Raw genomic sequence first — 45,463 nt, forward strand, 5'->3', positions numbered from 1 at the left:
GGCCGAGCCGCCGCGCACCGCCACCTCCGAGGCGCTGGCCGCCAGCTGGTTGGCCTGGCGCGCGTTCTCGGCGTTCTGCTTGACCGTCGAGGCCAGTTGCTCCATCGATGCGGCCGTCTCTTGCAGCGAGGCGGCCTGCTGTTCGGTGCGCGAAGACAAATCCGCGTTGCCGGCAGCGATCTCGCCGGAAGCCGACGAGATGTGATGCACGCTTTCATGCACTTCGGAAACCAGATGGCGCAGCGATTCGATCTTCTGCCGCAGGCCGCCCATGACGCTGCCCGGCGGGACCGATGCGGGCAGCGTCACGTCCAGGCGGCCCTGGGCCACATGGGCAATGGCCTCATGAGCCATCGAAGGCTCGCCGCCCACCTGTCGCAGCACCGAGCGGGCCACGATGCTGCCCAGTCCGCCCACGACAATCAGGGCAATGATCAGCACGATCAGGTCATCGACGATCTGGCGCATGACCAGGCTGTCGATGTCGTCGATATATAGGCCCGAACCTACCATCCAGTTCCAGCCGTCGACCTTCATCACATATTGCAGCTTGGGCGACAGCGTTTTTGCGCCGGGTTTGGGGAATTTGTCCTCGAGAAAGGTCTCGCCGTGCGGACTGGCCTTGAGCGCATCGGCCAGGCTCATGATGAGGTCGTTGCCGTCGCCGTCCTTGATCTTGCCGGCCATGTTCTGGCCGATCCATTGGGGCATGATCGGATGCATGACGGCCACGCCGTCCAGCGTCCAGATGTAGAAGTAGTTTTCCTTGCCGTCCGCGCCGCCGTAGCGGGCCGCCATCAACGCCGCGGCGGCCTCTTTCTGCGCCTGCGCCACCGGCATGGCGCCGCTGTCCGCCTTGGCTTTGTAGCCGGCGACGATGCTGTAGGCCGACTGCACCGCCGTGGCGAGCACCTGATGACGCGATTCCAGGATGAGATTGCGGGTCTTGTAGGCGCTCAGGCCCATCACGATGGTGATGGCGAGCAGCGCCGCGACCACCAGCAGGACGATTTTGTTTTTGAACGTCATTCGATTGAGCATGATGGCTTGAGGCCTCGCGCAAGGAACACAGGGCCGGCCGGTTGCGGGCCGGGCAGGGGTTTAGCGTATTCCTTGGCGGATCGCCGAGTCTTTGCGAAAAACGCGGCTTTTCGGCCGATCTACCGAGAATTGGCCGATATTTGCCGCGCCGCAGCATGATATCGCTGCATCTATTCGATATTTTGCGCCTGCTCGCGCATCTGTTCGATCAGCAGCTTCAGATCCATGGCCGCGCGTGTGACTTCCAGGCTGCCGGCCTTGGAGCCGAGCGTGTTGGCCTCACGATTCATTTCCTGGAAAAGGAAATCCAGCCGTTTGCCGGCGCTGCCGTTGGCGCGCTTGCCGGTCGGCTTGCCTTTGCCGTCGGACAGCAAGTGCTGCAGTTCTTCGAGGTGCGAGCGCAGGCGTGAAAGCTCTTCGGCCACATCGATGCGCAGCGCAAAAAGCGTAGCCTCCTGCGCCAGCCGCTCGGACAGTTCCGCCCCGCTGATGTGGGCGAAGCCGCCCGGCGCTGCGGCATCTACCGACTCGCGCAGCTTGGCGGCCAGCTTTTCTTTGTGTTCGGCCAATAGCCGCGGCAACAGGACCTCGACGTCGGCGACGATGCGCGCGACGCCGTCAGCGCATTCGCGCATCATGCCGGCCAGGCGCGCGCCCTCCCGGGAGCGTGCTTCCTGCATCTGGTCCAGGGCCTGTTTGGCCGCCTGCATGCAGGCGGCGCTCCAGGCCTGGGGATCGAGCGCGTCGTTGCCGCGCTGCCCGGGCCAGTTGTAGAGCTCGACCAGGCGCGGAGCGGTCACGTCGGGCATGGCCTGCCGCGCGACGTTGAGCTGCTCGGCAAGGCGATCGAGCCAGGCGGAATCGAGCGAGGGCAGCTCGGTGCCGGCATGGCGCGTGTAGGACACGCGCACCTCGACCTTGCCGCGTTCAAGGCTGGCGGTAAGCAGTTCGCGCAGCGGCGTCTCGATGTGGCGCAATTCATCGGGCAGGCGAAAGTACAGGTCCAGATAACGGCTGTTCACGCTGCGCAATTCCAGCGCAATCGAGCCCGAGTCGAGGTCGGATCGGGCGTTGCCGAAAGCAGTCATGCTGCGGATCATGTAGGGCGTCCTGAGAGAGTGTGTCCGGTCGAGGATACCACCTGAGCCTTTTGTGCCGCCGGGTCGCACCGGGGCGAAACGCTCGCGTGGGGCCCTTACAATCCAGGCTGTACGATGCCTTTGCATCTCAACCTTTCAGGAACCCCAGTGACGACCACGATTTCCCGCCCTTCGGGCCGCCAGGCCGACGAACTGCGTTCTTTCTCCCTGGAGCGCGGCTATACCCGCTACGCCGAAGGTTCGGTGCTGGTCAAGGCAGGCCATACCCATGTGCTTTGCACCGCCAGCGTGCTCGACAAGGTGCCGCCCTTTCTGAAAGGCCAGGGGCAGGGCTGGGTCACGGCCGAGTACGGCATGTTGCCGCGCGCGACACATACTCGCGGCGACCGCGAAGCGGCCAAAGGCAAGCAGAGCGGCCGCACTCAGGAGATTCAGCGCCTGATCGGCCGCAGTCTGCGCGCCGTCATCGATCTGAAAGCGTTGGGAGAACGCACCTTGCACCTGGACTGCGACGTGCTGCAGGCCGACGGCGGTACGCGCTGCGCCAGCATCACCGGCGCATGGGTGGCCGCGTCCGACGCGGTGGCGCTGCTGATGAAGCGGGGCGATCTGCAGGCCAGTCCCTTGCGCGACCATGTCGCGGCCGTCTCGGTCGGCCTGGTCGAAGGCCAGCCCGTGCTGGATCTGGACTATCAGGAAGATTCGGCCTGCCAGGCCGACGTCAATGTGGTCATGACCGGCAGCGGCGCCTTCGTGGAAGTGCAGGGCACCGGCGAGGAAGCCACTTTCACGCGTGCCCAGCTCGATGCCATGCTGAGCCTGGCCGAGATCGGCACCGCGCGGCTGGTGGCCGCGCAGAGGGCCGCGCTGACCTGACGTGACGGGGCGATCACGCGCAGTGTCAAAAAACTGCCAAGCTTGATTTCTACAATTCCTGGCGTTGACACGGCCGCGTAACGCGGATCCTCTCTTTGCCGGGTAGTAGAAAATGCACAAAGCTCTAAAGGTAAGCACGACACTGTCGCTCGCGTTGCTGGTGTTCGTCGTCTGTTTTGCAATGGCCGCTGCGGCAGCGATCTTCATCCTGCATGGCGACAGGCAAACCATCGAACTCCTGGGCAAAGCCAATATCGAGCGCGCCAACGACCTGAGCGATCTGAGCAGCCGCCTGTTCCTTGCGCGTGCCGATCTGGCCGACGCCAAAATATATATGGAAAGCGGCCTGCAGGAACCGCGCGACGCCGCGCTCAAGCACGCCGACGCTTTGCTCGCCGGAGCCCGCGAAAGCAGCAAGCGTCTGATCGAAAATGCCGATAACGATCCGCAGGGCCACGCGCTGTTCGAGCGCGTCATGGCGAGCGCAAAAATTCTGAACGAACAGGTTTTGACCCCATTGCACAAGGCCGTCGGCGGCTGGAACGGCGTGGTGGCCAACCGCATCGTAAGCCAGCAATTGGTCGGCGGCATCCAGCATTACGTCGATGCCGTCAGCGCCTATCAGGCCTATGCCCGCGCGCAGGGCCTCGATGCCGTGGCCCGGAGCAGCCGCGCGCAGTCGCACGCGATGGCTGCCGCCCTGGGTGCGTTGGTGCTGATCGCCTTGCTGGCCGTGGTCATCCGTGTCACCTTCCATCGGTCGATACTCAGGCCGCTGAACGAAGCCGGCCAGCATTTCGACCGTATTGCCGACGGCGACCTGACGGGCGCGCTGGCCCAGCGCAGCAAGAACGAGGTCGGTGTGCTCTATGCGGCCATGGCGCGCATGCAAGCCGGCCTGAGCCAGGCGGTCGCCGCGGTACGCCACGGCGTCGAGGGCATACACGCCGGCACCGTCGATATTGCCGAAGCCGGCAACGATGTGTCGGCACGCAGCGGCCGGCAGGCGGGCGCCTTGCAGGAATCTTGCGCAAGCCTGGCGCTATTGGCCGACACGGTCACGAGCAATGCGCAAGAAGCCGGCAAGGCCAGCCACCAGATGCAGGAGGTCGCCGCCCTGGCGCGCCAGGGCGGCCAAGCCGTCGAGGCTGCCGTAACCAGCATGCAGGACATCGCCATCGCGTCGAACCGAATCGCCGAAATCGTCGCAGTTGTCGACGGCATCGCGTTCCAGACCAATCTGCTGGCCTTGAACGCCGCGGTCGAGGCCGCTCGCGCCGGCCCTCAGGGCAAAGGCTTCGCCGTCGTGGCGGGCGAGGTGCGGACGCTGGCGCAGCGCAGCGCCCAGGCCGCCCAGGAAATCAAGAAACTCATCAGCGACGCCAGGGAACGCGTCGACGCGGGCGTGCGCGAAGTCGGCCGGGCCGGTTCGACTATCGGCCGCGTCGTCCAGTCGGTCGACGGGATCACGCATATCATGTCGCAGATTTCTCAGGCCAGCCTGCACCAGGCTGACGACCTGGCCACGATCAACCGAACCGTGGAAGCGCTGGGACGCAGCACGCAGGAAGACTCGGTCATGGTGGAGCGTACGGCCAGCCAGGCCGAAGAGCTGGCTGGCCTGGCCCAGAGTCTGCGCAACGCCGTGGCAGCGTTCAAACTCGAAGAGAGCCACGCCAGCGAGCCCGAGCGTCTATCGGCGTCGCCGCGCGGCGCCTACCTGGCGTTGGCAGCGGGCGCGGAATCGTCCACCAGCAACGAGGCGCGCTCGTTCTTGACGCGCCGCTTCAGTTCGGCGACGGCGGCCGCGACATCCTGAGGTTCGGCGCCCTCGCACTGCCTCGGCTGCACCACGAGGGCCGCCGCGCCCAGCGTGACGAAAGGGAAGAAGCGCGGTACGCCGTAACGGTCCTGCAATTCGATTCCGCCCTGGCCGCGATCGTGCTCATCGTAGAGGTCAATGGCGCGCTGGTTGAATTCCGCGATCAAGCGTTCGAGACGGGCACGCCAGTCGTCGCTGCGCATCAGCATGACGAAATCGTCGCCGCCTACATGGCCGACGAAATCCTGCTGCACATCGCAATGCCGCTTGATGATTTCGGCGCAAAGCTGAATGACTTCATCGCCGCGCCAGTAGCCGTACATGTCGTTGAAGGATTTGAAGTGATTCAAGTCGCCATAGCAGGCGATGAAGCACTCGGAGCCGGACATGAGCTGCTGCATCTGGCGCTTGATGGGTATATTGCCGGGCAGTGCGGTCAGCGGGTTGGCGTAGCGCGCGGTCTCCAGGCGCAGCTCGGTCACCGCGCGCACCAGGGATTCGCCCGTGCCCAGGCCGGCATAGCGGCCTTCCCGGGTGATGATGAACCCGTCGCGCAGATAGCGCTGGTCCTCCGACGCGAGCACCGGGGCCAGTCTGTCGATGGGCGTACCCGCGTCGAGCATGACGGGACGGGAACTCATGAACGTCGTGCAGGGATCGCGGCCGAAAAGATCGCGGGTATAGCGCATGGCGTATTTTTCGGAAAACGTGTGCCGATTGATGAGGCCGACGGGACGCCGGTCCTGATCCAGCACGGCGACCGAATGCAGCTCGGGAAAATCCTGGAACATCCTGTCGATGTCGTCATTGGTGTGATGTTCCGGCTGCACGGACACGGCTTCGATGAGCAGTGTCTCGACCGTGCCGCTCTCGGCCAGTACACGCCGCGAGCGATCCACCCGCAGGAGCGCCAGGACCGGTTCAGGCAGTTCGATCTGCGGCTGCGGCTCGACCAGACCCAGTTGCCAGCCCTGGGCATAACGCATGCCCAGGTCGCGCACGGTGGCCAGGTCCGCGGCCGTCTCGATTCCCTCGGCCAGCAACGGCGTTCCCAGGGCCTGGGCGACCGACATGAGCGCCCTCATCAATTGCTGGCCCGAGACGCTGCTGCTGATGCCATGCAGAAAGTGCCGATCGATCTTGACCAGGTCCGGCTGCAGATTTACCCAGAGCTGCAAATTGGCGTTGCCTGTGCCGTAATCGTCCAGCGCCAGACCCACACCATGCTCGCGCAGGCATAGACGGGCCTGCAGCAGGCTGTCCATGTCGTTGCCCGCCGAGTCCTCCTCGGTCAGTTCAATGATCAGCGCGTCGGGCGGCATGCCGCTGTCCTCGAGCAGATGGCGGGCAAGCCCGGCGCCCCAGCGCCTCCAGCAGGTCAGCATCGTGTTGATCGACAGATTGAGCAGGAGCTTGCCGTGCACGCCGCTTTGCACGAATCCGCGCAGGCTGGCGCGTGCGCAAGCCAGTTCCAGTTCTACCAGGCGTCCCAGCTTGCGCGCCGTGCCGAACAGCGCCGCAGGCATATGCAATGGACTGTTGCCGGGGCCGCGAATGAGGCTTTCATAGCCCAGGATGCTGCCGTGGAACAGATCAGCGATGAGCTGATAATGCGGTTGCAATTGTCCGTCGCGGACAATGCGTTCAAACTCGGTGGCCAGGGTAAGCGGGGCGTCGACTTCGAACATGAAGGGATTGAATCCTGTATGCAGCTGCCGATTCTCTCCCGGATATATTGCCGATTTATGGCAGATACCCATCTCCCGCGGGGCTGGGCCGAGGCAAAAGCGCCCGGCCCTCGGCGCTTATACAATCCCGGGACATGAACGCCTTCAATCCCTCCTTGCGCCAGGTCGTCCTGGCCTCCGGCAACCCAGGCAAGCTGCGCGAGTTCTCCGCCTTGTTCGCTCCCCTGGGCATCGAACTCATCCCTCAATCCCGGTTCGGCGTGAGCGAGGCCGATGAGCCGTATTGCACCTTCGTGGAAAACGCGCTGACCAAGGCTCGGCATGCCAGTCGCCATACCGGCCTGCCGGCCCTGGCCGACGACTCGGGCTTGTGCGTTGCAGCGCTGGGCGGTGCACCCGGCGTTTATTCCGCTCGCTATGCGCAGCGCCAGCAAGGCGGCGACAAGAACGATGCGGCCAACAACGCGCTGCTGGTGCGCGAACTGGCCGGCCATACCGACCGCCGCGCATGGTATGTGGCGCTGCTGGTGTTGGTGCGGGCACAGGACGACCCTCAACCGCTGATAGGCGAGGGCGTCTGGCACGGCGAGATCATCGACGCGCCGCAAGGCGATCACGGCTTCGGCTACGACCCGCACTTTTACCTGCCCGAGCAGGGCATGACCGCGGCCGCCATGCCGCCCGAGCTGAAAAACAGCGTCAGCCACCGCGCCCGCGCGCTGAACGAACTGTTGACCAAGCTGCGCAATTTCTAGGCGGATGGCAGTGGCCCGAACTCTCATTCTGCAGCCCGACGGCCGCCTGACGCAGCAGCACCGCACCGCGCTCACCAGCCTGCCGCCGCTGTCGGTCTACGTCCATGTGCCCTGGTGCGTGCGCAAATGCCCATACTGCGATTTCAATTCGCACGCGGCCAGCGATATTCCCGAGCGCGCCTATCTGGACGCTCTGCGCGCCGACCTCGAACAGGCGTTGCCGTCGGTGTGGGGACGCCAGGTGATTTCCGTCTTCATCGGCGGCGGCACCCCCAGCCTGTTGTCGGCGGCCGGCCTGGACGAACTGCTCGCCACGCTGCGCTCGCATCTGCGCCTGCTGCCCGACGCCGAGATCACCATGGAAGCCAACCCCGGCACTGCGGAGGCCGGGCGTTTCCGCGACTATGCGGCCAGCGGCGTGACGCGCCTGTCACTGGGCATCCAGAGCTTCGACGACGCGCAATTGCAAAAGCTCGGCCGCATTCACGATGCCAGGCAGGCCAGGGCGGCGATAGGCATGGCGCAAGAGGCTGTGAGCCGCGTCAACCTGGACCTGATGTTCGCGTTGCCGGGCCAGACGCTCGACGCCTGCCTGGCCGACGTGCGCGAGGCCCTGTCCTTCGGCACCGAGCATCTGTCGCTTTATCACCTGACGATGGAGCCCAACACCGTTTTCGCCAAATATCCGCCGCAGGACCTGCCCGACGACGACACGTCGGCCGCCATGCAGGACGCCGTGGAAAGCGAGCTCGCGGCCGCCGGCCTGCAGCGCTACGAGGTCTCGGCCTACGCCAGGCCCGGCGCGCGCTGCAAGCACAATCTCAATTACTGGGAATTTGGCGACTATCTGGGCCTGGGGCCCGGTGCGCACGGCAAGATTTCCTTCCACGACCGCATTGTGCGCGAGGCACGCGCGCGTCAGCCCGAATCCTGGATGGACCGGGCCGGGCGGGGCGACGGCAGCCACATTGCCGAGACCCGCTCGCTGGCGGCATCGGACTTGCCTTTCGAGTTCATGCTCAATGCCTTGCGATTGCGCGAAGGCGTGGCGGCCAGTCTCTTTGCCGAGCGCACTGGCCTGTCGCTGGCGGCGGTTGCGCACCAACTGGAAGCAGCCGTATCCCGCGGCCTGCTCGTTACCGATCCGACCCGTTTGCAGGCAAGCGCTCTGGGATGGCGCTTCCTGAATGACCTGCAGGAACTCTTTTTGTCGGAATAGATGCACTATTATGGTGCTCATTGCACTATAAAATGCACCATGATTGAGCATATTGCTCCGACCTTACACCCCGCCTCGGGAATACCCCGAAATTTCAGGCTGGCACGCATATTGCTTAAGTTGTGGTCAGTCGGGCGGATATCCCCGCGACACCTAAATACTTCTGGAGATGACATGGCAAGCCCCAAAGATGTTCTGAAGATGATTGCTGACAACGACGTCAAATTCGTCGACTTCCGCTTTACCGACACCATCGGTAAAGAGCAGCACGTTTCGGTTCCCGTTTCGGCCATCGACGAAGACAAGCTTGTCACCGGGCAGGCCTTCGACGGCTCGTCGATCGCCGGCTGGAAGGGCATCGAGGCTTCGGACATGATGCTCGCTCCCGACCTGGACACCGCCAACCTGGATCCGTTCCGCGAAGAGCCCACCCTCATCCTGACCTGCGATGTGATCGAGCCGTCCGACGGCAAGGGCTACGAGCGCGATCCCCGCTCCCTGGCTCGCCGCGCCGAAGCCTACTTGAAGTCCTCGGGCCTGGGCGACACCGCCTACTTCGGTCCTGAACCCGAATTCTTCGTCTTCGACAGCGTCAAGTGGGGCGAAGACATGTCGGGCTGCTTCCTCAAGGTCAACTCCGAAGAAGCGCCCTGGTCCACCGGCCTGGATTTCGAAGGCGGCAACCTGGGTCACCGTCCCAAAGTCAAGGGCGGCTATTTCCCCGTGCCCCCGGTCGATTCCTTCCAGGACCTGCGCTCGGAAATGTGCCTGGTGCTCGAAGCCATGGGCGTTCCCGTCGAAGTGCATCACCACGAAGTGGCTGCTCCCGGCCAGCTGGAGATCGGCACCAAGTTCAGCACGCTGGTCAAGCGCGCCGACTGGAACCAGGTCCTGAAGTACGTCGTCCATAACGTCGCGCACGCCTACGGCAAGACCGCCACCTTCATGCCCAAGCCCATCGTCGGCGACAACGGTTCGGGCATGCACGTGCACCAGTCCATCTGGAAAGACGGCGAGAACCTGTTCGCCGGCAACGGTTATGCCGGTCTGTCCGAGTTCGCGCTCTACTACATCGGCGGCATCATCAAGCACGCCCGCGCCCTGAACGCCATCACCAACCCGACGACCAACTCGTACAAGCGCCTGGTGCCGCACTTCGAAGCCCCGGTCAAGCTGGCCTACTCGTCGCGCAACCGCTCGGCTTCGATCCGCATCCCGCACGTGCCCAGCCCCAAGGCACGCCGCATCGAAGCCCGCTTCCCCGATCCCATGGCCAACCCCTACCTGGCTTTCTCGGCGCTGATGATGGCCGGCCTGGATGGCGTGCAGAACAAGATCCACCCGGGCGATCCCGCGACCAAGAACCTGTACGACCTGCCCCCGGAAGAAGACGCGCAAATCCCGACCGTGTGCTCGTCGCTCGACCAGGCTCTGGAAGCGCTGGACAAAGACCGCGAGTTCCTGACCCGCGGCGGCGTGTTCACCAACAGCATGATCGATGCCTACATCGCGCTCAAGGAAGCCGATGTGCAGCGTCTGCGCACGGTGACGCATCCGATCGAGTTCGACATGTACTACAGCCTGTAATACGTGTCTCGCGGCAGCACGGCTTTTTCGACTATGAATACGGACGCCTTCGACCTGCTTGCAACGTCCGTCTTTCTTCTGGACGCCCAGGGTCACATCGAATATGCCAATGCCGCCGCCGAAGACCTGTTCGGCAGATCCCGCAAGCAATTGCGGGGTCTGCCGGCCGATCGGCTTTTTGACGATCCGCAATCGCTGCAAACATCGATAGAGCACGCTGCGGCCGGCATCTTCGCCGACGCGCGCCAGCTATCGTCGTTGCGACGAGGGCATGAATCGATCGAGGTTTCCGTCACCACGGTGGCGCTGTCGGGCCAAGCCTGGCCGGTCCTCATCGAAACCCGTGAAATCGAACAGCGCACCGTGGCCGACCGCGGCCAGCGTCTGGTCGAAGAAATCGAGTCCCAGCGCGAGCTGCTGCGCAACCTGGCCCACGAGGTGAAGAATCCCTTGGGCGGACTGCGCGGCGCGGCGCAACTACTGGAGGCCGAGCTGCCCAGCCCGGCCCTGGCCGAATATACACAAGTCATCATTTCCGAGGCGGATCGCCTGCAGGTGCTGGTCGACCGTTTGAGCGGTCCCAAGCGTCAGCCGCTGGATGCCAAGCCGGTCAATATCCATGAGATCTGCGAGCGCGTCTGCGCCCTGATCCAGGCCGAGTTCCGCGAACGCGTGGCGCTGCAGCGCGACTACGACGCGTCCGCGCCCGACCTGCAGGGGGACGCCGCACGGCTCATGCAGGCCGTGCTGAACGTGGCGCGCAATGCCGCGCAAGAACTGGTGCTGCAAAATGATGCAGACGGCGCGCCGCCGCCGCAGATCGTCTTGCGCACTCGCGTGGCGCGACAGGTCGTGCTGGCGCATCGACGCCACCGTCTGGCAATGGTGCTGTCCATCATCGACAACGGTCCGGGCGTGCCCGAACACATCCGCGACCGGATCTTCCACCCGCTGGTCACCGCGCGGCCCGGCGGCACAGGTCTTGGCCTGAGCCTGGCCCAGGATTTCGTGCGGCAGCACGGCGGTCTTATCGAGTTCGAATCGCGTCCGCGCCACACCGAATTCCGCCTGATCCTCCCCATGGAGCAAACGCATTGATGTGTACCCTCGCGCTCACCCGGTTCGCGGTCTTTGAAGGGCGCCGCGGCCTGCTTCGGGCAGTCGTGCGGAGGCATGCATGAAACCTGTCTGGATAGTCGACGACGACCAGTCCATACGCTGGGTGCTGGAGAAGGCCCTGGCGCGGGCGGGCATGTCCACCCGCAGCTTTTATCAGGCCGCCGACGTCATTGAAGCCCTGGGCCGCGACACGCCCGCGGTGCTGGTGTCCGATATCCGCATGCCGGGCGGCAACGGCCTGGACCTGCTGCGCCAGATCAAGGAACGCCATCCCTCCTTGCCGGTGATCGTCATGACGGCCTACGCCGACCTGGACAGTACCGTGGCGGCCTTTCAGGGCGGCGCCTTCGATTATCTGGCCAAGCCCTTCGACGTGAACGAAGCGGTGGAGCTGATCCAGCGCGCCCTGAAAGAAGCCGCGCCGCAGGAAGACCCCGACGCCGAAATCAGCCTGCCCGATGGCGAACGCATGATGACGCAGTCGTCCTCGCCCGCCATGCAAGAGGTATTCCGCGCCATCGGACGCCTGGCCCAATCCAAAGTCTCGGTGCTCATCACGGGCGATTCGGGCACGGGCAAGGAACTCGTGGCGCGAGCCCTGCACAGCCACGGTTCGCGCGCCGGCGGCCCCTTCGTCGCCCTCAATGCCGCAGCCATTCCGCGCGATCTGCTCGAAGCCGAACTCTTCGGCCACGAGCGCGGCGCCTTTACCGGTGCCAACACGCTGCGCCGCGGCCGCTTCGAAGAGGCGAACGGCGGCACGCTGTTTCTGGACGAAATCGGCGACATGCCCATCGAGCTGCAGACACGCCTGCTGCGCGTACTGGCCGAGGGCAGTTTCTACCGAGTCGGCGGCTCTCAGCCGGTGCGCGTGGACGTGCGCATCGTCGCGGCCACCCATCAGCCGCTCGAGCAGCGCGTCGAACAGGGCTTGTTCCGCGAAGACCTGTTCCATCGCCTGAATGTGATCCGTCTGCGCCTGCCGCCGCTGCGCGAACGCACCGAAGACATCCCCGCGCTGGCCAACCACTTCCTGGCCAGCAGCGCCCGCGCCCTGGGCGTGCCGGTCAAGCGATTGACGCCCGCCGCCATCGCCGTGCTGACGCGCTTCGACTTTCCGGGCAACGTTCGTCAGCTGGAGAACTTCTGCCACTGGCTCACCGTCATGGCTCCCGGCCAGACCATAGACCGCAACGACCTGCCGCCCGAGATCCGCATGATGGAGCGCGGCGGCGGCGTAACGGATGCCGTCGCAAGGGCGCCGGCGCCGGCTTCGGCTGCCCGTGCCGCGCCGCCGGCTGACGCCGGTGCCGAGGCGCAGTCCTGGGAGCACGCTCTGATGCAGGATGCGAGGCGGCGCCTCGATCGCGGCGAGCCAGCCATCATGACTACGCTCACGCGCCAGTTCGAAAAGATCTTGCTGCAAAGCGCGCTGGATGCCAGCCGCGGCCGCCGCGTCGAGGCGGCCTCGCGGCTGGGCATAGGCCGCAACACCATCACGCGCAAGCTGCGCGAGCTCGGCATCGAGGACGAATAAGCGGCAAGTTATCGGGTCGCGGTCTTACTTTTAATTGGCTGGCTGACCAGCCTGACGCGCTGCGCGCGCTCGGGCAACGGAAGAATGCGAGGGATCAGGTTCTCGGACTTGAATACCCAGTGGGCCAGGGCTCCCAGCACATGCAGACCTACCAACAGGGCGAGGGTGTAAGCGGTCAGCGCATGCAGCTGTCCCAGCCAGTAGGCGAACTCGTGGCTCCTGGGCATGAGTATAGGCAGCGAAAAAAGGCCGAAAACATCGACTGGCCGACCGGCGGCGTTGGTCTTTAGCCATCCTAGCAGCGGAATGGCAAGCATCAGCGCATAGAGCAAAAAGTGCGTGGCTTTTTCGACCTTGTATGCCGGCGTACCTGCCGAGTTGACCGACGCGGGCAACCGGCGATTCAGGCGGATTCTGTTGAGCAGACGGATCGCCGCCAACCCAAGCACAAGAACGCCGAGCGATCGGTGCAAGGCAAGCAGTTGTTCCTGGTCTTCGAGCACCCAGCCGATGGCGAAATTGGCGATCAGCGCGATGGCTAGCAGCCAATGCAGCAGGCTGACCGAAAGTGGATAGCGAGAAACGGTTTTCATAAAACGTAGCTCCTGTTTGAACGCCTGTCCCGGCCGATCAGCTCAGCAGATGGTGATAGTGGTTTCGCGTTCTGATGACTTGCTGCAATTCGCGCTTGGCGGCGGCCATGTCGCCGGCTTTGATTGCCTGGTCGACTTTGCTCAAATCTTGTCGCAATGCCTTCATGCCCTGGTTGTATGTACCCTGGTCGTAGCCATAGTGCTGCTGGCTCGCTTGCTGGGCGTCGCGTTCAAGCCTGCTTACGTAGCGGGTCAGTTGCGGCATCGTGGTGCTCGACATCGCGCCGCTCATGGCTTGATTCATATCGCGCATCAGATTCCTGATTTCCCCGGCGTGGGCGAGCGGCGCGGCGGCGAGCAGGCCGGCGCAAGCGATCGCGCGCACAGCGGACAGCAGCCGAAATTTGATCATTTGAAGGTGCTCCTACAGGGTTATTCAACGCTGCAAGTTTAGGAACCGCACATTAACGAAATCTTAAGAACGAACAATATTTCGGACGCCCTTGATAGGCGTCGGATCCACCGGTTATTGTTGCTGCGATAGTGCTTTTGGGAATTGACGCGATGCGTGTATTACTCGTCGAAGACGACAGACTGATCGGCAGCGGAGTCGAAGACGGACTGACCGAGGCAGGCATGACGGTCGACTGGGCTTACGACGGCAAACAGGCGCAACTGGCGATGACCACCACGCCGTACGACCTGGTCATACTCGATCTCGGGTTGCCGCATATTTCCGGCACCGAACTGCTCGACTGGATACGCAGGCGCAACGATCACACGCCGGTGCTCGTCATGACCGCGCGCGACGCCGTCGCCGATAGAGTGAGCGGCTTGAGCGCCGGTGCGGACGACTATGTCGGCAAGCCGTTCGACCTGACCGAGTTGATCGCCCGCTGCCGCGCGCTCGTGCGGCGCTCGCAGGGGCGCAGCACCGATACGATCGAATACGACGGGATGATCATCGACCCCGATCGTCTTACGGTTATGCGCGGAAGCGAACGCATCGGGCTTACCGCGCGCGAGTGCGCGCTACTGGTCGAGCTCCTGGGCAGCCAGGGTCGTCCTCTTTCCCGCGCCCGTCTTCAAGACAGCCTTTACGGCTGGAACGAGGAGATCGAAAGCAACGCCATCGAGGTCCATGTCTCGAACCTGCGCAAGAAGCTGGGCTCAAGGCTGATCCGCACCATCCGCGGCATCGGCTATGTGATCGAGGTGCCGGTGCAATGAGGTCGATCCGGCAGCGGTTGACGTTGATCGTGCTATCCCTCGTGGTAGCGGTCTGGTTGTACTCGCTGTATTCCAGCTATAACCAGGCGCTGCACGAAGCCGAGGAGTGGGACAACGCCCGCGTCGAGCAGGTCGCCCGCGCGCTGCTCGTGCTGGACCTCGACGATTTGCCGTTGTTCGTGCAGGCAAGCCTTCCCCCGCCGGACGAAGACGAAGACAACGATCGGCCCAAGCCGCTGCTGTACGAGGTCATGTCCACCGATGGAAAAATACTGGCCGCCAGTCCCGGCCTCCCGGCGTTTGCGCTCTCGGGGCCGCCTGCGGCCGGCGACGGCTCGCAAGAGCATATGAGGTGGTATGTCTACACGACAGGAGACCCTGCGCATGGCCGCATTGTGCGCATTTTCGAGCGGCGCTCGCATCGATCCGATCTATCGGCCGTAAGCGCCAAGCGAGTCGCGCGCCCGCTTCTGCTATCGCTGCCTGTGCTGGCGCTCTTGATCTGGATTGCCATCGGCAGGAATCTCGCGCCCCTGCGCACGGTATCCGAGGCCATCGAGGCACAGTCGTCCGACAGTCTCGAAGCCATCGAGATCGGAAAAATCCCCGATGAGATCCGGCCGTTGGTGGCTGCGCTCAACAAGCTGCTGCAGCGCTTGCGCCAGTCGCTCGACCGCGAACGTGCTTTTACGGCCGATGCGGCACACGAACTCAAGACGCCGCTTTCCGCAATCAAAGTCCAGGCTCAGGTCGCGCTCACTGCACGAGATCCGGAGCGTCGGCAGCGGGCGATGCAGCGCGTGGTGGACGCCGTCGACCGCAGCACCCATCTGGCCGATCAGCTACTGGCGCTGGCGCGGTTGGAGGAAAGCACGCCGCTGCCGAGTTCCTGGGTAGACCTCGAGCAGACGGCCAGGGACTGCCTTGCAGATCACCGCGCCAATGCGGATCGCAAGCAGATGTCGCTGGCGCTGCGATGCGAAGGGCAGGCCACGGTGCACGCGCCGCCCGCGCTGGTGCGCATTCTGTTCGACAACCTCGTCGACAACGCGATCAAATACGGCCGGACGGGAGGCCGGGTGGAAGTTGCCGCATCGGGCGCCGCCGGAACCGTGAACCTGGAAGTGAAAGACGACGGCCCGGGTGTCGCCCAGCAAGATATGGCGCGCCTGAACGATCGCTTTTTTCGCGGCGCGGATCACACCGAAAAGGGCAGCGGCCTGGGGCTTTCCATCGTCGCGCGCATCGTGTCCCAATTGGGCGGAAAGCTGGAATATGCGTCAGGCATAGACGGCAGGGGTCTGGGGGTAAGCGTCAGGCTGCCCGTGTCGCTCCACGGGCAGCATTGACGACGGCTGCACTGATTCGCCGCCATGCCTCAACGGACGTCGCGGTATTCGCGGGTCAGCGGCCGTTTGAGAAACACCTCCGACCCGAAATTCAACGCATACCGCACCGCCGTCGTGACGAACCCCTCGTCTTCGAGCCTGCGCGCCGAAGTCCGCATCACCAACTTCAGATCGAACACGATCTTGCCTGCCTGCGCCAGGCGGCGGGCGATATTCGTATCTTCGCCGTAGAACGAAATTGTCGTATCGAACCCGCCGATGCGCAGCAGCGCCTCTTTGCTTGCGGCGAAATTTCCGCCGACCGCCATATAGTGCGTGAACCGATACATAGGCATGGCGAGCAGCAGCCAGTACAGCCGCACGAACAGCCGCTTGGCACGCGACAGCTCGTCGTATTCGTAAGGTCCGCTCACGCATACCACCTGGGAATCGCGTTCATAGGTGTCGAGTACGCGTCCGATCCAACCGGGCGGCATGCGCGTATCGGCATCGACATAAGCCAGGATCTCGCCGCGAGCGGCCTCCAGCCCGCATTGACGGGCGTGTGTCAAGCCTTTGCGGGGCTCGGCGACCACCCGCACGAATGGAAAGGTCGAGGCGATCTGCGCTGTGCGGTCGGTGCTCGCATTATCGACGACGACGATTTCAAACTCTCCGCGCGCTTCATTCGCTCGCAGTTCGGCCGACACCGACTCGAGGCAAGCGGGCAGATACGCTTCTTCGTTGTAGGCGGGGATGACGACGCTCAGCTTCATTCAAACGCTCCTTCTGTATTGTGTTGCCGGATTCCGTGCGCAGCGCCTTGCGCCGCATAGATCTGTTCCCATGCCGAAACTGTCTCGGCAAGACCGAAACGCCGGGCGATTGCCGTGGCGCGTTCGCCCATTTGCGCGCGCATCGAAGGCGTGCGCAGCATCGACAGCAGATGCGCCGCGAACTGCGCGGCGTCGCCGGGCTCGGCTAGCAGCCCCGCATCGTCGCCGATGTATTCGGGCAGCGCACGCCAGCGCGCGCCGACGGCGGCAAGCCCCGAGCTCATCGCCTGCAGCAGCACCATGCTTTGCGTTTCGGACGTGCTTGCGATCGCGAACACATCCGCCGCGCGGTAAGCATCGGCCAGCGCAGGTTTGTCGAGCGTGCCGAGAAACCGCACTTGCTGGCCGACGCCGAGTTCTTCCGCCAGCCGGGCGAGGCGAGGACGATCGCTGCCGTGGCCGGCCAAGGCGAATATCGCGTCGGGTATTTCCCGGGCGACGGACGCGAACGCGCGGATGAGCACGTCGATGTTCTTCTCGACGGCAAGTCGCCCCGCATAGAGAATTGTCGCGTCGGAAAAACCGAGGCGGCGCTTGAGCGCCTGCCGCTCGCCGGCATTGCCTGGCCGAAATAACACGGTGTCGATGGGGTTCGACACCACACGGGCCGGCTTGCGCAGGCCGTAGACCCGCATTTCATCGATTACCGAATGCGAGGGGCCGGTGACGAAGTCGCAACGGTTGTAATAGGCCGTGGCCGCCTTGACGCTGTAGCGCGCGAATTGGCGCGCGCCGATCGGCGCATACATGCTGAACTCGCCGATCGCCCAGTGATTGGTGCCCACCAGAGGCACGCCCAGGCGCCGCGCGGCGACCAGCGCTTCCCAGCCTGCGCCAAGGAATGTATGGGTATGCAACACATCGGGGCGCCAGTCTGCGAGTTCGCGCCAGCGCCGGCCCGTGGGCAGCAGAAGCCGCGACTGGCCGGTGGAACTCGGCACGGGCACCGAGAAAAGCCGCCGCACCTGCACGCGCTCGCCCAGGTCGATCTCCTGCACGGGCAGGCCGGCACGAAAATAGTCGCGCGGCGAAGCGCTCGGCGCGTAGACCATGATCTGGTGGCCGCGCTCGCCGAGCGCGCGGGCCGTCAGCATGATGGAATCCTGTATGCCGCCGAGTTCGGGGTAGAAGCTGTCGGTGAAGAAGGCGATGCGCATGATCTCAGGCCTCGGACAGGTCGAGCGTGAAATGCCGGCGCAAAAAAATGCCGGCGACGACACAGGCCAGCACGAGCGCCATGCAAGAGGCCAGCCAGATATATAAGTCGATGCGGTGATATGCCGCGCCGGCAACGTAGCCCAAAAGAACAAAGGCCGCCGACTTGGGCAGTGTGCCCAACAGGTTGTAGGCGAGAAAGCGCCGCAGCGGGATGCGCGCCGCGCCGGCTGCGAGCAGCACCAGAAAACCAGCGGCATGGGTGAGCTTTCCGATCAGGAGCGTTTTGCCCGCATGCCTGTGCAGATACCCCTGCAGCGCCGCCAGGCGCCGTTGCCGATCCTGACCGAGTACGCTGCGCCAGCGTCGCCCAGGCATGCTGCCGAAGCGTCCGGCGCTGTAATAAAGCAGATCCCCGACCAGGTCGCCGAGCACCACCGTCGCATAGACGCCGCCCGGTTCGAGCAGACCTTGAGAGGCGAGGAGGGCGCCGATCACTGTCGCGATCGGCCCCTCGAGCATCGATGCGGCGAACAGCGCCGCATAGCCGTAGCTTGCAATGCCTGATGCGATCCAGTCGAGCGATGTCATGGTTTCTCTCCCTTGCCCGGCATGCGCTACACCGGTGTGCGACCGGGCCGGTGCCAACCGGGGCGACGCCGTGCGGTGCCGGGTTCGCCATGCCAGCTCAGGAGTTCGAAGCGGCCGTCGTCATATTCGACGACGCCCGAGCAGGACTCCACCCAGTCGCCGGTGTTGAGATAGCGGATTTCGCCGAGACGCTGATCGGACGGATGGTGGATGTGACCGCACACGATGCCTTGCGCGCCGTGCTGCTGCGCTTGCGCAATAAGATTGTCCTCGAAATGGCTGATGTAGTTGACGACGCGCTTGACCTTGTGCTTGGCCCAAGCGGCAAGCGACCAATGGCCAAGCCCCGCGTTGCGCCGAACCACGTTCAGGCCGGTATTGAGCGTGAGCAGCCCATGGTAGGCAAGATGCCCGGCGCATGCCAGCCAGGGCATGCGGTCCAGCACGGCGTCGAATTGGTCGCCGTGCGTAACGAGCAGCCGCTGCCCGTCGCCGGTTTCATGAATCGCGCTCAGCGCGATCTCGATGCTGCCCAGACCCAGGCCGGCATACTGCCGCAGCAGGCGGTCATGGTTGCCGGGGACGTAGACCACACGCGTGCCATCGTCCGCTTTGGCAAGCAGCTCTGCCATGACGATGCGATGCCGTTCGGCCCAACGACGCCGAGACGTCAGGCGTCGCCCTTCGATGATGTCGCCGACCAGAAAAATCGTGCCCGCGTCGTAGCGCCGCAGGAACTCCAGCAGCAACTCGGCCTGACAGCCTCGCGTACCCAAGTGCAGATCCGAAAGAAACAGGGTACGAACCCGAATCGGACGGGCCGCGCTCCCGGGCCGCGGTTGCTTGCGTAGCGAATCGAGAAGTACGTCTATGCCGCCGAGCTCTCGCACCGTGGCGCGGTATGACTGGGTCGTGCTGTTCAAATTCTCTGCACCTGATCGGTCGCGCGAGAAGCGTGCCATGATCGAAATCTCCCGTATTTTTTAAGCTTGGTTTTCTGCACCAGGGTCGGATGGGCGCGGAAAAAGCATAGGCCGCCGAAAATTAGGAGAACGTTAAGACCGCATCGCAAGAAACCGTTTTTTACTTTGAGCCGATATTCAGGATCGGGAGGTTATTGAAGAAATATGACAACCCGAGGGGCGCGCCGGGCGATAATCGGCCGTCCCGCATCCCCAGGAGCACGCTATGTCCGAACTCAGCCCCGAAAGCGCTCTCGAAACCATCGTGGTGCCGCGCGCCAGCGACATCGGCAACTTCGAAGTGCGGCGCGCGCTGCCTTCGATGCAAAAGCGCAGCGTGGGCCCGTTCGTCTTTCTGGATGAAATGGGGCCCGCCGTTTTGCCGGCCGGCAAGGGTATGGACGTGCGGCCGCATCCGCACATCGGCCTGGCTACGGTCACCTATTTATATGATGGTTCCATCATGCACCGCGACGGTCTGGGCAGCATCCAGCTCATCGAGCCGGGCGAAATCAACTGGATGACCGCGGGCCGCGGCATCGTGCACTCGGAGCGGTCCACGCCCGAGGCTCGCCGCATCGACCAACGCCTCTTCGGCCTGCAGATGTGGGTAGCCCTGCCGCGTGACAAGGAGGAGATGGATCCTGCCTTCGATCATTACGGCCTGGACGCACAGCCCGTGGTCGAGGGCGAGGGCGCCTGGGTCCGCGTGGTGGCCGGCTCGATCTTCGGACGAACTTCCGCAGTGCGAACGCAATCGCCGCTGTTCTACGGAGACGTCAAACTGCAAGCCGGCGCCTCGCTGGACCTGCCTGCCGAACACATCGAGCGCGCGGCCTATCTGGTCGAAGGCACGCTGAGGGTGGAGGGGCAGAACCATGAATCCGGCCGCCTGCTGGCCTTCGCGCCCGGCCGGCCCGTCACGCTCACCGCAGCGGGCGGTCCAGCGCGTTTTGCCGTGCTAGGCGGCGAGCCGCTGGACGGTCCGCGCTTCGTCTGGTGGAACTTTGTCTCCAGCCGCAAGGAACGCATCGAGCAGGCCAAAGCAGACTGGCAGCGCAGTCGCTTCGATCAAGTGGTGCCCGGCGACACGGATGAGTTCATTCCCTTGCCCGAGAAACACTGACGGGGGGCTTGGCGCCGCAGCAACCTTATTGCCTGGGGTACTCAATACCCTGGGGCTCATAACCCCACCTCGTAAGGGTATAGCGAATAGTTGAGAAAAACAGTCAACTGATTGCGGTAAAATCATCGCATTATCAGTGTCTTGCACAATCCGGCCGACCCGGTACTTTTTTCTCCTGACTATGGCTGCCTTCAATACCGAACGCGTACTTACCGTGCGCCACTGGAACGACACGCTGTTCTCGTTCACCACCACCCGCGACGCTGCGCTACGCTTTCACAACGGTCATTTCGTCATGATCGGCCTGGAGGTCGAGGGCAAGCCGCTGATGCGCGCCTACAGCATCGCCAGCGCAAATTACGAGGAAAACCTCGAATTTTTCAGCATCAAGGTTCAGAACGGCCCGCTCACCTCACGCCTGCAGCACCTGAAAGAGGGCGACTCCATCCTCGTGAGCCGCAAGCCCGTGGGCACCCTGGTCGCCGACGATCTCAAACCCGGCAAGCACTTGTACCTGTTCGCCACCGGAACGGGCCTGGCGCCGTTTTTGAGCATCATCAAGGATCCGGACGTTTACGAGCGATTCGAAAAGGTCGTATTGATGCACGGTGTGCGCCATGTGAACGAGCTGGCCTATTCCGACTTCATCGAGCGTGAACTGCCCGGGAACGAATTCTTCGGCGACATGGCGCGCGACAAGCTCATTTACTATCCCACCGTCACGCGCGAGCCATTTCGTCATCAAGGGCGCATTACGTCACTGGTCGAGAGCGGCCAGCTCTTTGAAGACATCGGCCTGCCGCCCCTGGATCCGGCCGTCGACCGCGCCATGATCTGCGGCAGCCCGCAGATGTTGGCCGATATCCGCGCCATGCTGGACAGCCGCGGCTTTCAGGTGTCGCCTGGCGTGGGCGAACCCGGCGACTACGTCTACGAGCGCGCCTTCGCCGAGAAATAGCCTTCGCGCCCGCGCGCGCCGCTTCCTGCATTTTTCAGTCCTTATCGCCCGCAGTCGCCAGTCGACGCGGGCGATTTGTCTTTTGTCGCGTGCCGCCGACGACCTCGCGTAAACCCCGTTGTTTTGGCAATTTTTCCGTGAAATACTCATCACATCCGAAATACTGGATTTATATCTGGTATATCGGACAATCAGGATGCAAGCGCATAGCGGGACCGACGCTTTGTCCTTTCCTTTTTCAAGACCCAGGGAAATATCCGTCATGAAACTCGTAAAAACTGGCGCCAAAATCGCCTGCGGATTCGCGGTGGTCGGGCTGCTGGCGATTGCCGGTTGCACCAAGACCGCTCCGGCCGGCCAAGATGCATCCGCCTCGTCGACGCTGCAAAAAGTCCTGCAACGCGGCACGCTGCGCGTCGGCGACTGCCTCTCGTTCGCCCCCTTCGGCTTCATGGACCAGAACGGCAAGCCTGACGGCTACGACGTCGATCTGGCCAAGGAACTCGCCAAGGAAATGGGCGTGAAGCTCGACATGGTCGACACGACGAGCGCCAACCGCATTCCCAACCTGCAGACCAGCAAGGTCGACGTCGTGTTCTGCAATTTCACGCGCAATCTCGAACGGGCCAAGGAAATCGAATTCACCACGCCCTACGTCGTCGCCAGCGAAGCGATGCTCGTGCGCAAAGACAGCGGCATCCATTCGGCCAAAGACATGGCCAACCGCACCATCGCCACGGTCAAGGGTTCGACCAACGGCGACGAAGTGCGCTCCATGGGCATTCCGGTCAAGATCCAGGAGTACGACAGCTCGCAAGCTGCCATTCTCGCGGTCAAGCAAGGCCAGGCCGACGCGATGATCGAAGACACCAACTTCTTGGCTTATCAGGCCAAGCTCGATCCCTCGCTGATGGTGACCGACGACGCGCTGGTTCCGCTCGAATACAACGCCTTCGGCGTGAAGCAGGGCGACCAGGTCTGGCTCAATTACCTGAACCTGTACCTCTTCAACATCAACGCATCGGGACTGAACAAGCAGCTATATCGCAAGTGGTTCGGCGTTGATCCGAAGTTCCCGCTGAACCCGCAGTTCTGACCTCCAACCCCGTTACGCGAGAGATCCCGGAGGATCCATGAGCTACCAGTGGCTGACGTTGTGGGGCTATTTGCCCGACTTCATCCGCGCCGGATGGCTGACCCTGCAGATAACGCTGCTTGCCTTCTGCCTCGCGCTGGCGCTGGGCCTCGTTGCGGCGCTGGCCGGCGCTTCGCGGGTCCGCGCCTTGCGCTTTGCGGCCGGCTGCTACATCGAGCTGATCCGCAACACCCCCATCCTCCTGCAGATCTTCATCGTGTTCTTCGGATTGCCTTCGCTCGGCTTGCACATGAGCGCGTATACGGCCGGCGTGATCGCCTTCGGTGTGAACGTCGGCGCGTATCTTTCCGAAGTGTTTCGCGCCGGCATCCAGTCGGTGCCCAAGGGCCAACTGGAAGCGGCCTCGATTCTGGGGCTGGAACGTTCGCAGGTCTTCGTCAGCGTCGTGCTGCCGCAGGCCGCGCGCGCGGTCTATCCGGCCATCGTCAACAATCTGATCCAGCTGCTGCTCGGCACGTCGCTGCTTTCGGGCATAGCGCTGCCCGAACTTACCGGCACGGCTACCGTAATCAATTCGCGTACGCTGCTTTATCTGCAAACCTTCACCTTCACGCTGGTCTCTTACCTGGTGCTGAGCAACGCGCTGTCGTGGATCGCCGAACAGATCGGCAGGCGCTCCTTCCATCCTCCGCTGGTGCTCAGGCAGCGCTCGCGCAACCCGCTCGCGCGCCGTTCGCCGCGCGCCTGAACCGTCACGGAGAGATCGCATGTCAACCGAACTGTTGATGGCCAGTCTGTCGACCCTGCTCCAGGGACTGCTCGTCACGCTGCTGCTGTCGGCGTGCGCCATTGCCGGCGGCACGCTGATCGGGCTGCTCGCCGCGGTGCTGCGCACTTTCGGGCCCTGGGGCACGACCGCCGTCGCCAGGCTCTACACCGAGCTGTTTCGCGGCACGCCGATTCTGATCACGCTGATGTTCATCTACTTCGGCGTGTCCTATTTCGGCTACTCGATCAATGAATTCGCTGCGGGCGTCGTCGGCATGAGCATCTATCAGGGCGCGTACATTTCCGAAATCTTCCGCTCGGGCATCGAAGCGGTTCCCAAAGGGCAATGGGAGGTGTCGCAGATCCTGGGCCTGACCCGAACGCAGACCTTTTTTTCGGTCGTGCTGCCGCAAACGCGCAAGATCGTACTGCCGCCTCTGGTCGGCCAGTATCTCTCCCTGATCAAGGACACGTCCATTGTCAGCATGATCGGACTGTCCGAGCTGATGCGCGGCGGCCAGGGCATCGTCGATCGCATCGGCAGGCCCATCGAGATCTACGGGCTCGTCGCCCTGCTGTATTTCATCGTCTGTTTCCCGCTGTCGCAGTGGGTGCGCCATCACGACCGCAGGAGTCTCTCATGACCGCCGACAATTCCATCAAGCCCGTCATCACCCTGTCCGGCGTCAGCAAGGCGTTCGGCGCGACCAAGGTGCTGCAGGAAATCAACCTGGACGTGAAGCAGGGCGAGGTGCTGGTTCTGATCGGCGCCTCGGGCTCGGGCAAGAGCACCGTGCTGCGCATCATGGCGGGCCTGGAAACCGCCGACACGGGCGAGGTATGGGTCAACGACGTGCCGCTGCACGACGCGCGCCGCGCCAAGGAAATCCGCGGCCACGTCGGCATGGTGTTCCAGCAGTTCAACCTGTTCCCGCACAGGACCGCGCTGGGCAACGTGACGCTCGCGCTGATCAAGGCGCGCAAGATGACGCCGGACGACGCCCGCCGGCGCGCGATGGCGGCGCTCGATCGGGTCGGCCTGGCCGAGCGCGCCGAGCACTATCCCAGCCAGCTGTCGGGCGGCCAGCAGCAGCGCGTGGCGATCGCGCGGTCGCTCGCCGTCGAACCGCGTATCATGTTCTTCGACGAAGCGACCTCGGCGCTCGATCCCGAGCTGGTAGGCGAAGTTACCGAGGTCATGCGCGGCCTCGCGCGCGACGGCATGACCATGGTCGTCGTCACGCACGAAATGGGCTTTGCGCGCAAGACCGCCGATCGTGTCGTATTCATGGACAAAGGGGTGATCGCCGAACAGGGCGAGCCCGAGGCATTCTTCACCAGCCCGCAGCAGGAACGCACGCGCCAGTTCCTGCACCGCGTGCTGGACCATTGACGCGAGACGAGGATGGCAGTCATGCAGGGAGGGGCGCGAGCGAGGGGCGTAGACCGCGTCGTCGATATTCTGGGCCAGCTGCATGCCGCGCGCAGGCCGATGACGATGCGCGAACTCATCGATGCAACAGGCGCGCCGCGATCCAGCATCTACGAGCTGGTCACCATTCTTACCGACGCTGGCTGGCTCGAGACGGCGGCCGACGGCTCCGTGTTTTTCGGCCGCGTCATGCATTATTACGGCGCCGATTACGCCCTGCACAACGACCTGATCCGCCGTGCGCACCAGACCATTCTGGAGCTCGTGAGCAAATACGACGAGACCACGCAGCTCTGTATTCTCGAAGGCAACAAATACACCGTGGTGCTGTCCGAAACCAGCGGCACCCGGCCGTTCAACGTCAGCTCCGAGATCGGCGTCAAAGTGCCGATTCCGTGGACGGCGACCGGGCGCCTGCTGCTGGGCCACCTGGGTGCGGACCAGATCGGCGCGTTGATTCCACCCGAGGATTTCGTGCTCGAGAACGGCCAGCGCATCGAGTTCGACGACTTCCTGAGAGACGTCAAGAACTCGGCCGCACAGGGCTATTGCTGCACCGAGGGCCTGTCGCACGCGTTCCGGTATTGCATGGCGGCGCCGATCCTGGGCCGCACCGGTCAAAGTATCGCCGCGCTCTGCTTCATGACCAGCCGGGACGTCGATCCGCACAAGCGCTCGGCGATGCTCGACGATCTGATCGAGTCGTCCAAAGCGCTCTCGGAACCTTCCACTCGCTTTTGAGCCCCGAGCGGACGTTTGCAGACTTTGCTTAATGTTTGCTTAAGAAACGCCGGATAGATTGCCCGAGTCGGTACGTTCACCGATACAGCAAGGACAATCCAGCGACTCAAAGGAGCGAATCATGTCCGTTTCAGCCTTGGCCTCCGCGGCGAATCACGTTTTCGCCTATGCGCGGCCGCCCGCGTCGGCATCGCCGCGAATGCCCGTTGCCAGCCGGGATTCGGATGGCGACAACGACGGCGGCGCAGCAGAAAGCGTCGAAAAGCGCGGCAAGCCGTCCGGCAGCGTCGGAACCCTGATCGATACGCAGGCCTGAAACATGGCTTGAGCGGCGTCCGGGCGTCGCGCGTCAAGCCGTAGACCAGGCCCCTGGGAAACCCATTTCCAGGGGCTTTTTGCTTGAAGGCGCCGGAACGACGACCGGCTACCGGATCAACCCGACTTCCTGGATCACCGTCGTCGCGATCTCCTCGATCGACTTGGTTGTCGTCGACATCCAGGCGATCCCCTCGCGCCGCATCATCCGCTCGGCCGCGCTCACCTCATAGTGGCACTGCTCGATCGTCGCGTACTTGCTGTTGGGCCGGCGCTCGTTGCGCACTTGCGAGAGGCGATCCGGGTCGATCGACAGGCCGAACAATTTGTTGCGGTAGGGCGCCAGGGTTTTGGGCAGCGAGCTGCGTTCGAAATCGTCCGGCGTCAGCGGGAAATTGGCGGCCTTGATCGCGTACTGCATCGCGAGGTAGAGGCTGGTCGGCGTCTTGCCGCAGCGCGACACCCCCACCAGGATCACGTCGGCGTCGCCCAGCTGGCTGATGAATTGCCCATCGTCGTGCGACAGGCTGAAATTGATGGCTTCTATACGATGCTGGTACTTCTGCGAATTAGCCGGCATCCAGGCGCGGCCGATGATATGGCTGGACTTTAGCCCAAGGGACTGCTCGATCTGTCCCACGAATGTGCCGATCAGGTCCAGGAACAGCCCGTTGGCCTGGCGCACCACTGCCTGGATCGCCGGGTTCACCAAAGTGCTGAAGACGATAGGCTTGAGACCCGTCTCCAGGGCGACCTCGTCGATGCGCCGGAGCACTTCCTCGGCCTTTTCCAGATTGTCGACGAATGGCATGCGCATCGTATGAAACTCGACCTCGTCGAACTGCGCCAGCACGGAATGGCTGAAGGTTTCCGCCGTGATGCCGGTACTGTCGGAAACGATGAATACAGGGCGAGGGGTGAGCTTGTCATTCATATGTAAAAAAGTTCGACGGGATTTCCAGGGCCTAGGGTTTAACCAGGGGTGAACGGGTACAATCGGCGCTTCACAAACAGGCATCCGACAGTCACGACCAAAGCGCCAATCGTAGCAATACGGGCGGCAACAGCGGCATCGCAAGGCCGGTTTGGCCAGCGCAGTTTCCGGAGTGGTTTTACACCCCCCCGACGCGCTGACCAAACTCGCTTTCTTTCCATTGTAAAAGGTGACTTCAATGTCGTATGTCGTTTCATTCGAGCAGCTCCGCATGACGGACGTGGACTCGGTAGGAGGCAAGAACGCATCGCTAGGTGAGATGATCAGTCAGCTGTCCGGCGCCGGGGTCCGCGTGCCGGGCGGTTTCGCGACCACGGCCGAGGCCTTCCGCGACTTCCTCCAGGCATCCGGCCTGGACAAGCGCATCGCCGATCGTCTGTCCACGCTCAATCCCGAAGACGTACGCGAGCTGGCCACGGTCGGCGCGCAGATCCGTCAATGGGTCATCGAAGCGCCTTTCTCGCCCGAATTCGAAAAAGCCATCCGCGACGCCTTTGCCGAGCTCGACGCCGACGGCAAGGGCTCGTTCGCCGTGCGTTCGTCGGCCACCGCCGAAGACCTGCCCGACGCCTCTTTTGCCGGTCAGCAGGAAACCTTCCTGAACGTGGTCGGCATCGACGACGTGCTCGACAAGATCCGCCACGTCTTCGCCTCGCTCTACAACGACCGTGCCATCTCTTACCGCGTGCACAAGGGCTACGAGCACGCCGGCGTGGCGCTGTCGGCCGGCATCCAGCGCATGGTGCGCTCGGACAAGGGCAGCGCCGGCGTGATGTTCACCATCGACACCGAGTCGGGCTTCGAAGACGTGGTGTTCATCACCTCGTCCTACGGCCTGGGCGAGACCGTGGTGCAGGGCGCCGTCAACCCCGACGAGTTTTACGTCTTCAAGCCCACCCTGGCCAGCGGCCACTATCCCATCGTCGGCCGCCGCATCGGCTCCAAGCTGATCAAGATGGAGTTCAATGCCGAGCGCAAGCCCGGCGAAAACGCCGTGCGCACGGTGGACGTGCCCGTATCCGAGCGCAATCGCTACTCGCTCACCGACGACGAGGTCTGCGAACTGGCGCGCTACGCCGTCATCATCGAGAAGCACTACGGCCGTCCCATGGACGTGGAATGGGGCCGCGACGGCGTCGACGGCAAGCTTTATATTCTGCAAGCCCGCCCCGAGACCGTGAAGTCGCAGCAGGCCGGCAGCGACGTGCAGCAGCGCTATCGCCTGAAGGCCACCGGCAAGGTCGTCATCACCGGCCGCGCCATTGGCCAGAAGATCGGTTCGGGCCCCGTGCGCATCGTGGCCGACGTGTCGGAGATGGACAAGGTCCAACCCGGCGACGTGCTGGTCACCGACATGACCGATCCCAACTGGGAGCCCGTCATGAAACGCGCCTCGGCCATCGTCACCAACCGCGGCGGGCGCACCTGCCACGCGGCCATCATCGCGCGCGAGCTGGGCATTCCGGCGGTGGTCGGCACTGGCGAAGGCACGAGCCTGCTCAACGAGGGCCAGTCGGTCACCGTATCGTGTGCCGAAGGCGACGAAGGCCGCATCTACGACGGACTGATCGAAACCGAAGTGGAAGAAGTTCGGCGCGGAGAAATGCCCGCGCTGGACCTGAAGATCATGATGAACGTGGGCAATCCGCAACTGGCCTTCGACTTTGCGCAGATCCCCAACAGCGGCGTCGGCCTGGCCCGCCTCGAATTCATCATCAACAACAACATCGGCATTCACCCCAAGGCCGTGCTCGACTATCCCAATGTCGACAGCGACCTGAAGAAGGCAGTGGAATCGGCCGCTCGCGGCTATGCCAGCCCACGCGCTTTCTTCGTCGAGAAACTGGCCGAGGGCATCGCAACGATCGGCGCGGCCTTCTATCCCAAATCGGTAATCGTGCGCATGTCGGACTTCAAGTCCAACGAATACCGCAAGCTGGTGGGCGGCTCGCGCTACGAGCCCGAGGAAGAGAATCCCATGCTGGGTTTCCGCGGCGCCTCGCGCTACATCGCCGACGACTTCGCCGAGTGCTTCAAGATGGAATGCGAAGCCCTGAAGAAGGTGCGCGACCAGATGGGTCTGACCAACGTCGAGATCATGGTGCCTTTCGTGCGTACGGTGAACCAGGCCAAGCGCGTGGTCGACCTGCTGGCGGCCCATGGCTTGAAGCGCGGCGAGAACGGCCTGCGCGTGGTGATGATGTGCGAGGTGCCGACCAACGCCATCTTGGCCGAACAGTTCCTGGAGCACTTCGACGGATTCTCGATCGGCTCGAACGATATGACCCAGCTCACGCTGGGCCTGGACCGCGACTCGGGCATGGAGCTGCTGGCCGCCGACTTCGACGAGCGTGACGAGGCGGTCAAGTTCATGCTGCGCCGGGCCATCCAGGCCTGCCTGAAGGCCAACAAGTACGTCGGCATCTGCGGGCAGGGCCCCAGCGACCATCCCGATTTCGCGCAATGGCTCAAGGATGAGGGCATCCTGTCCATGTCGCTGAATCCGGACACGGTCGTCGACACCTGGCAGAAGCTGGCGGCCAATTAAGGTCGTCTCGTCCGGCGAAGAACCGGACTGCATGCCCCGGAAATCGGCTCGTGGCTGGATTTCCGGGGTTTCTTTTTTTCCGGCATCTCCATCCCATCGATCGATACCCGACATGCACGACATCTCCGATAGTCCGATCGCGCTGCGCAGGGTCCGCGGCTTTCACCTCGGCGGCGCGCGGCGGCGCGTCGACGGTTTTCCAGTCGAGACCCGCGTCCGCGTCCCCGGCGACACGCCGACCACCGTCGACATGAACGGCGAGCACATGGTCGGGCAGCTCTACGCGACGCATTATCAGCAGGCGCATCGCGCCTACGCTTTACCGGTGCTGCTGTGGCATGGCGGCGGCCTGACCGGCGCCTGCTGGGACGAGACGCCCGACGGGCGCCCGGGTTGGCTCGAGTATTTTCTGCGGGCAGGATGCGACGTGGTGGTCTCGGATGCCTTCGAGCGGGGCAGGGCGTCGTTTCCCGCCTGGCCCCAAGTTCTTTCCGATGCGCCCGAACATCGTTCGCTCGATGCCGTCTGGCATCACTTCCGTTTCGGCGCTAACGGCACATTCCCGAGCGGCGCATCGGCACAGGACCTGCGCCGGGCTGCCTACCCCGGCAGCGAATTTCCCGTCGAGGCCATCGAACAGTTCGGGCGCCAGTTCGTGGCGCGCTGGGCGGGCACGCAGGCGTATGCGCTGGATGCCTATGCCGCGCTGTTGCGGGACGTGGGGCCTTGCGTGGTGATCGGTCACAGCCAGGGGGCCGCCTATGCGCTGCGTTGCGCGCAGAGCCATCCCGACCTGGTGCGGGCGGTGGTGGCGATCGAACCGCCGCTCGCGCGCGATGAACCGTCTCCCGGCGCACGGGCACCGCATCTTTTCGTATGGGGCGATTTCATCGAGAGCACCAACTCGACGTGGGCCCGCTATCGGGCTGCCGCAGAGCGCTACCGGGCGGCCCTGGCCGCGAACGGCTGCGTTGCCGAGTTGCTGGATCTGCCCGCCCAGGGTATCCCGGGCAACAGCCACATGCTCATCATGGACCGCAACAGCCTGTCGATTGCGCAACGTGTGCATGCGTGGCTGGCGCAGATGGCGCAATAGGCGTGCGCAACGTTCCGGACACCCGGCCGCTCGCAGCCTGCGCTCAGGTCGTGGGCCGCGCGAACAAATCCAGGAACCTCTTCAACAGCCCCGTCGCCAGGGGCGTGGGCTCGAGCGCGTCGGCCAGGGCCGCCGCGTCGTAGCCTCTCTCGCTCAGGCGCTGGGCATTGCGCAGCAGATATTCGCGCATGAAGTCGGTGCCGAACTCAGGATGGAACTGGCTGGAATACACGCCGGGCGCGTAGCGCAGCAGTTGATACGGATCGTGGCCGGCGCGCGCGAGGACGGCGCTGCCCGCAGGCGGGCGCGTGACGATCTGGGAATGCATCATCTGAGCGGGAAATTCGGCGGGCAGTCCTGCGGTAAGCGGATCGTCGTCGGCGCGTTTCACGACACGGGTGCCCAAAGACCGGCCGGCCGGGTTGTAGTCCACATCGCCGCCCAGGGCATAGGCCAGCAGTTGGTGGCCGTAGCAGACGCCGAAGACCGGCAGGCCGGCCGCCACCGCCTCGCGCAGCCAGGCCGCGGCGGCCTCGCTCCAGGGCTCATGATCGGTGACCATGGCAGGCGAACCGGTGATGAGCACAGCCCGGTAGGCCGCCGGGGGCAAGGGCGTTTCGCCCCGGTATGCGGCCACGATGCTGGCCTGGCCGGCCTGTAGGCCGGCGGCGCGGCGCAACTGATCGGCATAGCCGCCGTGATGGTCCCGGAGGGTGCCTTCCGGGTCGCCGGTGTGAAGAATGAGGACGGGCATTGGGGAAGCGTTCATAATAGGCATAGCCGTGTGGCTCTTTGCGGAAAGCATAAACGATGTGGACATGGTTCGGCCTGGCGGTGCTCGCTTTGATCGGTGAACTCGTCACAGGCACTTTCTATCTGTTGCTGATCGCGGTAGGCCTTGCGGCCGCCGGCGTCTCGGCCTGGCTTGCGAGCCCGGTCGAATGGCAGCTGGTGGCCTTCGGCGTGGTCACGCTGGCGGGGCTGGTCGTGCTGCGCAAAACCGGCGTGCTCAAGAAACGCGAGGTCGACGCGCAGCGCAATGCCGACGTCAACCTGGACATCGGTCAGCAGGTCGAAGTCGCAGCCTGGAAGGCAGACGGCACGGCGCAGGTGATGTACCGCGGCGCGGCATGGCAGGTCGAACTGACCCAGGACGAGACGCCTCAGCCCGGCATTTACATCATCGCCGCGGTACGAGGCAGCCGCCTGGTGCTGACTCGCCGGCGCGGCTGATCCGCGTCGTTCATCCGTCCCGGTCCGCGCCACCGCGGTATATCTGGCAGGCGCCCGTTTTTTTCATCTATCTACCGAGAGGCATCCGCGATGTATTTCGATTCTTCCGTATCGGTTCTGCTCGTCATCGCCGTCCTGGCGCTGATCATCGTCGTCAGGTCCATCGCCATCGTGCCGCAGCAACATGCCTGGGTGGTCGAACGCCTGGGCCGTTACGACCGCACCTTGTCGCCAGGCGCGGCGCTGGTCCTGCCTTTCATCGAACGCGTGGCCTATAAGCACGTGCTCAAGGAAATTCCGCTCGACGTGCCCAGCCAGGTCTGCATCACGCGCGACAACACGCAGCTGCAGGTCGACGGCGTGCTGTACTTTCAAGTCACCGACGCCATGCGCGCGTCCTACGGTTCGTCGAACTACATCAGTGCGATCACGCAACTGGCGCAGACCACGCTGCGTTCGGTCATCGGCAAGCTCGAGCTCGATCGCACTTTCGAGGAACGCGATTTCATCAACAGCAGCATCGTCTCGGCGCTGGACGAGGCCGCGCTGAACTGGGGCGTGAAGGTGCTGCGCTACGAAATCAAAGACCTGACCCCGCCCGCCGAGATTCTGCGCGCCATGCAGGCCCAGATCACCGCCGAGCGCGAGAAGCGCGCGCTCATCGCCGCGTCCGAGGGCCGCCGCCAGGAGCAGATCAACATCGCCACCGGCGAACGCGAGGCCGCCATCGCCCGCTCCGAAGGCCAGAAGCAGGCGCAGATCAATCAGGCGCAGGGCGAGGCGACGGCGGTGGTGACCGTCGCCGAGGCCACGTCCAAGGCCATTACGCAGGTAGCGCAAGCCATCGAGCAGCCGGGCGGCATGGAGGCGGTCAATCTGAAAGTGGCCGAACGCTACGTGGAGGCTTTCGGCAACGTGGCCAAGCAGGGCAATACGCTGATACTGCCGGCCAACCTGGCGGATGTGGGCGGATTGATCGCGGCGGCGATGTCGGTGGTGAAGGCGACCGGGGCGAAGGAGCCTGGCCGGCGCGCGTGATTGGCTACGTTCTTAAGAACACTGAGCGGTTGAGTTCTGCAGACGCCCTCGACAAGACTGCAGGCGTTCCGATGCTCGTCCGATGGGCGAGCGTCGGAATTCCGCGGGTCAGCCTCGACGCCTAAAAAACCCCTGTTTTCAAAGCGACAAGCCGGCAAAAAACCTCAATCATCCCGCCGACTATTGCGCGTGTCGTGCTTCATGACCCGCTCGACTTCCCGCTGCGAATCTTTATCCCTAGCCGTATCCCGTTTGTCGAACAGCTTCTTGCCGCGGCCCAGCGCAAAATCCAGCTTTACGCGGCCGTTCTTGTAATGCAGATTGAGCGGCACCAGGGTATAGCCGCGCTGTTCAACCTTGCCGATGAGCTTGCGGATCTCTTCGGCGTGCAGCAAAAGCTTGCGCGTGCGCGTCGCTTCGGGATAGATGTGCGTGGACGCCGTGGCCAGCGGGCTCACGTGCATACCCAGCAGGTACAGCTCGCCCTCGCGCACGATTACATAGCTTTCCTTGAGCTGCACGCGGCCGGCCCGGATGGATTTGACCTCCCAGCCCTGCAACGCGATGCCCGCCTCATAACGATCTTCAATGAAGTAATCGTGCGAGGCCTTGCGATTGTCGATGATGCTCATATGAAAAGATATAAGACGGCGCAAAGCCGGTAAAATCTTTCAATTCTAGCTATTTGCCTCAATCAATGCACACCGTCCAGCGTTCCGTTCTCGTCCCATACTCGGCGGCCCAGATGTTCGACCTGGTTGCCGATGTGGACAAGTATCCGGAATTCATGCCCTGGTGCGGCGGAGCGCAAGTGCAAACGCGCGACGAGCATGGCATGCAGGCGTCGGTTCTCATCAGCTTTGCCGGCCTGAAACAACGCTTCACCACTCGCAACCGGCACGACTACCCAACGCGCATAGACCTGGAGCTGGTCGACGGCCCGTTCTCCAGCCTGGTGGGTCACTGGCAGTTTCAGCCTCTGGCCGAAGACGCCTGCAAGGTCGTCTTCATCCTGGATTACGCGTTTTCCAGCCGCGCACTGGAAGCGGTGGTGGGCCCGGTGTTCAACCGCATCGCCAGCAGCTTCATCGACTCCTTCACCAAGCGGGCTCAGGCCAAGTATGGCGAGTGAAGCGGGCCTGCGCGTTCAAATTTGCTATGCGCAGCGCGATCGTGTCTGGCAGCGCAACGTCGGCCCCCTGGCGTCCGGAAGCACTGTGGCCCAGGCTCTGCTGGCCTGCGGTTTCGCGCGAGAATTTCCGGGTTTGGACGTGTGGGCACAGGGCGTGGGCATCTATGGCAGGCACGCTGCGCCGGACACGCCGCTGACCGATGGCGACCGCATCGAAATCTATCGTGTCTTGAGTTTCGACCCGAAGGAGTCCCGCCGGCGACGCGCGGAGCATCGCCGCGCCAAGCAGGCCGAACAGGGCCGCAGGCGACCTCCGGGGCTGCTGTAGCTCGCGCCATAATCGGGTAACACGCGGGGAGCACAGTGCATGAGAGACTGGCGGTACCCGTTCATAAAGTGCGGATCCAGGCATAAAATGAAAAAGTGACGTTTACGTCAACGTAAAATATAAATATCCGTCATTCGAGGAGTCTGCTGTGGACCTGCAACTTACTGAAGAACAACAAGCTTTTGCCCAGGCCGCTCACGATTACGCGCAGGGGGAACTGGCGCCGAACGCCGCGCATTGGGACGAAGAGGGAATATTTCCCCGGGAGGCGTTCGCTCGCGCCGGCGCACTGGGCTTCTGCGGCCTTTACGCCAGCGAGGAAATCGGCGGCCTGGCATTGCCGCGCCTGGATGCCTCGCTGGTTTTCGAAGAGATGGCTGCGGTTGACCCATCCACCACGGCGTTTCTTACCATTCACAATATGGCGACCTGGATGGTGGGCCGGTGGGGCGGGCCGCAGGTCAAAGAAGCCTGGGGCGAAAAACTGACCAGCGGCGAAAAACTGGCCTCGTATTGCCTTACCGAGCCAGGAGCGGGGTCGGATGCCGGATCGCTTGTCACCCGCGCCGAACGCGACGCGGACGGCTATCTCATCTCGGGTGCCAAAGCTTTTATTTCGGGCGCCGGCGATACAGACCTGCTCGTGGTCATGGCCCGCACGGGCGGCCCCGGCCCCGGTGGGATCAGCGCTTTCGCCGTGCCGGCCGATAGCGCCGGCATCAGCTACGGGCGCAAAGAAAACAAGATGGGCTGGAACAGCCAGTCCACCCGTCCCATCACCTTCGACCGCGTGCGCGTGCCTGCGGCCAACCTGCTGGGCAGCGAAGGCGAAGGTTTCCGCATTGCGATGAAGGGTCTGGACGGCGGGCGCATCAATATCGCCACGTGCTCCGTGGGCGCGGCCCAAGGCGCGCTGGATGCCGCGCGCCGCTACATGGACGAGCGCAGCCAGTTCGGCCGCAAGCTGGCCGATTTTCAGGCCTTGCAATTCAAATTGGCCGATATGGCCACCAACCTGGTCGCCGCGCGACAGATGGTGCGCCTGGCGGCTTGCAAGCTCGATGAAAGCGACGCCGAGGCCACCGCTTATTGCGCCATGGCCAAACGCTTTGCCACAGATATCGGTTTTCAGGTGTGCCTTGATGCGCAACAGATACACGGCGGCTACGGTTACTTGAAAGACTACCCGTTGGAGCGTCTGGTGCGCGATACTCGCGTGCATCAGATCCTCGAGGGCACCAACGAGATCATGCGCGTCATCGTTGCCCGACAATTGCTGGAGAAAGGAGCCGATATTCGATGAGCAGCACGATGAACCCCCACGCCGCACCGGTTCTTTTCGAAGAGCGCTTCAGCGACAACGGCATGAAGCTGGGCGTGGCCACGCTCAACCAGCCTCAGACCCTCAACAGCCTGTCGCTCGACATGGTGGATCTTCTGCAGGCTCGCCTGACCGAGTGGGCGGCCGATCAGCAGGTAGCCATGGTGATCCTCCAAGGCGCCGGCGAAAAAGCCTTCTGCGCCGGCGGCGACCTGCATGGCGTCTACCGCAGCATCGGCGAACATGCGGGGCAGGGTGCCTGGGGCAACCCGTATGCGCGCGCGTTCTTCGAACATGAATACCGCCTGGATTACTGCATACACACCTATCCCAAGCCCCTGCTGTGCTGGGGCCGCGGCATCGTCATGGGCGGCGGCATGGGCTTGCTGATGGGCGCCAGCCACCGTGTCATCGGCACCGACGCGCGCGTGGCCATGCCCGAGATCTCCATCGGTTTGTTTCCGGACGTGGGCGGCAGCTGGATGCTGAACCGCATGACGGGCCGGCTGGGCCTTTTTCTGGCGCTGACCGGCGCGCAGCTGAATGCCTCGGACGCCATCTACGGCGGCCTGGCCGATCACATGCTGGATCCGGCACGCTGGGACGAACTCTGCCAGTTGCTGCTCGAGCAACCCTGGGCAGGCAATCCCAGCCAGGGCGGCCCGGCCGCGCGTTCCATCAACGAGGGCCTGCTGCGGCGCGCGATCATCGCGCTCGCGACGCCGCCGGACGACGTGTCAGGGCCGCTGCGCCAGCACACCTTTCTGATCAACGGCCTGTGCGGCGAAACACACCTGGACGACATCTACAGCGAGATCGCCACGCTCGAGCACCACGAGGATCCATGGCTCGCCCGCGCCGCCAAGACCATGCTGGCCGGCTCGCCGGGCTCGGCTCGCCTGGCCTACACGCTGCAGCAGAATACCCGGCTGCTCTCGCTCGAAGACGTGTTCCGGATGGAATACATCGTTGCGTTGCACTGCTGCGCGTCGGGCGATTTCGGCGAAGGCATCCGTGCGCTGCTCATCGACAAGGACAAGCGTCCGCGCTGGCGTCCTTCCACGCTGCGCGAGGCCGACGCCGCCTGGGCGCAGGCGTTCTTCGTGGCGCCCTGGCCGTCAGACATGGAGAACCCGCTGTCCGACCTGGGCCGCTAAACTCGGGCCTTCGGAGCGAAAACGGATAAAAACCATTTTCACTGCGGTTTACCATCGACGTTAACGCACCGCCAAATGCGGCTTTCGCGTCTTATACTTGCGGCCAATTTCCCCGGTTCAACGGCCTCTCGGCGCGCGCTAACGCGTGCGGGACCATCATGCCTGCAAGAGAACATCACCGCATACACCGCATCGGCTGGCTGCGCGCCGCCGTGCTCGGCGCCAATGACGGCATCGTCTCCACCGCCAGTCTGATCGCGGGCGTCGCCGCAGCTCGAGCCGATCACGCCGCGATCTGGATCGCAGGCGTCGCAGCCCTGGTTGCCGGCGCCTTGTCCATGGCGGCAGGCGAGTACGTGTCGGTGCGCAGCCAGGCCGACACGGAAGCGGCCGATCTCAAAATGGAAATAGGTTCGCTCAAGCTCAACGCCCAGCAAGAGCTGGACGAGCTCACGGGCATCTACGTGGAACGCGGCCTGGCACCCGATCTGGCCTTGCAGGTCGCGACCGCGCTGACCCAGCACGATGCGCTGGATGCGCATGCGCGCGACGAACTGGGCATCTCGAAGGACCATCGCGCGCAGCCGATACAGGCTGCGATCGCATCGGCGCTATCGTTCGCATCGGGCGCCGTGCTGCCGCTCTTGATCGCGATGCTGGCGCCGTTGACGCATCTGGTGGCCATCATGCTGGCCGGGTCGGTGGTCTGCCTGGGGGTGCTGGGCGCTATCGCCGCTCGTGCCGGCGGTGCGCCTGTCGGTCGGGCCGTCTTGCGCGTGATGATCCTGGGTGCAGCGGCGATTGCGTTGACCGCCAGAATAGGGGCGTTGTTCGGCGTGCTGGTTTGAGCTCTGGCCAGCCACGCCGAAGCGACTCAATACCTGCGCTTACTCCGACAACGCATAGGGCAAAGGCAACACACGGATGCCGGGACCATCTGCAGATCCCAGGCGCAGATCTCCCTCGGACAACGACGCCAGCGTCGTCTCGAACAGCAACGCATCTCCCGCGGCATCCACGACGCGCCCGGTCGGCTCGCGCGCATCTCTTGCATCGTAGACATCCAAGCCGGGCCGGACGGCGGCGCCGGTGCCATCCAGTCGGCCATAGGCCATGCGCCGTTTTACGGTGCCCCGGTAATGGCTGCGGGCCACCACCTCCTGGCCCGGATAGCAACCCTTGGTGAAGCTGACTCCGCCGGCCAACTCCAGATTGACGGTCTGAGGAATGAACAAGTCCTGGGTGAGGCTGCCGATCCAGGGGATTCCGGCTGCCAGATCCGCGGCCTGCCAATCCTGGGTGCTGCCGCGCCCCAATTGCGCGGCCATATGCCGATTTGCCTCCAGTTGCGCATCCGACGCGATCCACCACCACCGCGGCCCGTCGGCGCTGGGCGCCGCGATCCAGGTGCCGGTAGGCAGATCGACGCGCTGCCAGGGCTGATCGGGCAGTCCGCCTCCCGCGGCGGACTGCAGCACAGCCGCCTGTTCGGCCGACGCCCGCACGCCAAAGGCATGCAGCGCGGCGCTCACAGACAGCTTGGCCTTGGCTCGCAGCACGAACATCGACAGGCGCTTGACCAGCGCTTCGGCCAAGTCGGCGCGCACCAGGGCGTGCCAGCGCACGCCAGCCGGCTCAGCCGGTTCGGCCGGAGTGCGCCACATGACGAGCGTTGCAAGCAGGCGCCCTTTGGCGGTGCAGTAGCCGGCCAGACTGGCCCGATCGGCGGGCTGGCCGACGACGTCCTGCGTGAGTTGGCCGTGCAGGAAAGTCAGGGCGTCCTCACCCGTGGCCGAAATGATGCGCATGGCATCCAGCACCGCGCATGTCGGCGCAGCGGCTGAAGGCGCAGGCAAACCATCGTGAAAAGAAGCGGGCGTCGATGCAGACATGGATACAGGCCTAAAAAATTTCTGTTCAAGCGTGTTACGAGCGGGGCAGGTTCGGCCTGCCGCACTGTGTGTCCCATGATACCGTGCCGCCTTCATCGGAGCGGCCATGCCCGCGTCGGCGGCAGGGGGGCCGACGCGGGCATATCCATTAAACTGCGCGGTAGCCATGAAGATTCGTCTGTCCTTTCTCTTTCTGCTGTTTCCGCTTTTGTTGCTCGCCCTGGTCGCGGGAGCGGTGGGCGGCTTTGTTCTATGGGCCAGGCAGCCCGTTCAGATGCCCGCAGCCAAGGTCGACTTCATCGTCGATCCAGGCAGCACGCCGCGCTCCATCACCCGTGCGCTGCATGATGCGGGCATCCCCATCTGGGCGCCCGGTTTCGTCCTGCTGGCCCGCGTCACCGAACGCGACAAAATGCTCAAATCCGGCGGTTACGAGGCCGTCCAGGGCGACTCTCCCTGGACGCTGCTCGAGCGCATGGCGCTGGGCGAGCGCACCGAGCGCCAGATAACGTTCATCGAAGGCTGGACCTTCAAGCAGATGCGCGCGGCCCTGAACAGCGCTCCCGACCTCAAGCACACCCTGGCCGGCCTGAGCGACGAACAAATCATGGCCAAGCTGGGCATCGACGCGAAAGATCCCGAGGGCCTGTTCTTTCCCAACACCTACGTCTACGACTCGGGCAGCACCGATCTGGACCTGCTGCGCCGCGCCTACGCGACCGGGCAGGACATCCTGGATGAGGCCTGGAAGCAGCGCGCGCCCGGCCTGCCCATCGCCACGCCATACGAGGCGCTGATTCTGGCCTCGCTGATCGAGAAAGAAGTCGCCAAGCCCAGCGAGCGTCCCCGGGTGGCCGGCGTGTTCATCAACCGCTTGCGCAAGGACATGCCGCTGCAGACAGATCCCTCGGTGATCTACGGTCTGGGCAGCAGTTACGATGGGCACCTGCACAAACGGGATCTGCAGCAGGACACACCCTGGAACACCTATACGCGTCCGGGCCTGCCGCCCACACCCATCGCGATGGCCAGCCGCGCCTCTATCGAGGCGGCCCTCCATCCGGAAACCAGCAATTACCTGTATTTCGTCGCGCGCGGCGATGGCAGCAGCGAGTTTTCCGCCACGCTCGATCAGCAGAACCGCAACGTCGCGCACTACATTCTGGGCCAGGGCAAGGGCAAGCCGCGGAAAGAACCCGCGCCGGCCAGAGCCCCGGAGAAACCCGGAAACTCGGAGCAGTCCAGAAAATGAGCAAGCGCGGATGTTTCATCACCCTCGAAGGCGTGGACGGCGCGGGCAAGAGCACCCATGCCGGCTGGCTGGTCGAGGCCATCCGGGCGGCCGGCTACACCGTGCTGGCCACACGCGAGCCAGGCGGCACGCCCATCGGCGAGAAACTGCGTGAACTGGTGCTGCACGAACCCATGCGTCTGGAAACGGAAACGCTCATCATGTTCGCGGCGCGCTGCGAACATTTGCGCACCGTGATCGAGCCGGCCCTGGCGCGGGGCGAATGGGTGGTGTGCGATCGTTTCACCGACGCGACCTATGCCTATCAAGGCGGCGGCCGCGAACTGGGCGCTGCGCCCGTGGCCGCGCTCGAGACCTGGATCGGCGCACCTCAACCCGATCGCACCTGGCTGTTCGACGTGCCGATCGAGGTTGCGCGCGCGCGACTGGCCGCCAGTCGCGACCTGGACCGATTCGAACGCGAACAGGGTGCGTTCTTCGAGCGTGTGCGCGCGGCCTACCATGCGCGGGCGCAGAAGCATGCCGGGCGCGTACGCGTCATCGACGGCAGCCAGTCCCTGACCGCCGTACGCGCCCGGCTCGAAGCCGATCTGAACGAACTGCTGACGAACGCGGCGTGAGATGAACGGTTTCCTTCCCTGGCATCTGGATACGGCCCGCGCTTGGCTGAATCAGCGCGAGCGCTTTGCGCATGCCTGGCTGCTGCACGGAGAGGCCGGCATCGGCAAGCTGGACTTCGCCATCGCCGCGGCTGCCAGTCTATTGTGCGAAACGCCGCAAGACGGTCTGGCGTGCGGCCATTGCATCGCCTGCGGCTGGTTTGCCTCGGGCAACCATCCCGATCTGCGCCGCATCCGCCCCGAAGCCATAGCCCAGGCCGAGGGTGCGCAAAACGGCGAATCCGACGAGGCCGATACGTCCGCCGGCTCGACCAGCAAGCGCGCGCCGTCCAAAGAGATACGCATCGATCAGATCCGCAGCCTCGAATCCTGGTTCAACACGGCCACGCATCGCGGCGGTTGGCGCGTAGCCTTGCTCTATCCCGCCCAGGCGCTCAACACCGTCGCCGCCAACGCCTTGCTCAAGGTGCTGGAGGAACCGCCGGCGCACACGGTCTTTCTGCTGGTGACCGACGCGCCCGACCGTCTCCTGCCTACGCTGGTATCGCGCTGTCGGCGCCTGCCGCTTTGCGCTCCGCCTGACGCGACCGCCTTGCAGTGGCTGGCGCGGCAAGGCGTGAAGCAGCCGGAGCAATGGCTGGCTGCTGCCGGCGGCACGCCGCTGTCGGCCTTGCGCCTGTCGCAGAAGCAGGAAGAGCCGTGCCCCGACTGGCTCGGCCAATTGCTCGCGCCGCTTGCCCAAGGCCAGAGGCCCGACGTGGGCGGTCTCACCGAAATCCTGGAAAAAACGGCCGCCGTCGAATGGCTGGACGCCTTGCAGCGTGTATTCATCGACCTGATGCTGGCGGCGCACGGACTGCCGGTGCGGTATTTTCCGGTTCTGGCCGAAACGGTTGCCCGCACCGCGTCCCGTGTTCAATCGGCTCGCCTGGCCGATACGGCAAACTGGCTTTCGAGCCAGCGAGCGCTGGCAGGCCACACCCTCAACCCCAAGCTCTTTGTCCACGCCACGCTGCAACGCGTCGCGCTGGCCCTGGCGCCTTTCGGCACGAACAGGCCCTGACCTGAACGTTTTCACATGTACGTCGATTCTCACTGCCATCTCAATTTCCCGGACCTGAAAAACGACCTGCCAGGCGTACTTGAACGCATGCGCCAGAATCAGGTCACGCACGCGCTCCTGGCCAGCGTCACCATGCCGTCCTGGCCCGGCCTGATGGAAATCGTCGAGGCCACGCCCAATCTGTGGGGCTCGGTGGGCGTGCATCCCGACGAGGAGGACACGCCCGAGCCGGATGTGGCCGAACTGGTGAAACTGGCGCAGCACCCCAAGGTCGTGGCCATAGGCGAAACCGGGCTGGACTACTACCGTCTGAGCGAACCGCTGGACTGGCAGCGCGAGCGCTTCCGGCGGCACATTCGGGCTGCCCGAGAGGCCGGTCTGCCGCTCATCATCCATACCCGCAATTCGGCCGCCGATACCGTGCGCATCCTGGCCGAAGAGGGCGCCGAGGAAATCGGCGGGGTCATGCACTGTTTCACCGAGACCTGGGACATCGCTCAGCAGGCCATCGCGTTGAATTTCTACATTTCCATGTCGGGCATCGTTACGTTCAAGAATGCCGAGGTGGTGCACGACGTGGCGACCAATACGCCGCTTGAGCGCCTGCTGATCGAGACCGACTCGCCGTATCTGGCGCCGGTACCGCATCGCGGCAAACTCAACGATCCGGCCAAGGTCGTGCATGTGGCCGAGAAGATCGCCGACCTCAAGGGGTTACCGGTAGCGCAGGTTGCACAGCAGACATCTGAAAATTTCTTCAAATTATTCAATAAGATAAATAAATAATTTAATTTAAATTATTTAAAGAAACTTATTTAAAGTTATTTATAAAAGCAAATCATGACGAAATCCGCTCATCAGGGTCGACTGGGCATTCTGCTGGCGGCTCTCTGCTTGGCGGCGTCCTTCTGCAGCGCCATGGCGGCGCCTGTCGGGCATGCGCCGACTGATTGGTGGATCGACATTGCGAACGATCGCGTCGACGCGATACGCGCCGATCTGGCCCACGGCGCCGATCCCAATCTGGAGTCGCCCAAGGGCCAGCCCGCAATCATGGCGGCCGTGGCCAGTGGTTCGTGGAAAACGTTCGACACACTGCTCGCCGATCCTCGCACCAACGTCAATATCGAAAACACGTTGGGCGAGACGCCGCTCATGTACGTGGCCATCGCAGGCGATGTCTCGCGTGCCGAAGCCCTGATGGCGCGTGGCGCCAAGGTCGACAAACTGGGCTGGACGCCGCTGCATTACGCCGCGTCCAAGGGCCAGATCGCCATGATCAAGCTGCTGCTGTCGCGCGAAGCCATGCCCAACGCACCGTCGCCCGATGGCGTCACGCCGCTGATGATGGCGGCCTATTCCGGCAATCGCCAAGCCGTGCAATTGCTGTTGAACGCAGGCGCAAGTCCCCTGGCGCAGGATCTCAAGCACCATGACGCGGCCGACTGGGCGGAGCTGGGCAAGCACGGTGCGCTCGCCAGGGAGCTGCGCACGCTGGTGGCCCAGACCGAGGCGGCGCATCGGCAGGCAGGCCAACACCCGCCTGCACAGCCGGCTGCTCCTGCCGCATCTGCTGCCCGGCCGCAGACCTCCGCCGCACCAGCTCAAACCATGCCCGGCGACCATGCGAAACATCATGTTCAAGGCACGTCGAACGTGCGGTTCGGAGACTGATCCCGTGTGTGTCGGCTCCTGCGCTCAGGAGCCGGCTGAATCGCCTTCAGGTCTTGCGCACCAGGCGCGAGCCGCCCACGCGCAGCGTTTCCTCTCCGTTCCGGTTTTCGATGACCAGCTCGTCCAGGTCCCGACCGTTGTTCACGGGCACGCGCACGGTCATGCCGGCGCGGGTATCGGACAGGGGGCGCAACAACTGGCCGTCGCGCCACATCAGGTAACCGGGCAGCTCGGCTAGCGTGCCGATCACGTAGATCTGTGCCGGATCCAGCGTCCAGACCGCCGATTCGGGCGATTCGTTGTCGAGTCGCCATTGCACGCCCACGCGTGCCTGCCAGGCAGCGGAAAGCGGTGTCTCCAGCGGCTGCAGCTGCTGCCCGACAGGCATGGATGCTAGGCTGACACCCGAGGCCCAGGGCATGCGCAGTATCAGATAGCGATGGCCCGGGGCCATATCGAAGCGAAAGCTGCCTTCGTCCGCCTTGTCTCCCCACCACCAGCCGTCGCTGCGCAGCCGCATACCCTCGGCCACGGACTGCCATTTGCCGGCATGCCAGCGATGGATCGATAGCGATAGATCCGGGCCGAAAGCGACTTTATAAGCGCCTTCGTAATTGCCGTAGATGCCGGTCGCCGGGCGTATCGACGAGGCATCGACGGCGGCCTCGGGCGGAATCTGCGTGCCGACGGGTCGGGGCAGGGCGGGGATCGTACGCGCCGCGTGCAGCGCGCGCAGCAGCACGCCTTCGGCGATGACGGCCGGCTTGTAGCCGTGGCCGCTGGCGGTGATCATGAAGGCCATGCGAGCCTTGGGCACAACGTAGAAATCGGTGCTGTAGAAAGCGGTGCCGCCGTTCTTCTGCCAGCACTGTACGCCGGCCGCGGCCATCCCGGGCTGCGCGGTGAAATCCCAGCCCAGGCCCCAGTTCCACTCGGGACAGGGATTGATCTTCAGGCCTGCGGTCTGGCTGGTGCCCATTTGCGCCACACCGGCCTCGGACACGATGCGCCGCCCCTCGAACACGCCGCCATCGATGAACAGACGCGCCAAGCGCATCATGTCCTCGGGCGTGCTCGCCAGCCCGCCCGTGGCATAGGCCGAGACGAATTCCTGCCCCAATGTCTTACCGTCCCACAGGGGATGCGCGTAGCTCCCCGCCGGGAAGGGCGCCAGATTGAAGCCGGAGCGTTGCATGCCCAGCGGCTCCAGGATGGCTTCCTGCACAAACGCGGCATAGGGCTTGCCGGTAACGGCTTGCACCACCTGCTCGATCAGCGTGAAACCGTCGTTGCAGTACACGGCGAGCTCGCCGGGCGGGTGCTTCAGGTGCGTATCGGCCAGTTCGACTTCGGTGTCGGCCGCATAGCCGGATACCGGCGCAAAGGCGTAGAGATTGCGGCCGTTCGTGCCCGGCAGGCCCGAACAGTGGCTGAGCAGGTGGCGCAGGGTGATTTGACGGCATTCGGGGGAAAGCATGGCGAAATCCGGCAAATACCGGACCAACGGCGCATCCAGGTGCACCTGCCCGCGGTCCTGCAAGATGACCGTCGCCAGCGCCGCCAGCACCTTGCTGACCGAACCGATGTTGAAACGCGTGTCCGCCCCGGCTTTCAGTCGGCCGGGAACCGCCCAGCCCAAGGCCTCGCGCCAGACGATTTCGCTGTCCTGGAGCAAAACTGCCGACATTGCAGCCGGCGCGCCGGGCTGCGCCATAGCTCGGCGCATTGCTTCGCGGCCCCATCGCACGGCCGGGTCGAGGCCGCGGCGGCCTGCGGCGTGGGCCGCGCGGGGCAAGGCCAGGGTCAGCGCCGTCAATCCCGTCCGGCGCAGCATGTCCCGGCGAGACAGGGCGGACTGCACGGGGAGAGGCTGCGGCGGGGCATCGGTTTTCGGCATGATTTTTTCCCTGGGATGAATCCGTATGTTCTGCATGCCCGGCTTCTGGGACCATGAGGCGGGATGTAGTCGTTCTTGGTGGACGGCATTTCCTTTCGGGTTCCAACGATTTATTCCCAATTAATACGTCACCTTTTTATTTATATTTCAATTTAATGGGGACATAATTTATTTTTCAGTGATACCCAGCCTAAAATTACCTACTTTTTGTCAACGGAGACAACGTTCATGGCCCAAGCGCCCACTCATGCCTTGCCGTCCTACCTGGATGCCGAACATCTCGGCCCCTGGGGCATCTATCTGCAGCAGGTCGATCGCGTCACGCCCTATCTAGGTCATCTGG

45 protein-coding genes are annotated in these 45,463 nt (G+C 63.8%); 31 read left to right on the plus strand and 14 right to left on the minus strand.

Features of this window, described 5'->3' with window-relative positions; genetic code table 11:
• Positions 1-1,029: cache domain-containing protein (locus tag ACTHJ1_RS15215; protein ID WP_440193839.1), on the minus strand; the 1,029-nt coding region annotated here is incomplete at its 3' end.
• Positions 1,030-1,211: 182 nt separating this feature from the next.
• Positions 1,212-2,141, minus strand: a complete 930-nt coding sequence (locus ACTHJ1_RS15220) for a YicC/YloC family endoribonuclease (protein WP_440193842.1) — start codon at positions 2,139-2,141, stop codon at positions 1,212-1,214.
• Between the two features lie 114 nt (positions 2,142-2,255).
• Here ACTHJ1_RS15220 and rph point away from each other — a divergent pair, with 114 nt between their 5' ends.
• Both rph and ACTHJ1_RS15230 read left to right on the plus strand, forming a co-directional pair.
• A complete protein-coding gene (rph, locus tag ACTHJ1_RS15225; protein ID WP_440193845.1) occupies positions 2,256-3,017 on the plus strand; it encodes a ribonuclease PH in 762 nt (253 codons plus the stop codon).
• A 112-nt stretch (positions 3,018-3,129) separates the two neighbouring features.
• Positions 3,130-4,836, plus strand: a complete 1,707-nt coding sequence (locus tag ACTHJ1_RS15230; protein WP_440193848.1) for a methyl-accepting chemotaxis protein — start codon at positions 3,130-3,132, stop codon at positions 4,834-4,836.
• Here the strand turns inward: ACTHJ1_RS15230 and ACTHJ1_RS15235 are convergent.
• Positions 4,734-6,527, minus strand: coding sequence for an EAL domain-containing protein (locus ACTHJ1_RS15235; protein WP_440193851.1), 1,794 nt, complete (start codon positions 6,525-6,527; stop codon positions 4,734-4,736). The two genes, ACTHJ1_RS15230 and ACTHJ1_RS15235, sit on opposite strands and share 103 nt — an antisense overlap.
• 134 nt (positions 6,528-6,661) lie before the next feature.
• Between ACTHJ1_RS15235 and rdgB the strand changes: the two genes are divergently transcribed.
• The 5 genes from rdgB to ntrC all read left to right on the plus strand — a co-directional run bounded on the left by rdgB (position 6,662) and on the right by ntrC (position 12,744).
• Complete coding sequence (rdgB, locus tag ACTHJ1_RS15240) at positions 6,662-7,282, plus strand: RdgB/HAM1 family non-canonical purine NTP pyrophosphatase (protein ID WP_440193854.1); 621 nt, start codon at positions 6,662-6,664, stop codon at positions 7,280-7,282.
• 4 nt (positions 7,283-7,286) lie between these two features.
• Complete coding sequence (gene hemW, locus ACTHJ1_RS15245; RefSeq protein ID WP_440193857.1) at positions 7,287-8,501, plus strand: radical SAM family heme chaperone HemW; 1,215 nt, start codon at positions 7,287-7,289, stop codon at positions 8,499-8,501.
• Positions 8,502-8,675: 174 nt separating this feature from the next.
• Complete coding sequence (gene glnA, locus ACTHJ1_RS15250) at positions 8,676-10,088, plus strand: type I glutamate--ammonia ligase (protein WP_440193859.1); 1,413 nt, start codon at positions 8,676-8,678, stop codon at positions 10,086-10,088.
• Between the two features lie 33 nt (positions 10,089-10,121).
• Positions 10,122-11,186: a nitrogen regulation protein NR(II) gene (glnL, locus tag ACTHJ1_RS15255; protein ID WP_440193861.1), complete on the plus strand. Its 1,065-nt coding sequence runs from the start codon at positions 10,122-10,124 to the stop codon at positions 11,184-11,186.
• 79 nt (positions 11,187-11,265) lie between these two features.
• Positions 11,266-12,744, plus strand: coding sequence for a nitrogen regulation protein NR(I) (gene ntrC / locus ACTHJ1_RS15260; RefSeq protein ID WP_440193864.1), 1,479 nt, complete (start codon positions 11,266-11,268; stop codon positions 12,742-12,744).
• A gap of 8 nt (positions 12,745-12,752) precedes the next feature.
• Here ntrC and ACTHJ1_RS15265 read toward each other — a convergent pair whose 3' ends face one another.
• Together ACTHJ1_RS15265 and ACTHJ1_RS15270 are read right to left on the minus strand one after the other, a co-directional pair.
• Positions 12,753-13,337, minus strand: coding sequence for a cytochrome b (locus ACTHJ1_RS15265; protein WP_440193867.1), 585 nt, complete (start codon positions 13,335-13,337; stop codon positions 12,753-12,755).
• Between the two features lie 37 nt (positions 13,338-13,374).
• On the minus strand, positions 13,375-13,749 hold the full coding sequence (locus ACTHJ1_RS15270; RefSeq protein WP_440193870.1) for a cytochrome b562: 375 nt from the start codon (positions 13,747-13,749) through the stop codon (positions 13,375-13,377).
• A 152-nt stretch (positions 13,750-13,901) separates the two neighbouring features.
• Between ACTHJ1_RS15270 and ACTHJ1_RS15275 the strand changes: the two genes are divergently transcribed.
• Together ACTHJ1_RS15275 and ACTHJ1_RS15280 are read left to right on the plus strand one after the other, a co-directional pair.
• Positions 13,902-14,567 (plus strand): response regulator, encoded by a 666-nt coding sequence (locus ACTHJ1_RS15275; protein WP_440193873.1) that lies wholly within the window; start codon positions 13,902-13,904, stop codon positions 14,565-14,567.
• Complete coding sequence (locus ACTHJ1_RS15280) at positions 14,564-15,916, plus strand: ATP-binding protein (protein ID WP_440193876.1); 1,353 nt, start codon at positions 14,564-14,566, stop codon at positions 15,914-15,916. Before ACTHJ1_RS15275 ends, ACTHJ1_RS15280 begins: the two co-directional genes overlap by 4 nt.
• Before the next feature lie 29 nt (positions 15,917-15,945).
• On the opposite strand, the gene ACTHJ1_RS15285 is transcribed toward ACTHJ1_RS15280, so the two are convergent.
• From ACTHJ1_RS15285 to ACTHJ1_RS15300, 4 genes are read right to left on the minus strand one after another with little or no spacing between them, the layout of a single operon-like run.
• Entirely contained in the window at positions 15,946-16,671 is a 726-nt protein-coding gene (locus tag ACTHJ1_RS15285; RefSeq protein ID WP_440193879.1) for a glycosyltransferase family 2 protein, read from the minus strand.
• Entirely contained in the window at positions 16,668-17,888 is a 1,221-nt protein-coding gene (locus tag ACTHJ1_RS15290) for a glycosyltransferase (protein ID WP_440193882.1), read from the minus strand. Before ACTHJ1_RS15290 ends, ACTHJ1_RS15285 begins: the two co-directional genes overlap by 4 nt.
• Positions 17,889-17,892: 4 nt before the next feature.
• Entirely contained in the window at positions 17,893-18,477 is a 585-nt protein-coding gene (locus tag ACTHJ1_RS15295) for a DedA family protein (RefSeq protein ID WP_440193885.1), read from the minus strand.
• 26 nt (positions 18,478-18,503) lie between these two features.
• Complete coding sequence (locus ACTHJ1_RS15300) at positions 18,504-19,400, minus strand: UDP-2,3-diacylglucosamine diphosphatase (protein WP_440193888.1); 897 nt, start codon at positions 19,398-19,400, stop codon at positions 18,504-18,506.
• Between the two features lie 265 nt (positions 19,401-19,665).
• On the opposite strand from ACTHJ1_RS15300, the gene ACTHJ1_RS15305 reads away from it, so the two are divergent.
• The 8 genes from ACTHJ1_RS15305 (at position 19,666) to ACTHJ1_RS15340 (ending at position 25,876) form a co-directional block, all read left to right on the plus strand.
• Positions 19,666-20,565, plus strand: coding sequence for a pirin family protein (locus ACTHJ1_RS15305; RefSeq protein ID WP_440193891.1), 900 nt, complete (start codon positions 19,666-19,668; stop codon positions 20,563-20,565).
• A gap of 181 nt (positions 20,566-20,746) precedes the next feature.
• A complete protein-coding gene (locus ACTHJ1_RS15310; protein WP_440193894.1) occupies positions 20,747-21,523 on the plus strand; it encodes a ferredoxin--NADP reductase in 777 nt (258 codons plus the stop codon).
• A gap of 262 nt (positions 21,524-21,785) precedes the next feature.
• Positions 21,786-22,619 carry an ABC transporter substrate-binding protein gene (locus ACTHJ1_RS15315; protein ID WP_440193897.1) on the plus strand — a complete coding sequence of 278 codons (834 nt, stop codon included), beginning with the start codon at positions 21,786-21,788 and terminating at the stop codon, positions 22,617-22,619.
• A 37-nt stretch (positions 22,620-22,656) separates the two neighbouring features.
• Complete coding sequence (locus ACTHJ1_RS15320; protein WP_440193900.1) at positions 22,657-23,367, plus strand: amino acid ABC transporter permease; 711 nt, start codon at positions 22,657-22,659, stop codon at positions 23,365-23,367.
• Between the two features lie 19 nt (positions 23,368-23,386).
• Complete coding sequence (locus ACTHJ1_RS15325; RefSeq protein WP_440193903.1) at positions 23,387-24,031, plus strand: amino acid ABC transporter permease; 645 nt, start codon at positions 23,387-23,389, stop codon at positions 24,029-24,031.
• Complete coding sequence (locus ACTHJ1_RS15330) at positions 24,028-24,780, plus strand: amino acid ABC transporter ATP-binding protein (RefSeq protein ID WP_440193906.1); 753 nt, start codon at positions 24,028-24,030, stop codon at positions 24,778-24,780. Before ACTHJ1_RS15325 ends, ACTHJ1_RS15330 begins: the two co-directional genes overlap by 4 nt.
• A gap of 12 nt (positions 24,781-24,792) precedes the next feature.
• Positions 24,793-25,560: an IclR family transcriptional regulator gene (locus ACTHJ1_RS15335; protein ID WP_440193909.1), complete on the plus strand. Its 768-nt coding sequence runs from the start codon at positions 24,793-24,795 to the stop codon at positions 25,558-25,560.
• A gap of 121 nt (positions 25,561-25,681) precedes the next feature.
• Positions 25,682-25,876 carry a hypothetical protein gene (locus tag ACTHJ1_RS15340; RefSeq protein WP_440193912.1) on the plus strand — a complete coding sequence of 65 codons (195 nt, stop codon included), beginning with the start codon at positions 25,682-25,684 and terminating at the stop codon, positions 25,874-25,876.
• A gap of 108 nt (positions 25,877-25,984) precedes the next feature.
• Here ACTHJ1_RS15340 and ppsR read toward each other — a convergent pair whose 3' ends face one another.
• Positions 25,985-26,809 carry a posphoenolpyruvate synthetase regulatory kinase/phosphorylase PpsR gene (gene ppsR, locus ACTHJ1_RS15345; RefSeq protein WP_440193915.1) on the minus strand — a complete coding sequence of 275 codons (825 nt, stop codon included), beginning with the start codon at positions 26,807-26,809 and terminating at the stop codon, positions 25,985-25,987.
• Positions 26,810-27,047: 238 nt separating this feature from the next.
• On the opposite strand from ppsR, the gene ppsA reads away from it, so the two are divergent.
• A complete protein-coding gene (ppsA, locus tag ACTHJ1_RS15350; protein ID WP_440193918.1) occupies positions 27,048-29,417 on the plus strand; it encodes a phosphoenolpyruvate synthase in 2,370 nt (789 codons plus the stop codon).
• 112 nt (positions 29,418-29,529) lie between these two features.
• Positions 29,530-30,513, plus strand: coding sequence for an alpha/beta fold hydrolase (locus ACTHJ1_RS15355; protein ID WP_440193921.1), 984 nt, complete (start codon positions 29,530-29,532; stop codon positions 30,511-30,513).
• Positions 30,514-30,556: 43 nt separating this feature from the next.
• Here the strand turns inward: ACTHJ1_RS15355 and ACTHJ1_RS15360 are convergent, their stop codons facing one another.
• Positions 30,557-31,282, minus strand: coding sequence for a glutamine amidotransferase (locus tag ACTHJ1_RS15360; RefSeq protein ID WP_440193924.1), 726 nt, complete (start codon positions 31,280-31,282; stop codon positions 30,557-30,559).
• A 41-nt stretch (positions 31,283-31,323) separates the two neighbouring features.
• On the opposite strand from ACTHJ1_RS15360, the gene ACTHJ1_RS15365 reads away from it, so the two are divergent.
• On the plus strand, positions 31,324-31,746 hold the full coding sequence (locus tag ACTHJ1_RS15365) for an NfeD family protein (protein ID WP_440193927.1): 423 nt from the start codon (positions 31,324-31,326) through the stop codon (positions 31,744-31,746).
• A gap of 90 nt (positions 31,747-31,836) precedes the next feature.
• The gene (locus ACTHJ1_RS15370; RefSeq protein ID WP_440193930.1) at positions 31,837-32,784 is read left to right on the plus strand and encodes an SPFH domain-containing protein; all 948 of its coding nucleotides are present in this window, start codon (positions 31,837-31,839) and stop codon (positions 32,782-32,784) included.
• Positions 32,785-32,948: 164 nt separating this feature from the next.
• Here ACTHJ1_RS15370 and smpB read toward each other — a convergent pair whose 3' ends face one another.
• Positions 32,949-33,416, minus strand: coding sequence for an SsrA-binding protein SmpB (smpB, locus tag ACTHJ1_RS15375; protein ID WP_440193933.1), 468 nt, complete (start codon positions 33,414-33,416; stop codon positions 32,949-32,951).
• Between the two features lie 65 nt (positions 33,417-33,481).
• Between smpB and ACTHJ1_RS15380 the strand changes: the two genes are divergently transcribed.
• The 5 genes from ACTHJ1_RS15380 to ACTHJ1_RS15400 all read left to right on the plus strand — a co-directional run bounded on the left by ACTHJ1_RS15380 (position 33,482) and on the right by ACTHJ1_RS15400 (position 37,570).
• Positions 33,482-33,916 carry a type II toxin-antitoxin system RatA family toxin gene (locus tag ACTHJ1_RS15380; RefSeq protein ID WP_440193935.1) on the plus strand — a complete coding sequence of 145 codons (435 nt, stop codon included), beginning with the start codon at positions 33,482-33,484 and terminating at the stop codon, positions 33,914-33,916.
• Positions 33,906-34,244 carry an RnfH family protein gene (locus ACTHJ1_RS15385; RefSeq protein WP_440193938.1) on the plus strand — a complete coding sequence of 113 codons (339 nt, stop codon included), beginning with the start codon at positions 33,906-33,908 and terminating at the stop codon, positions 34,242-34,244. The genes ACTHJ1_RS15380 and ACTHJ1_RS15385 overlap by 11 nt, the downstream gene beginning before the upstream one ends.
• Positions 34,245-34,392: 148 nt before the next feature.
• Positions 34,393-35,547, plus strand: a complete 1,155-nt coding sequence (locus tag ACTHJ1_RS15390; RefSeq protein WP_440193941.1) for an acyl-CoA dehydrogenase family protein — start codon at positions 34,393-34,395, stop codon at positions 35,545-35,547.
• Positions 35,544-36,722: an enoyl-CoA hydratase/isomerase family protein gene (locus ACTHJ1_RS15395; protein WP_440193944.1), complete on the plus strand. Its 1,179-nt coding sequence runs from the start codon at positions 35,544-35,546 to the stop codon at positions 36,720-36,722. The genes ACTHJ1_RS15390 and ACTHJ1_RS15395 overlap by 4 nt, the downstream gene beginning before the upstream one ends.
• A gap of 158 nt (positions 36,723-36,880) precedes the next feature.
• Positions 36,881-37,570 carry a VIT1/CCC1 transporter family protein gene (locus tag ACTHJ1_RS15400; RefSeq protein ID WP_440193946.1) on the plus strand — a complete coding sequence of 230 codons (690 nt, stop codon included), beginning with the start codon at positions 36,881-36,883 and terminating at the stop codon, positions 37,568-37,570.
• Positions 37,571-37,609: 39 nt separating this feature from the next.
• Here the strand turns inward: ACTHJ1_RS15400 and ygfZ are convergent, their stop codons facing one another.
• Entirely contained in the window at positions 37,610-38,614 is a 1,005-nt protein-coding gene (ygfZ, locus tag ACTHJ1_RS15405; protein ID WP_440193949.1) for a CAF17-like 4Fe-4S cluster assembly/insertion protein YgfZ, read from the minus strand.
• A gap of 166 nt (positions 38,615-38,780) precedes the next feature.
• Between ygfZ and mltG the strand changes: the two genes are divergently transcribed.
• Genes mltG through ACTHJ1_RS15430 form a run of 5 tightly spaced genes read left to right on the plus strand, consistent with a single transcriptional unit; the run spans position 38,781 to position 43,223 of the window.
• Positions 38,781-39,866, plus strand: a complete 1,086-nt coding sequence (gene mltG / locus ACTHJ1_RS15410; protein ID WP_440193952.1) for an endolytic transglycosylase MltG — start codon at positions 38,781-38,783, stop codon at positions 39,864-39,866.
• Positions 39,863-40,486, plus strand: a complete 624-nt coding sequence (gene tmk / locus ACTHJ1_RS15415) for a dTMP kinase (protein ID WP_440193955.1) — start codon at positions 39,863-39,865, stop codon at positions 40,484-40,486. The genes mltG and tmk overlap by 4 nt, the downstream gene beginning before the upstream one ends.
• Before the next feature lies 1 nt (position 40,487).
• The gene (gene holB, locus ACTHJ1_RS15420) at positions 40,488-41,549 is read left to right on the plus strand and encodes a DNA polymerase III subunit delta' (RefSeq protein WP_440193958.1); all 1,062 of its coding nucleotides are present in this window, start codon (positions 40,488-40,490) and stop codon (positions 41,547-41,549) included.
• 15 nt (positions 41,550-41,564) lie between these two features.
• On the plus strand, positions 41,565-42,335 hold the full coding sequence (locus tag ACTHJ1_RS15425) for a TatD family hydrolase (RefSeq protein ID WP_440193961.1): 771 nt from the start codon (positions 41,565-41,567) through the stop codon (positions 42,333-42,335).
• Positions 42,336-42,389: 54 nt separating this feature from the next.
• Positions 42,390-43,223, plus strand: coding sequence for an ankyrin repeat domain-containing protein (locus ACTHJ1_RS15430; RefSeq protein WP_440193964.1), 834 nt, complete (start codon positions 42,390-42,392; stop codon positions 43,221-43,223).
• Between the two features lie 46 nt (positions 43,224-43,269).
• On the opposite strand, the gene ACTHJ1_RS15435 is transcribed toward ACTHJ1_RS15430, so the two are convergent.
• Positions 43,270-45,120, minus strand: a complete 1,851-nt coding sequence (locus ACTHJ1_RS15435; protein ID WP_440193967.1) for a serine hydrolase domain-containing protein — start codon at positions 45,118-45,120, stop codon at positions 43,270-43,272.
• Positions 45,121-45,463 lie beyond the last annotated feature (343 nt).

Source organism: Bordetella sp., from assembly GCF_051960075.1.
In the GTDB taxonomy this organism is placed as follows: Bacteria; Pseudomonadota; Gammaproteobacteria; order Burkholderiales; family Burkholderiaceae_B; genus Bordetella.

Coding starts and splice junctions, on each gene's coding strand:
- ACTHJ1_RS15220 (WP_440193842.1), bottom strand. CDS start 2,141: ATGATCCGCAGCATGACTGCTTTCGGCAACGCCCGATCCGACCTCGAC.
- rph (WP_440193845.1), top strand. CDS start 2,256: ATGCCTTTGCATCTCAACCTTTCAGGAACCCCAGTGACGACCACGATT.
- ACTHJ1_RS15230 (WP_440193848.1), top strand. CDS start 3,130: ATGCACAAAGCTCTAAAGGTAAGCACGACACTGTCGCTCGCGTTGCTG.
- ACTHJ1_RS15235 (WP_440193851.1), bottom strand. CDS start 6,527: ATGTTCGAAGTCGACGCCCCGCTTACCCTGGCCACCGAGTTTGAACGC.
- rdgB (WP_440193854.1), top strand. CDS start 6,662: ATGAACGCCTTCAATCCCTCCTTGCGCCAGGTCGTCCTGGCCTCCGGC.
- hemW (WP_440193857.1), top strand. CDS start 7,287: ATGGCAGTGGCCCGAACTCTCATTCTGCAGCCCGACGGCCGCCTGACG.
- glnA (WP_440193859.1), top strand. CDS start 8,676: ATGGCAAGCCCCAAAGATGTTCTGAAGATGATTGCTGACAACGACGTC.
- glnL (WP_440193861.1), top strand. CDS start 10,122: ATGAATACGGACGCCTTCGACCTGCTTGCAACGTCCGTCTTTCTTCTG.
- ntrC (WP_440193864.1), top strand. CDS start 11,266: ATGAAACCTGTCTGGATAGTCGACGACGACCAGTCCATACGCTGGGTG.
- ACTHJ1_RS15265 (WP_440193867.1), bottom strand. CDS start 13,337: ATGAAAACCGTTTCTCGCTATCCACTTTCGGTCAGCCTGCTGCATTGG.
- ACTHJ1_RS15270 (WP_440193870.1), bottom strand. CDS start 13,749: ATGATCAAATTTCGGCTGCTGTCCGCTGTGCGCGCGATCGCTTGCGCC.
- ACTHJ1_RS15275 (WP_440193873.1), top strand. CDS start 13,902: ATGCGTGTATTACTCGTCGAAGACGACAGACTGATCGGCAGCGGAGTC.
- ACTHJ1_RS15280 (WP_440193876.1), top strand. CDS start 14,564: ATGAGGTCGATCCGGCAGCGGTTGACGTTGATCGTGCTATCCCTCGTG.
- ACTHJ1_RS15285 (WP_440193879.1), bottom strand. CDS start 16,671: ATGAAGCTGAGCGTCGTCATCCCCGCCTACAACGAAGAAGCGTATCTG.
- ACTHJ1_RS15290 (WP_440193882.1), bottom strand. CDS start 17,888: ATGCGCATCGCCTTCTTCACCGACAGCTTCTACCCCGAACTCGGCGGC.
- ACTHJ1_RS15295 (WP_440193885.1), bottom strand. CDS start 18,477: ATGACATCGCTCGACTGGATCGCATCAGGCATTGCAAGCTACGGCTAT.
- ACTHJ1_RS15305 (WP_440193891.1), top strand. CDS start 19,666: ATGTCCGAACTCAGCCCCGAAAGCGCTCTCGAAACCATCGTGGTGCCG.
- ACTHJ1_RS15310 (WP_440193894.1), top strand. CDS start 20,747: ATGGCTGCCTTCAATACCGAACGCGTACTTACCGTGCGCCACTGGAAC.
- ACTHJ1_RS15315 (WP_440193897.1), top strand. CDS start 21,786: ATGAAACTCGTAAAAACTGGCGCCAAAATCGCCTGCGGATTCGCGGTG.
- ACTHJ1_RS15320 (WP_440193900.1), top strand. CDS start 22,657: ATGAGCTACCAGTGGCTGACGTTGTGGGGCTATTTGCCCGACTTCATC.
- ACTHJ1_RS15325 (WP_440193903.1), top strand. CDS start 23,387: ATGTCAACCGAACTGTTGATGGCCAGTCTGTCGACCCTGCTCCAGGGA.
- ACTHJ1_RS15330 (WP_440193906.1), top strand. CDS start 24,028: ATGACCGCCGACAATTCCATCAAGCCCGTCATCACCCTGTCCGGCGTC.
- ACTHJ1_RS15335 (WP_440193909.1), top strand. CDS start 24,793: ATGGCAGTCATGCAGGGAGGGGCGCGAGCGAGGGGCGTAGACCGCGTC.
- ACTHJ1_RS15340 (WP_440193912.1), top strand. CDS start 25,682: ATGTCCGTTTCAGCCTTGGCCTCCGCGGCGAATCACGTTTTCGCCTAT.
- ppsR (WP_440193915.1), bottom strand. CDS start 26,809: ATGAATGACAAGCTCACCCCTCGCCCTGTATTCATCGTTTCCGACAGT.
- ppsA (WP_440193918.1), top strand. CDS start 27,048: ATGTCGTATGTCGTTTCATTCGAGCAGCTCCGCATGACGGACGTGGAC.
- ACTHJ1_RS15355 (WP_440193921.1), top strand. CDS start 29,530: ATGCACGACATCTCCGATAGTCCGATCGCGCTGCGCAGGGTCCGCGGC.
- ACTHJ1_RS15360 (WP_440193924.1), bottom strand. CDS start 31,282: ATGAACGCTTCCCCAATGCCCGTCCTCATTCTTCACACCGGCGACCCG.
- ACTHJ1_RS15365 (WP_440193927.1), top strand. CDS start 31,324: ATGTGGACATGGTTCGGCCTGGCGGTGCTCGCTTTGATCGGTGAACTC.
- ACTHJ1_RS15370 (WP_440193930.1), top strand. CDS start 31,837: ATGTATTTCGATTCTTCCGTATCGGTTCTGCTCGTCATCGCCGTCCTG.
- smpB (WP_440193933.1), bottom strand. CDS start 33,416: ATGAGCATCATCGACAATCGCAAGGCCTCGCACGATTACTTCATTGAA.
- ACTHJ1_RS15380 (WP_440193935.1), top strand. CDS start 33,482: ATGCACACCGTCCAGCGTTCCGTTCTCGTCCCATACTCGGCGGCCCAG.
- ACTHJ1_RS15385 (WP_440193938.1), top strand. CDS start 33,906: ATGGCGAGTGAAGCGGGCCTGCGCGTTCAAATTTGCTATGCGCAGCGC.
- ACTHJ1_RS15395 (WP_440193944.1), top strand. CDS start 35,544: ATGAGCAGCACGATGAACCCCCACGCCGCACCGGTTCTTTTCGAAGAG.
- ACTHJ1_RS15400 (WP_440193946.1), top strand. CDS start 36,881: ATGCCTGCAAGAGAACATCACCGCATACACCGCATCGGCTGGCTGCGC.
- ygfZ (WP_440193949.1), bottom strand. CDS start 38,614: ATGTCTGCATCGACGCCCGCTTCTTTTCACGATGGTTTGCCTGCGCCT.
- mltG (WP_440193952.1), top strand. CDS start 38,781: ATGAAGATTCGTCTGTCCTTTCTCTTTCTGCTGTTTCCGCTTTTGTTG.
- tmk (WP_440193955.1), top strand. CDS start 39,863: ATGAGCAAGCGCGGATGTTTCATCACCCTCGAAGGCGTGGACGGCGCG.
- holB (WP_440193958.1), top strand. CDS start 40,488: ATGAACGGTTTCCTTCCCTGGCATCTGGATACGGCCCGCGCTTGGCTG.
- ACTHJ1_RS15425 (WP_440193961.1), top strand. CDS start 41,565: ATGTACGTCGATTCTCACTGCCATCTCAATTTCCCGGACCTGAAAAAC.
- ACTHJ1_RS15430 (WP_440193964.1), top strand. CDS start 42,390: ATGACGAAATCCGCTCATCAGGGTCGACTGGGCATTCTGCTGGCGGCT.
- ACTHJ1_RS15435 (WP_440193967.1), bottom strand. CDS start 45,120: ATGCCGAAAACCGATGCCCCGCCGCAGCCTCTCCCCGTGCAGTCCGCC.